Origin of the sequence: Glaciihabitans sp. dw_435 (assembly GCF_018449675.1) — a bacterium.
Taxonomy (GTDB): domain Bacteria; phylum Actinomycetota; class Actinomycetes; order Actinomycetales; family Microbacteriaceae; genus Glaciihabitans.
In genome coordinates, this window is the sequence record NZ_JAAVUZ010000010.1 from 1 (window position 1) to 54,938 (window position 54,938).

Below are 54,938 nucleotides of genomic sequence, written 5' to 3' on the forward strand. Positions count from 1 at the left end.
CCGGCGGCCCCCCGGGCCCCCCCCACCCCCACAACTGGGGGCAAAACTCGTCACCGTGCACATGTGTCCCGTGGCGGGAGAAAACGCAGGCAGCGGGGGGGGGAGACCGCGGGGGGGGGGGGGGGTTTTTCCCCCCGCCACTCGCCAGGTTCTCCCGCCGGGTGTTAGCCGACCGCGTTCGCCGCGGTGATGATCAGCTTCGTTACCGTCGCAGGGTGGGAGATGAGGGAGACGTGTGAGGACTTCACTGTCGAGATCGTCGAGCCCGCGTTGACCGCCATCGCCCGCTGGGTCGCGGGGGTGATGATCTTGTCGCGGGTTCCCACCAGCGCCCACGAGGGGATGTCCTTCCACGCGGGTGCGGCGGACGGCTGTCCGAGCACGGCGCTCGACGCCGGCATCTGCGTCGCGGCGATCAGGTTGGCGGCGGCCGCCGGCAGATCCTGGGCGAAGGAGTTTCGTACGACCTCCGGCAGCAGGTAGGTGTCGGCGACTCCCTCTGGCGCTCCGGGGTAGGGACGCAGCGTAAACACCGATGTGGGGTCGGCCAGCGCGGGTTCGAGCGCAGATCCGGTGCCCGCCGTGAGTCCCGCGACCGTCTGGCCCTCATCGGGAATGAAGGCGTCGATGTAGACGAGTGCCTTCACGTTCGCCAGCCCGGTCGCGGCGTTGGTGATGACGAAGCCGCCGTACGAGTGGCCGACGAGCACGACCGGGCCGCTGATGGTGGTGAGGAACTGCCGCAGGTAGGCGGCGTCGTCCGCCACTCCGCGGAGGTTGTTCGGTCCCGCCAGAACCGTGTACCCCTTCTTCTGCAGGGCGAGAACTTCGGCGGCCCAAGTCGTGCCGTCTGCCCAGGCGCCGTGCACGAGCACGATGGTGGGTTTGGTGGTGGCGGGGGTGGAACCGTGTCGGGTTCCGGTGGTGGCGCTCGCGGTGGCCGGAACGACCATTGCGGCAATCAGCGCGAGGGCGGCAACCACGACGCCGATGATTCGGGCGCGCGGGGACAGTGAACGTTTCATCGATCTTCCTCTCGGGTTCGGGCGGCCCGGAGATCACGACGGGTACGTGATCGGACCAACTCGTGTCTTCCCAGTCAACCCGTCGCGGAGCCCGCGATCGAGGGACTGCAAAGTGCTGCCCGGGCGAGTACGGTGTGCGCGAAACACCGGTGAAACGCGGCCGCCATACACTGGGCCCGACAGCAGGCGGGGCAGAGCCGCCGGGACGGAGTGGCAGTGGCGCACATCGGAGCAACGGGCCGTATCGCGGAGGAATCCACCGAACACGCGATGCTGCAGGCGATCGGCGCTCTGCTGCATGTCACCCTCGAACCCCGCACCCTGATTCTGGCCGGCAACCTCCGCGTTGAGGTAGAGGGAATCGACCAGGCCGAGAGCGTTCTCGTGCAGCTGGTAACCAACATGGGACCGCCCAAATCCGCCCACCGCAACGGCGCCCTCGCCGACATGTTCAAGCTGGTGTGGCTCCGCGGAGTGCTCCCGACGCGTCCGCGTTTGGTGATGTGCCTCAGCGAACCGCAGTCACGATTCTTCACACCGGCTACGTGGCCGAGCACCGCGGCACAGGATATGCATATAGACGTATATGTGTATCGGGCGGATGGCTCGTTGGAGCTTCTCTCGCCGTAGAGGAATTTACCTCCGCGAAATGAACGCGGTAACTTTCCGGAAACAGTCGACTCGTAGAGTCATACGCAACGGACCTCCGCGGGCCATTTGTTCTTCGTCGAACACTTCACCCGCCCGCTCTCCTTCTCTCTTTCTTGATAGATGCGATGTGAGCCTTGGAGGCACGAGTGAGTTATCTGGCCTCTTTGGCAGCTCCTGTCGCGCTACCCCCTTTCCCGACTGCGCCGTCGCGCGCGCTCCTTTTTCCATACCGTTCGTTCAGAAAGTTGGTGTGATCCCATGACGGGTGATTCCGCAGCCGGCAGTACGCCGAACTCCATTAGTATCCAGAGCGCGGTGAAGATCTACGGATCCGGCGCCGACCAGCACGTTGCCCTCAACGGCGTCGACGTCACGATCGAACGCGGCCAGTTCGTGAGCATCATCGGTCCGTCGGGCTGTGGCAAGTCGACACTGCTGCGCATGATCGCGGGGCTCGAGGAGCCCGATGCCGGTGACGTCAGCGTCTTCGGCGTCACCCCCGAGCGAGCGTGCGTCGCCAAGATGATCGGCCTCGTGCCGCAGACTCCCGCGCTGCTGCCGTGGCTGAACGTTCTGAAGAACGTCAGCATGCCGGCGAAGATCAACTCCGCGGCCGACCGCCGCCGCCAGCGCATCGACGGTCACCTGCAGAAGGCTAAGCCGGACATGCGTGACCTCCTCACCAAGGCAGGCCTCGGTGACGCGTTCAACAAACTCCCCGCCCAGCTCAGCGGCGGAATGCAGCAGCGCACGGCGATCGTGCGGGCGTTCGGCGTACAGCCCGACGTGCTGCTCATGGACGAGCCGTTCTCGGCCCTCGACGAATTCACCCGCGAGGCGATCCAGGGCCAGCTGCTCGACATCTGGGACGAGCAGAACACCACCGTCGTCTTCGTCACCCACTCGGTGTCCGAGGCAGTCCGCCTGTCCGACAAGGTGCTCGTGATGTCCGCCCGACCGGGACGCATTACGGCCGAGGTCGACATCACCCTTCCGCGTCCGCGCAGCGAGGCGATGCTCAAGACCGCCGACTTCCACCACTTCGAAGACATCATTCGCGACCACCTGCAGACCTCGTGGCAGCAGAACGCGCTTCCGAGCGTTGCGTAAGGAAAAGACGCCCATGGTACTCATGAACCCCACCGAATCCGCCGCGGTCGTCGACGCTCCGCGTGCGGAGCAGCCGCTGCCCGTCAAGAAGGTCGGCAAGTTGTCGCCCCGTCTTGCCTTCATCAAGCCGTCGTTCTGGCTCCCGGTCGTCGTGCTGCTCGTCGCGCTTGGCTTCCTCTGGAACTTCGTCGCGAAGAACAACCCCTACCTGCTGCCTCCGCTCAGCGACGTGTGGGGAGCCCTCGCGCACAACCCGTCCTACTACGTGTCCAACGCGTGGTCCACGCTGCAGGTCGCGCTGATCGGACTCGCCATCGGGTTCGTCGCGGCCTACCTGATCGCAATCCTGGTCTCCGAGCTGCCGCTGGCCAAGCGCGCGATCATGCCGCTCGCCGTGGTGCTGAACGTGACGCCGCTCGTGGCGATCGCGCCGGCGCTGGTCATCGCCTTCGGATTCGGCCCGCAGCCCAAGCTCATCGTCACCGCGCTGATTTGCTTCTTCCCAATCCTGATCAACGTATCGACGGGCCTGCGGTCGGTGCCCTCCCAGGTGCTGCAGGTTTTCACCACGCTGCACGCCTCCCGGCTCGAGATGCTCTTCCACGTGCGGATGCCCACGGCGTTGCCGTATCTTTTCACCGCCCTGCGCATCGTCTTCCCGCTGTCGATCATCGGTGCCGTCGTGGCCGAACTGTCCGCCCCCGGTGCCGCAGAGGGACTCGGAACAACGATCAGCATCGCGTTCTCCAACAGCCAGCTCGCCGTTGTCTACGCCGCCATCTTCTGCCTCGCCGTCCTCGGTTCCGCACTGCTCGCGATCATCACCGCGATCGAGCGCCGTGCCCTCCACTGGCACGAGTCGATGCTCGACAACAAGAGCTGACACCCCTACTTCCGCACCTTTCCCCGCACCACAGCTCACCGCTCCACAGCACCGCCTCTCGCATCCCACCCACCTCTCTAGGAGACAGCTATGCCTTCACGCACCACACTGGCCGTGACCGTTGCCGTGCTTGCCGCGGCCGCGCTCGGCCTCACCGCCTGCAGCACGGGGACAACAGCAGCGTCATCGTCCAGCTCCACCCCCGCCGCGGCGTCGGGATCGCTGATCTCGAAGGAGCGCTGCGCCGAGAACAAGGCCGCCGGAAAGATCACCTTCCTCACGGGCTACGCCTACCAGGCGTCCGCGTCGATCCTCAACGTCGTCGCCGCCAAGGAACTGGGCTACTTCGACGCTCTCTGCCTCGACGTCGACATCAAGCCGGGAACCGGTGACACCGGCGAGAACACCCAGCTCTTGGCATCCGGTCGCGTCACCTTCACGGGTGTCGGCGAGCAGAACCTCATCCAGGCACAGAACAACGGCATCGACATCCTCGGCATCTCGACGCTGTCCGACGTGGGCCTCGAGATCCTGATGACGGATACGGATGTCACTGACCTCAAGCAGCTTGATGGCACGACCCTCGGTCAGAAGGGCGACCTTCCGCCCGCCGTCTCCGCCATGCTGACCAAGGCCGGCGCCGACGTCTCGTCGATGAAGCAGGTTGTTGTTGGCTACGACCCGACGATCCTCCCGCGCAAGCAGGTCAAGTCGCTCACGGGCTTCATCTCCAACGAGCCCAACCTGCTCGAGGAGGCTGGCTTCGACGTGAAGGTCTGGCGTCCGTTTGACTACGGAATCCCGAGCTCGCTCGGCACCGTCGCGGTGAACCCCAAGTTCGCCAAGGCAAACCCGACGGCCGTCGAGGACTTTATGCGCGCAAGCATCAAGGCCATCGCAGACTGTGATGATGACACCAAGAAGTGCGTCGACTGGGCTTCCACCCTCTCGGGCGAAGGCTACGACGTCGCGCACAACATCAAGGTCTGGGGCACCGAGTCCAAGATCATCAGCGATAACCAGCCCGCCGACCGTCCGCTCGGACTCGTTGACACGAAGAATGTCGACGCCCTGTCGACCTTCCTGCTCGACACCAAGCAGATCACGAAGGCCCCGGCCGATGTGCAGTCGTACTTCGACGACTCCTTCATCAAGAACATCTACAACGGCACGACGCTCATCTGGCCCGCGCCGTAACCTGCTTCACCCTTCGGGCGTCGCGCGGCAGCACTGCACGCGCGGACGCAGCAGCGCGGCGCCCGAAAACCTTTGATTCACCCACACCTCGACGATGACACGAGAGAAGTACGCACCATGTCAGACCACGAATACGGGATCTTCCTCCCCATCGGCAACGGCGGATGGCTGGTGTCCGACACCGCCCCACACCCCGACGGCAGCTATGCCTACAACAAGAAGTCCGCGATCCTCGCAGAAGAGGCCGGCATGGACTTTGTGATGTCGATGGCCAAGTGGCGCGGCTTCGGCGGCAGCACCGATCACTGGGGCCGCTCGCTCGAGTCCATCACGATGATGACCGGCATCGCCGAGGCAACCGAGCGCGTCAAGGTCTGGGCCACCGTACACGCGAACGTGCACCACCCCGCCATCGCCGCCAAGATGTTCGTCACCCTGCAGCAGGTAGCCGAGGGCCGCGCCGGCATGAACATCGTCTCCGGCGCATACGCCGACGAATTTCAGCAGATGGGAATCTGGGACGCCGACATGTCCAAGGACGCCCGGTACCGCATGGTCGACGAGTGGACGGAGGCAGTCACCCGCCTCTGGACCGAAGACTCCGTCACCATGGACGGCGAATTCTTCACCCTCACCGACTGCGAATCACGCCCCCACCCCGAGAACCCGTTGACGATCATCAGCGCGGGAAGCTCTGCCCTTGGCCGCGACTTCCAGGCCCGCCGCAGCGACGGCGCCTTCCTCTCCGGCTCCACCATGGAGGAGCTGCGCACCGCCTCCCGCGACGTGCACGACCGTGCGGCCGCCGCCGGCCGCGACGTCAAGACCTACGGCATGCTCACGGTGGTCCTCGCGGACACCGACGCCGCCGCCGAGAAGCGCGTCACCGACATCGGAGTCGGCGTCGACCGCGAGGCCCTCGCCAACATGCGCCTCTCGTGGGGCATGCCCGCCGACCGCGTGAGTTCGTGGACCGAATCCGCCACCGGCATCGACGCCTTCCAGACCCCCTACGTGTTCGGGTCGCCCGACACCGTCATCGGCCACATCAACACGGTCGTCGAGGGAGCGGAGCTCGACGGCATCATGCTGATCTTCCCCGATTACCTCGAGGACATCCCCCCGTTCGGCGAGAGTGTTCTGCCGGTTCTTCGCGCACAGGATGCCTCGTCCGAGGTGTCCGCGTGACCGCCGCGGGCCTGGCCGAGCTGTCGTCCCGCGCCGGAGCACTCCTGGTCGTTGACGTTCAGCGGTCGTTCGGCGACCCGGATTACCTCGGCGACTATGGACTCGATGCCGAGGCATCCGCGTCCGTAGTCGACGCCATCGCGACCATCGTGCGCCTCGTCGACTCGGCCCGCGCCCTCGGCGTGCCCGTCGTGTGGATCGAGCTGGGCTCCGACCCTGGTCGCACGTGGAAGGCCAGCCACTGGCTGCGGGGGCGGGCGCTGGACTCCGCGCAGTCACCGGATGAACCGTGCGTGATCGGTACGCCCGGAGCCGAGTGGTACGGCGGGCTCGAGCCCGCCGACGGAGAAATCCGGGTCGTCAAGCGCGTCTACAGCGGCTTCTTCGAGACCGGTCTGGACGCGATGCTGCGGGAGAAGGGTATCGAGTGGGTTGCCGTCACCGGCCTCACCAGCGAGTGCTGCGTCGCCGCCACCGCGACGGACGCAATGCAGCTTGACTACCCGGTCGTCATCCCCGCGGATGCTACCGCCGCCTACGAGGTGCGCATCAACGAGAACGCCCTCGAGCAGCTCGCCCTCAACGTGGGACAGATCACCACGAGCGCAGAGCTCACCGACCTCTTCACCGCGTCGGCTCCGGCCTCCGCCCGGGCATCCGTGCTTGCTTCGCGTGCACGGGGCGTGTCCGCATGAGCGCCGCGCACGAGGACCCGAAGCACCTGCACCTCGCCTTCGACCTGTCGTTCACCCACTCGGAGGGACGCTGGGCCCGCCCCGGTTCGTGGGCGGGACGTACCTTCCCCGACGTGAAAATGTTCCAGGAGCTCGCCATCACCGCCGAGCGCGGGGGTATCGACATGCTGTTCTTCGGGGATGGCACGGGACTGCCCGACACCTGGCGCGGCTCCACCGACGCCGCCGTGGAGTGGGGAGTGCAGTGGCCCCGCCACGACATGAGCCCGTTCATCGCGGCGATGTCCGCGGTCACCGAGCACGTGGGGTTCGGACTCACCTACTCCTCGACGTTCATGCACCCGTTCTATGTCGCCCGGTTGCTGAACTCGCTCGACCACGTGACATCCGGTCGCATCGCCTTCAACGTCGTTGCCTCGACCCGTCTCGCCGACGCAGCCAACTACGGTTACGACCAGCTGCTCGAACACTCCCTGCGCTACGAGCGCATGGAGGAGTTCATCGACGTCTGCCAGCGCCTGTGGAACTCCGTCGAGCCCGACGCGATCGTCATGGACCGTGAGACCGGGCGGTTCGCCGACCCGAGCAAGGTGCACGCGATCGATCACCGGGGACGGTTCTTCGACGTGAAGGGTCCGCTCACGAGCGTGCCGAGCCCGCAGGGGCACCCCGTGCTCGTGCAGGCGGGCGCTTCACCGCAGGGCATCGCGACGAGTGCGAAGTTCGCCGACCTCATCTTCGGCATCGGCGGCAACGTTGCGTCGCAGATGCGTCACCGCACGAAGCTCGACGCCGAACTGGTGGCCAACGGACGCAACCCGCGGGACGTCGGCATTCTCTGGGCGACGCAGCTCGTCATCGGGCGCACCGAGGACGAGGCGCGAGCCCGCAAGAAGGAGATGCTCGCCTACTGGGGAGACGAGGCGGTCGGCGCCTACCTCTCCTACAACTCGGGCTACGACTTCTCGACCGTCGGTGACACGATCATCCTGGGCGAGTTAAACGCCGAGATCATCGCGGCGCAGGCGTCGCCGTCCGGCTTTGTCGGATCGCTCGTGGCCGACCTCGGCCCCGACTACGCGATGTCCCGCACCGAGTTCTTCTCCCGTGGGTGGGAGCACGCCGTGGGTTACGCGTCCACCCTCTCGGGCACGCCGGCACAGCTGGCCGACCAGCTGGAAGAGAACTTCGCCGCCACCGGATCAAACGGTGGGTACATGATCGGCAACCCGCTGAGCATGCCGGCGTCGTACGTCGACATCATCGAGCTGCTGGTGCCGGAGCTGCGCCGTCGCGGTGTCATGGGCACTCCATACCCCGGGCGTACCCTGCGCGAGAACCTCGCGTCGTGATGGCGTGACCTCGACGATTCCGGCGCCGCCGGCGGGACAGCGACCCCGCCGGCCGGGCTGGTCCCGCATCTCCTCGGTGGGGGAACAGACCCTTCTGATCTGTTGCCTCATCGGCGCGACCCAGATGACCTGGGGCACGATCGTGCCGGCGCTTCCGCTGTACATCGCCAAGTTCGGGGCATCCGCCCTCATTCTCGGTCCGATCATCGCGGCCTTCGGTGTCGGTCGGGTGATCGCCAACATCCCCGCCGGTCTCGCGCTGCGACGTTGGTCGCCCCGGCCCTACCTGCGCATCGTCGCGGTGCTGCTTGTGCTGATCACCGCGGCCACCGGTTTCAGCGGTGACCCGACAACACTCATCGTCTTTCGCGTGCTCGCCGGAATCTTCGGCGGCGCCGCAGTGACGATCGGTTTCGCCCTCCTCGTCGCGGGTGCGCCGCCGGACCGTCGCGGACGCGTCATGGCCACCGCCACCGCGGTGCAGATGTCGGCCGGAGCACTCGGGGCGTTCCTCGGTGGGCTCGTGCTCACCTGGTTCCCCATCGAGGTGGCCTTCATCGTCGCGAGCGTGCCGCTGGCACTCTGCCTCCTCTGGGACGCCGTACGACCCGCCACCCACTACTGGAAACCCCTGCTGGTGCCCGCGCGGTCACGGGTGGGGTCGGACGCGATTCGGGATGACCCTGCGCCCGAGTCATCCGCCCCGCGCACTCGTATTCCCCGTGCGGCATCTACCGTCGCGATCGTCGGCGTCGTGTCGGCGCTGGCCATCAGTTCGTTTGCCACCTTCTTCGCCCGCTTCGGCGGAGAGCAGGGGCTGACGCCGGTGCTCGGCTATGCGCGCGGGGGACTGACTCCCTTCACGCTCGGTCTTGCGCTGGCCGCCGCCACCCTCGTGTCGCTGGCGGTGATGCCGGTGGTCGGGCCGCTGATCGACCGCGGCTTCCGCATCGTGGTGCTGGTGCCGAGCACGATCGCCGCCGCCGTCGCGCTGCTGCTGTATCCGCTGGCCGAGGGGCCGTGGATCTTCGCGCTGGTGATCGTGCTCTACGGGCTCACGACCAGCGTCGCCGGAGTGGTGCCGTCGGTGATGATGAGCGAGTCCGTGCCGCCTCACCTGAGCGGGTTCGTGGTGGGCATCACGCGCACGGCCGGAGATCTCGGCGCCGTCGTCGGCCCGCTCGTCGCGTTCGCCGCCTATGACGCCTGGGGAGCCTGGCCCGCGGTGATGGTGATCGCGGGGTTGCTGCTCGTCTCGAACGTGCTCCTCGTGCGGGTCATCCTGCGGCAGCGTCACCTCACAATTCCGGTGGCTGCATCGTCGTAGGGGGTATGAACCTCCTACCCAGCATTGGTCTCACACCGCGGCGCATCTACCTGTGGATCACCTCGATCATCGGGGCGGTCGTCGGGGTCTGGGCAGCGTTCCTCCCGCTCGAGTTCTACGACGCGTTCCCGGGGCTCGGCCTCGGGCCGTGGGTCGCGATCGACGGCCCGTACAACGAGCACCTCGTGCGGGACGTCGGCGCGCTCTACCTGGCGCTGGCCGCGGCCGGGATCTACGCAGCCCTGGCAATGAGCTGGCCGTTCGCGCGGGCGACGGCGATCTGACCGGTACTGACGAGATCGGCTACCTCATCAGGTGTGGTGCGAGCGCCGCCGTCGCTCCAGAGCCCGTCACCGCCCGCGGCGTAGGCCTCGTTGATCAGTGCTACGAGTTCGTCGACGAGCGCGTTGTTCTCCGCCGCCGATGCAGCGAGAACTTCAACGTTGACGGACGGGTGTGCGGGTGTGGATCCATTGCTCACCCCTGCATGTTCTCACCTCGGCGCGGATGCCGCTGCGCTGTGACGTCGTGGAGCAATCGGCAGCACGCCGAGAACGGAGAGAGAAATGGCATCCACATGGATCCCGTACGGTGGGCCCCGCGGGGCTCGAACCCGCGACCCGCGGATTAGTAATGCACCGCTATCAATAGATGCTGATGACTAGCTTTGACGCCTAAACATGCGGGCAGTAGACCTCAATAGATGGCGATGAATGTCGCCCTTTGCCGATGTTTTATCGGAGTAACTTCGGAGCAACTCGTCAGTCCCGTGGGACCGTTGCGACGAGAACGCCTCAGCTACTCTCTCACTATGACCTTCGAGACTGGGCCGGGCTCAAAGGAGCTTTCGGAGTTTGATGCTGTCGTGAATCCGCATGTCGCGGAGGCCGTTCGGATCCTCCGCGCGGGGCTTGCGGAGGCTTTGAGACTGACGCCGCGCGAGCACGCTAAGCGTGCACACTGGGCGGGAGGGCCGTCGATTGACGAACTTGAGCGCCAGGTAATTGAGTTCCGCGCTCAGTTGCGAGGTGGAGCAACGGACTAGGGCCCGAGTCTCGTGCGTCTCTTTTCCAATATCCGCGCGCGCAACTCGTCTGCCTGTGGACCACCCGGACGAAGGATGAGCCTCACGGCCTCATCGATAGGGAAGAAGTAGAGGACCTGATAACCGTGGGATACAGCGCGCGCGGCGCGCTGCACGCATTGTTCGTGGCATTCGCGGCGTTGCTGAGTCCAGGGACCCTCTTGACCTTTCGTGAGTACACCGCTTATGGCGTGAGTCCCATGACCGCAAAAAAGTGGATCGACCTCAACGCGGCCGGTCACGATTCAGACGCTCCGTCATGCGACTGGAGCTCGCGCCGCTCGGCGACGTTGCTACCGGTCGTGGCGGCGCTATCTTTCAGCTGTATTGCTGCCAACTTTCCAGCGACCTCCGCTGCGGCGTCGGCGTCTTCGTATGCGAAGCGGACAGAGAATACAGCGATGAGCTGGCCGGCGCGCTTATAGGCGGCGTCAGACGGTTCAGAGGCCATTGATATATCCATCCGTTTCGTCACGGGGCTTTCGATTTACCCGCGCACCGGTACGAGCGCCAGCGGGACTTGAGCACACGTTGGCGTGCGCGAGCTGTAAGACTCTTCCTGCTTGTTCGGCGTCCTCTCGTGCGATGCGGATGAATTCGGGGAGCGGAGATCTGCGCCGCCGCCGCGATCCACTCGGCTTAGTCACCATGGACTGAGCCTAGGGATCGCTCGTCCGGCGGCTAGCGAGTCATTCCTATAAGTGGCACCAGACTTGAGGTGAGTAGACTGACTCGGGTAATGCATCGAACCACCGCAGCAGGCTCTTTCGGATCGCTCCGTACGGTCTGGGACGTCGAGACGACACAAGCACTACTCCATTAAGCCCAATTCTTGGATCTTCCTCTGCGCCGCCGCTTCGTATTCTCCTGCACTGCTGTGGCGCCAAAACCATCTTCTGATCCAAGGCTCTTGGCTGTCCTGCAGCCCGACGTTGGCTCGAAAGTAAACGTCGAACAGCTCAAGGTATCCGCCGAGCGGCGCCAGCTCTGTCGTTGCGTATTGAACATCGCGCTTCCCTGTGGCTGCGACACCGGTTATATAGCCAAGGAACAGAGCGGTGCGTGTGATGTGAGGATGATGTCTTTCGGTGTATCGCGGAGATAGTCGCGACAATGCGTCCGAGGTGTCTCGCGCGTCCGTGAAGGCCTGAGCGACAGCCTGTTCCCTCATCGCGCCCATGAGGTCGTGTTCGGTTTTTCCAACTCCAGGCAGTGGCGGAATGGATCCCAGCGAGAGTGCAAGTTTTTGAAAGCGATAGATCAGTTCGTCCAGATTGCGTCGATCTGTAAGAAGGCGTTCTTTTCTTGCGTCTAGCTGAGGCTTGGCGAAGTATTCCACCGCGAGAGTGGTGAAAAGAGCGACAGCTATAGGTGTTGCAATGCTCACCCAGAAGAAATTGAACATAGAGGCGCCCCTTCGAATCGCAGTGACTTGAGGTCAGGTTAGCTCGTGGTCGTCCACCTATCCGCCCTCCGCGTTCTAACAGCTGCCGTGATGGCAGGCCTCGCCTCGGCTGCGGCCGCTATATACCTATTTTTCGTCTGACGCTTCCTCGTTCGCCCGACACGCTAGCGAGCGATCGCGCACGGTGGCATGGTTGCGGGGATGGACGATGACGTTGCGCCACCCAACTGCCTTGACTGCCTGACACCTCTTGAGGTTGCAGGAACTACGGGATATCCCTATTGGTATTGTCCGATTTGTCGTGTTGCCCGGCTTGCCTGACAGGGATACCTGCAGCCGAGGTGCTTCGCAGAAGTCCATCGCGTCGATTTTCCACAGGTGGACAACATCTGCGGAACACTTTCAGATTTCGGCACCCGGAAATGTCCGGCGCTGCTCTAGGGCTGCGCCGGACATCTCCCGCGTGGCGACGTCTCGAGGTGTCAGCCACGCTATGCCTGATGCAAGGTGGGGGGGTGTTGCATCAAGCGTCTGGTTCACCCGGGCGGCGGGAACCAGCGCTGCAAGTCAACACCTCGCGGGTGTAGCGCAGGACCCGTCCGACGCCCCAGTTTTGGGGGTACACAACTCATTCTGTGCAATTAGGATCAACGTAACGGCATGGTTTCGGGTACCAGCCGTCGAGCGTCAGCTTCGGGAAGGTTCCTATGACGCAGGCCCGGTCCAAAGGGGAATCATGGGCCGGGCCATTCCCGCCACTGAATCCCTGTTGTTGTTCTGGCGTTTCGAGGCCGAGGCGGCGTAGCATCCCGATCCATGGACCACGACTTTCCGCCGAGTTGTTCAGAGTGTCTCACTCCACTGGAAATCGCCGGCACTACCACGCATCCTTACTGGGTGTGCCCCGTATGCAGGGTTGCAAGGCTGGCGGCCCAATAGGACGCTTTGCGCCGGGGAAAAGAACCGCCCTCAGAGACTCAGAAGTGAAGATTACAGCGCCGCGGTCGGTGCATAGCTTCAACAGACAACGGTCGATAGGCTCGCCAGCATGACTGTCACTGCTGCCGCCAAGTCGAACCTGTACCAAGTGATCCTGCTGTGGGGTGGTGGTGCGCTGCTCATCCTGGGCGGTGTGATTACTCTCGTGGCGAACCGGGTAGCGGACAACGCACAGATGAGTGCCGACTATGTACCTGCACTTGGTGGCGGGTATGACGAGGGCGAAGTGGTCGCCGCTCACGGATGGACGGCGTTTGGGCTGGTTGCCGCCGTGCTCGGTGTGATCATGCTCGTCGCCCTCCTGATTGTTCGGGCCGCTCGGGCTCGCTGACTGAACGACAAAACAGGCCCCACCGCCGAAGGCTCCCTTTTCGCCTCCTGCGTGTAACTCCGCAATCACGACTCTTGACTCCGGATCGTCTAAATGAGCGTGCTGCATGCGATTAGGGCGGTAGTGACAGCGGCCACATCGTCGCCGTACATTTCTTTCATGAAAACAGACGATTTTGAACTCGTCGATCTTGGAGAGGGTCGTTGGTCCATAAGGCTTCCGTCTGACTACGAGGGATCCACCCAGCGGATCGCCTACATCCATCGGGAATTTGCGAACGGGGAAGAAAGGTTTCGCGTTGATTCGCACGCCCCAGTTCCTCGCGACGCGCCGCCTTTCGATCCTTACTACTGCTCGGTGAGCGAAGCCTTCGAGAAATTCAAGCTGTGGCTCCGTAGCGCTTCTCCCGAATATCGCTAGCGACAGCGCGGATAAAAACAGAACTGACGTCGAAGAGCGACCCCCATCTGGCGCGTGGGCCAACGGCCAGACGCTGAGCGCTGAGGAGCTGGACCTCGTGGCGGATCCGCCGAAGAAGCCGCGAACTCCTATCGCTGTGTTTGTGTGGCTGCGGCTTCCCGGCGGGCCCGTGCGAGTGCCGGCGGAGTGCATTGAGTTTACGACTCGGGCCGCACTCGTTCGATATTCACCACCGGGTAGGACCAGCGAGCAAGTGTGGGTGTGGGCCGGCGCTGTCACTCGGCAGGCATGACCACTGCATCCGTCTGTAAGCCCTCCAAGTCGAACGGGGGAAGCGGAGGGCGCGACACGATCGGCACAAATGTGTGTGTTTCTGGCGTCGACCTGTTAACGTTCCTCTTGTAGGCCGCGTAAGCCGCCCGCATCGCCTTCAACCCCGCCCAGAGCGGGGTTGTCGTGCTTAAGGCCACTGACCCACGTCGGATACCTTTCCGGAGTCAGTGATCGCAGACCAGATTCTTTGCATGACAATGTGCGATCGAGGATCGCTTTCATGGACTGTGCTTACCCGGCGGTAGATGAACGCGAGCATGTCCGCGGCTTGCAGCATTCGAGAGTGATGGCTGGGCGCAAAATGCACGGTATCGAGGAGACGATCCAGTCGAGTCTGCATGTAAACGCCTGGCGTGCCGACGGTCTGGTACATCGCAAAGCGCTCGCGGTGACGCTCGCGGTCGCCTCGCTCGTCAGCGATCACCAAGGCGTGTGTGTCTCTCGCTCGCGCAACTCTGTCTACGCGTTGCAAGATGTGCTGAAAACAGACCTGTTCCGGCGGAAAGTTCACGGGGTAGCTCTCGCTCGCCTGGCGCCGGGCCAGCCGTTCTTTATGTATGGAACGCAATAGCAGTTGAACATCGGATTCCACGATGGCATTTACCAACTTTTCGAAAATACCGACGCGGGCTCGAGCTCCTATCGGTTGCCAAGCTTCCTTCCCATGAAACAGCGGGTACCCGTGGACCTCGGTCGAATCCGGTATTCCCCAGTCGACGCTGACTTGGCGCATGACGGAGTTGATTCGCTGAGTGAGGTCCTTGGTGGCGTACTCGTCTGCAATGACTCCGGCGAAACCGTAGAAATCATCCTTGAACGACTCATCGACGAAGCACAGGAGCATGTTCTGAGTTTGGCCCACGATTGCACAAATTACCGGTTCTGGTAGAAAACAGACTCAGCTGCACTGAGATCTCGATTCAGGGGCGCTAGGCAAGGGTTACAGTGAACGACTTCGCCGATCCCGCTGCATCGCTCCAAGTGACTAGGATTTCTGCAGTTGTGGGGTCGGTCATGCCGCCGCCAAAAAACACGAAAACAGGCCCGCCGCGCTCGATGTCTCGTGATTCCTTGCCGTCTTCCGCTTGGATCTGAACGCCATCCTGGGGGAAGAGCCGAACGTATTGGGCTCGTCCACCGGTAGCGTTTGTAAGTCTCCAGCGTTCGGCACTTTCCTTTGATACGGTCCAAGGAATGCTCGCGGCATCGGTCTCCGCCGCTCGGTTGTTCGCCAGCTCAAGAGCGTCCGCCATTCGCTGGCTAGCAGCAGCTGAATCCCGGGCCGCCTGGATCGCGTTATTTGCTTGAGACTTGGCATCTTCCGCGGAGTCGATTGCTTGGCGCCGGGACCTGCGGGCGTCAACTACCGAAACGATAGAGATGAAAGCCGAGATAACGGCCACGACGACAGTAAGTGCTGCGAATACGTCCATTTGTCGAAACTATCAACTCGACCCGGTCTTGCGGCTCATCGTTACGAGGACATGCTGGCCGAGTGATTAGCGCTATCCGGTGCCCGAGCCGTGGCCTGGCAATCCGTTCAAACGTGTCGTGCCCTTCAGCATTTACCTTGGAGCGGTCATCTGCTCGCGCGGACGGAGCACTGCTTGGGTGCGTCAAGACCAGTAGCTCGCGGACATGTCGGCGACGTTCGTGAACGAACCTGCGGAGACCGCCGCGCAACTGTCGCCCGAACGACCTGGCGCGTGGGCTGCTGGCCGGTAACGCACAAAAGAACCCCCTCCCACCCGTGAAGGTGAGAGGGGGTTCTGTGCGTCGTACTGTGGAGTTACTGGGACAGGTTGACACTTGTCGTTTATTTACTGAGTGCTGTTCAATTAGGATTCGGAGCATGCCCGCTTCTAAGTCCCGCAACCATTATCGTTCTCGCAGCAACGTCCGCAAGCAGAGCAAGGTTTGGCTCGCGGTCGGCGGTGTCGTAGTTCTCGGAATCGTCGCGGGAGTGCTGTCAGGAGTCGCGTTGTCGAATAAGTCGACGCCGACCGCGGCGGGCACGCTGAGCTACACGATTCCACCGGACCCAACCCCGACCGCTCTGCCCGTTCTTGACGTGCCGCGCGGCCTTGATCCTCTCAAGGTGCTGTTTATCGGTGACTCATTGACCGGTAGCCTGTACGCCTCTACCGAGGCGAACGGGTTCCGTCCCCTCATGGTCAAAGCGATGAAGGAAACTGGCCCAGTCGTTGCCGTCGAAGGTCACCGTAATGGCGGCGACACGGCAGACGTGAGCGAGTTGGAAAACCTCGGGACGGACCAAGACCTTGCCGTTGTCGAGCTGGGCACGAACGATTACAACGTGACGACGATCGAAGACTTTACGACGGACTATCGGGCGATCCTGGCACAGATCGTTGCCTCGTCGCCCAACGTGAAACTTCTGTGCGTCGGCTCGTGGCAGCAGCCCGATCGTGGTGCGCCTTATGACGCGGTGATCAAGTCCGAATGCGAAACGCAGGGTGGCGTGTACCGCTCATTGCAGACTTTGCAGACCAAAGAGGCCCTTCGTGGCCCCGCCGGTAAGACTGGCGTCTACGGCGGGACCAGCGATGATTTCCACCCCAACGACGACGGCTATGCCGCGATCGCTGAGTTACTGGTCGGGGCTATCCACTTCGCTTGACAACTTGGTCGCGAGTGCGACGACCTCTTGCGGCAATCGTTCCGCAAAGTCGCCGAGCTGCGACAGCGGCATGCTGACCGGGTTGAGCGCGGGTCCCGGCGTGAGTTCGTCCCCGTCGTCGTAAACGAGGACAGCCTGCACGACCAGGTGGGAGATTCTGAGCTTGCGGTCGTTCACGGCGTCACCCGCGCCGCTGCGAGGATTGTCTGAAGTTCCGCAACGGTTCCGTCGAACGTGACGCTACTGCCGAATGACAGAGTGACAAGCTCCTCCGGATTCTTGAAGTCCACCGTAAGGTTGCGGAAGACGCCCTTGTCGAGATCGAGAGGGTACCCAACTGCAGCCGAGTCCAACTTCTTGGGTACAATTATCATGCTGCGAGTCCTTCTGCCTTGAGTACGGAGTTCTTGATGTAGTTGAGAAGCGCGATCGCCGTCGCGAGGTCGCTCGCATCGGCGGGCAGTGCGGCAGGTTTCGCTACCGCGGCCGTGCCGAAGAAGCCTATCTTGGCGACACCACCATTGAAGGTGAAGTCCATCGCGTCGATCCACGTGGCGGGCACCGTATCTACGCCAGTCGTGGTGTCAGCACCCTGAATCTTGAGGTGGTTTCCTGCGTGGAGTAGCCGCTTGGGCCAGTAGGACGTGCCGGAGCCGGTGTAGCTACGGAACTCCACGCCGGTGCTGTAGATGCGGACCGGCGAGATATTCGTTACTCCCGCGTTCTCCTGAACGCTCAGCATTGACGGGTGTGTGCCATCTCGGTCTGCCACCAGAACGTTTCGGTTCCAGTGAAGAACACCATCTGCTTGGGTGACGAATCCAGCGTTACCGAGGGTGTCAACGTAGGTCAGTGACTTACTCGTGGCGTTGTGCCCGGACGCCCCAACGAAAATCTCCACCAACGGAGCACCATTCACCGCAAGCTGCTCCATACGCTGCAAAGGTGCGGCGGTGGAGAGCTGCTTGAGGTAGACGCCGTACGAATCGGTGCCTGTGATTTCTGCGTAATGCGACAGCTCGAATCCGACCGAGTTTGCCTTCTGCGCGATCAGAATGCCGCCAGCACCCTTGTCTGCTCCGTCGTTAGCGGAGTGGTCGAGCCCGATCGCAATCATGCGAGACGCCGCGGTGGCTCCCGCCCGGGCCTGTAGGTGGAACAGGTACCCGAACGGACTGTCGTGCAGCCAGTCAATGACGCCAGGGGCGAGGTCGGTGGACGGCTTCGCAACGATTCCACCGGTCTGTGCGGGGTCAGCAGTCACGTACACATCGCGCGAGGTGAATGCCCCCGCAAACCGGTGTCGTCCCGTGATTGGCTCGGTGCCGGCGAGTGTCACATAAGTGGCAGACAGCTCGTCCTTGACGATCCCGGGCCCGTGGATCAGGGACACGAGCGCTTCGGCCGCGGGGAGCACGAGCGGGTCGCTGTGTGCCGCTGCTGCGTCTCGAGCAGCCTCGGCGCCCGTGCGCGCCACGACGGCCGCAGCGCGCGCGGTCTCGGCCGCTGCTGCGCTGGTATCAGCCCCGGCCTTCGCGGTCGCCGCAGCGGTTGCCGAGCCCGACGCATTGCCCGCGGCAGTTGTCGCGGCGCCCAGCGAAGTGCCCGCGCTCACCGCCGATTTATTGGCGGAGGCAGCGGAGGTCGCCGCGTTCGTCTCGGAGACAGCAGCGCTGTTCTTCGACGCGAGCGCCTGAGAAGCGGCAGCAACCGCCTGCGCGACGGCCGCCGTGACCGTCCCGTACACCGCGCTCTGAGGCGCGACGAGGTCCGCGAGCATGGCGTACAGCACGACGGACGGAGTGGCCGGGACGAGGACGTAGCGGGTGTCGATGAATTCCCCGCTACCAGTGACCGCGTCGAACTGGTAACCGACGTCGCCGATCCACTGCACGTCGACAGACCAGCTGCCATCGGCATTGACCTGCACGAGCTTCGGGTCCCGCGAAATCTGGATGCCGGTGTTCGTGAACGTGGTGTCCATCGGCGAGATGGCAATCCACGCATCTTTCCCTGCGGCGCGCGCGCCCGTGACTCCGTCACCGAGGGTGAGCGTGCCAACAATTGTGGTCATCAGATTTCCTTACTGGCAGCTATCGCATTGCAGGGCGTCCATCGGATCTACCGGGACTTCGTACGGAGGGTCTTGCGGGTCCAACGGGGTTACTTGCCGTCGAGAATGACGGTGCCGGTGGGCGAGGTGAGACCGTTCGCCACCGCGCTCTTCGGGACGGAACCGGCGCCGAGCTTCGTCAGGAACGCATTCACCTTGGGGATCGCCATGATGCGAGTGACGACACCGGCGATGACGACGAGGAAGGCGAGCGCGCCGACAAGCCACGCGATCCACTCCGGGGGGAGGACCTTCGCGAGCTCGCTGAGGATCTGCGGTGCGATCGCGTTGAGCGACAGCACGCCGGCGGCGAGCGTCGTCAGGATCGAGATGATGACCGACAGCGCGGTACGGATGACGCGCTGCGCGGAGTACCAGATCGGGGGGACGGTGGTGGTGTTGATGTGGGTCATGCGACTACTCCTTGATGTTTGAGATGGTTCGTTCGAGGGGCCACTCGTCCGGGTTGATCCCGTTCTCGAGCAGCTGTTGACGCAGTTGCGAGGCATACTCGGCCAGCTTCCGGCGCCTCTTGTCTGCTTCTTCGGCGCGCGCGTTCGCGGCGTCTCTTTCTTCGATTGCGGTAATGCGTTGCAGGCTGAGGTCTGTGTTCTTCTCGCGCTCCCGGCCGGACGCGCCAGAGATCCACTTACCGAGTCCGTTGATGAGGGCAAGGAGCACAGCGCCCCCGCCACCGACGCCAAGGATCGACGTGAGCAACTGTGCTGGTTCCACGGATTAGCCTCGTTTCGGTGCGAGCTGGAAGCGCCTGATTTCGGACCATCGCTGCACGAAGGTGAGGCCGAACGCGATGCAGACGAGAGTGCCGACGAGGCTGGTTCCGAGTGTGAAGGCGACGATCGCGTAGATGGCAAGGCCTGTGGAGAGCGACAGGATGCCTGCGCGTTCGAGCCACCAGATGCCGGGCAGGACCGCGATGGCACCGAAAACGGCACCGACGAGAACGAAGATGCCGAACACCATTACGAGCTGTGGTCCGAGCACACCATTGAAGGAGTGCGGCGGTGTCGCCAACACGAACGCGCCGGCACCAACCATGCACAGGTAGATGCCGAATTGTACGAGCCGGATCACGCGCGGTTCCGCGATGAGCGAGAACCAGTGCGCGAGAAGCTTCACGATGAACCTCACGAGGCGAGGGCCGCGGAGATGCGAGCGCGGACAGCTTCGGGAAGCTGGCCGATCTTCGCGAGCAGCTCGGTCTGTTCGTCGTCGAGCTGCGCATCGATCTGCGCGGGCAGCGCAGCGATCGCCGCGAGGACGATCGTCTGACTTCCCTTCGCCAGTTCGGCCTGCACGGCGGGATCCTTGAGCGCCTCGACGAGGGTCGGGGTGTCGATCTTCGCGGCGACTTGACCGGCGAGAAGTGCCAGGGCGGCGACCGAGCTGCCGCCGGCGTCGCGGAGCGCATCCTTCACCGGGGCTGGGCCGTAGCCGAGGCGCGCCGGGAGGATGTAGTTGAGCAGCCGGTCGACCGCCGTGACGGTCGTGTTGCCGGCGTCTCGCAGGATGTCCTTGATGGGGCGCGCGGCGTAACCGTTGCGGTCGGGCAGTTCGAAGTTGAGAAGGTTCGTCGTGACCGCCGCGGCGATCTCCTGAATCTTCGCGTCAGTCAGTTCGGCCATGATGTCGTCCTCGAATGGTGTTGAGCCGTTCCCGGCGGTGGATGTGGTTGCCAGTCGCGCCTTGATGTGGGCGACCGGGTCGTACGTTGTGCCGCCCGCCCACGCTCCGTGGATGCGGGCAAGCGTGAGGTGGAGGTGGTCGAAGCTGGCAGCGGAGCCGCTCTGGCCGACGACAGCGAACGTCTCGCCGAGGTCGAGATGGTCGCCGACGCTCAGGCTCTTGTCGATCGAGCGGAGGTGGGCGTACGTCCAGTACCAGCCCTCGTTGTCGCGGATCTCGACGATGAATCCGAGTTCGCCATCGTCGCCGCGGTGCACGTGAGTGACCTCGCCGGCCGAGACCGTGGGGACGCGATCGGATAGGCCCTCAGCCTCGATGTGAGTGCGGGACCAGTCCGCGCCGCGGTGCGGGCGCTTGCGTGCGAGCGTTGCGCCCCACTCGCCGCCCTTGAGATGACGGGCTGCATCCCATGGATCGGTAGGGATGCACGTCTCGGGCCAGGGGAGTCGGCAGGTCATGATGCTCCTTGTGTCGGCAGGCCGGGGATCGGGCCTACGGGGGTGTCGTCGATCGCTTCGGCCTGCGTGACCTGCTCGGCTTCCCATGCCTCGTACGCGGCCACCAGCGGCGCCCATGCGGTCCAGAGCATCCAGCCGATGACCTGCGTGCAGTCGATGTGACCGCCGCCGTCCAACTGCCAGTCAGTGCCGGAACCGAGCAACTTCACCGGGTGCGCCGGAGCGGTCGTGAGGATCGCCGCCACCCGGGCGAGCCCGGTCGGTAGCCCCGGGTCGCCCTTGCGAATCAGCGCGAGCTCCCACCCGCTCGAGGTGTCGACCGCCTTCGCCAGCGCTGCAGGGCCGCCGTCGTACACGGTGCCCGTGATGGCGGACACCGTGAACTCGGTGACGAGGGGCGGCTGCTCCGACTCGGTCGTGGCGTGAAGCCGCGCCTGGACGAAGTCACCCACCTCGATCGAGGTGGGGATGGTGGGGTATTCCATCAGTGCTCCTAGTAGTAGGTGACGCGGAGTTGCGGTGGGGAGCCAACCGATACGCCAGCGAACTTTGCGCCGAGAACCCCGCCAGCGGCGGACCCGAGAGAGAACCCCCGGATGGAGCCCGATGCAATTGACGGCCACAGGTATTCAGGGACGCTCACCCAACGACCCTCGCCGCGCGCAAAGTCCTGATCGAACTCATTGGCGGGAGTGCCAGTGAACGTCGCCGGAGCGGACGTGTCGCCGTGCGTTCCGATGACCGCTCGAGCGCCGGCATTCAGCGTCGTCGTCACATTGCGCAGCATCACTTGGCACGCGGTGATCGTCCGACCCGACAGCCCCAGCGGGGGGAATCCGAACTTGGCGGTGTGCTGCGGCCCGACAAGGTTCGTCGGTCCCTGCGTTAGGTAGGGGTTGCCCTCGACCGTCGTGCCGTTGTTCGCCCACGAGCGGGACCATGCAGCAGTCCATGCCTGCGTGGTCGCCACCCCGGGAGGTGTCGGCGTGCCCGTTGTGCCGTCCACCGACCAGTCGGGGATGTTGGGCACATCAGGGCCAACGTCGTCGATCATGATCGACACGATGGGAACGATGTTTCCCCACACCAGGTTCGAACCACCCGAGTTCGTCAGCCGCACGAGGATGTAGTTGTCCCCACCAGCGAACTGGATCGACGACACCGCATCCCGCACACGCATGCCACGGGACATATCCAGAGGGTTGATCTGGATGCCCACTGTCGAGTTGAACTGAGCGCGTTTGACGATGCTGTACCCGCTGGTGTCGTTCAGCCCGATCGGCGTTTGCGACACGAGCACTTCGATTACCGAGGTGCCCACGCCCGCGCTGTTGTACGCCTGGAACGATGAATCGATCTTGAACTCGTACCGGCGTCCGACCGTGGCGACGAACTTGCCCACCGCGATTGCGCGCGTCGCGTCGGTGTAGGTGCCGCCGGCCTTGGCAAAGAACGCCGCAGCCACGCCGCCGCGAGCGAGACGGTCGAAAACCGCGCCGCCATCGGATGAGCCGTTGCGAGTGATGCCCTCGAAACCACCCAACAGGTCGGTGCCACGAACTGTGACATCCGTTGCGACGGATAGCGACTGGAAGGACGCGCCGCCCTGGTTGTCGAGGACGGTCTTGTCCTGATAGCTGCCATCGGATTGCTTCTGGCTGATCGTCAGGTAGTTGTCAGTGTTCGTCGTGAACGCGGCCTGCGCGGAACCATCGTCATTGGTGATGATGAGCCCGGCCGGAGTGATCTGTGTGTTCTGCTGTCCCGTGACCGCGGTGCCCACCGCTTCAAAGATGCGGAGTGCAGAGACGGTGCGACCGCCGCCGCCCGCGCCCTGCGACACGTACACGGTGTACGTGACCGCGTTGGAGGGGAAGGCGAACGCCTCGGCGTGGTTCAGCCGCCATGCGGAGGCAGCGCCGGCACCGTCGAAGGTGACGACGGTGACGCCTGCGCCACCCGATGCTGACCCGGAGATGAGGTACTCCGAGTAGATCGAGCGTGATTGCGGCACTGCCAACACAGCAGTGAAGTACAGGTACGCCTGCTCCGAGCTGGTCGGCGACAGCACCACACCCAGCGGACTGGCCGCCGCGTGCAAGCTGTACCCAGTGAAACCCGGAATGACCGTCAGCGGCGTGGTGCCAGCGATGACACCGGACCACCAGCCCATGTTCGTGGGCGGGGTGGGAACGCGCTCGGTCGGGCCACCCTGCGGCACCTGAGCGCCGAGAGTGATGAACTCCGCTTCGAGCACGCCGACAGCAATCTCGTTCGCCGTGATCGAGTTCGCTTCGATGTCCGGTCCGACCACGCCGACGACCACGATGGGCGTCGAGGCGGAGGGCTGCGACGTGACGCCGAGGGAGTCGACGGCGTAGAACTGGACGTAGTACGTGTTCCCGCGGATCAGCCCGGTGATGGTGATGCCACCGCTGTGGCTGATGCTCGCGCCCGCCGGCGTGTACAGCCCGGTCGGAGTGTCCGACACCGCCGCGTAGACGTAGGCGAACTGCGCGGGCGGGGCAATGACGCCGTCCAGCGGACTAGCCAGAGTGCCATCCCATGTCGCTTTCACGACGCCGAGCTTCACCGTCAGCGCGGGTGCGCTCGGCGGGTCCAGCGGGATAACGGGGGTGGAGGTTACAAGCTCTTCCTCTTCCGAGGGAGCACCCCAGATGCCGTTGGCGGAGCGGGCACGGACGGAGATGTAGTGGTAGTTGTCGGGGTCGTATCCCGGGGCCTTGTGGAACAGGAGGCCACCGGTGCGGCCGGCGGAAACCGGGACGTCAGAGTCCTCGCTGCGCACGAACATCTCGTAATCGACGACGGTGATGGGCGAGCCCGACTCGTCGAGCACGACGGCATCCCATGTGGCGTTGATGTCCGCCTTCGGGTTTGCGCCGATCCACGCACCGGTGGTCTCGTAGACGACGTTCGCCGGGGCGGCCGGGCGGGACTGGTCGATGCTCGGCGCTGGGGTGCTGCTGCCGAGGTCGCCCACACCAGCGATGAACTTGTTCACCTTGGCGTTGACTTTGGACAGGATGCCCCGGAAGCGGCGCCCGAGGATGACGTCGATGGTGGTGTTGAGGTCGCCGTCAACGCGGAGGTTGATCGACGCGACGTTGAGCGGTGTCCACTTCGCGGACAGCCGCGTCATGACGGTATCGCCGGGCTGGTAACTGCGGAATGGCAGGTACAGGGCGACGTCGGCAGCTTCGGTGATGGTGTACTGCTCGTCGGGTGTCGCTGTGAGGCTGACCGTCTTGTCGGTCACGGCAGACGAGGTCACGGTGTCTGTGACACCGGACTGGGTCTGCACGGCAGCGAGGCGGCCCAGAGGCCACGGGCCCGGCGTTGTGCGCACGGCGGTGATGCGGCCGTTGTCGGCGACGGAGACGACGTCGGTGAGGACGTTGTCGAGGTTCGCCTTCAGGGGCCGAGCGTCCGCGTTCTTGCCGAGCTGCACCGGGGTGTCGCCCACGGATCGGTCATACCCGTGCCCGGCGCCGTACGCGTGCAGGGCGCGGCCGTCAGTGGCGAACTCGATCCAACCGAGGTCCAGCAGCATCTGGAAGAACTGCGTGCCCGTCTTGTTCGGGGGCACACCGATCGTGTACTTCGGCCAGAGCTTGCCGTCCGAGTCGCGCGCCTCGGTGAAGTCGTACGTGAGTGCACCGTTCAGCAGCTCGCCGCGCGCGATCGCCTCCTGAATGAGGGTCTTGAGCATCGTGCCAGGGGTGACGTTGTTGAACCGGCGGTCGCCGTCCAGCGCCAGCTTGATGTCCATGCCGTTGACGGTGTCGATGTCGATCGGCGTGCCGCCTACGGTGGAGGCCAGCGAGAAGCCGTTCGTCGTCGGCTCGACGATGTAGTAGTCCTGCCCGGCGGAGAGGTTGTCGGCCCCTCCGGTGTGCATGACGGTGACCTTCTGGTGCAGGAGGAAGTGGTGAGCCTCAGCCTTCACGACGTGGCGGCGGAGGTGCATCGCGATTCCGGCGCCCTTAGCGACCTTGCGCGCGACACCGCCCGCGGAACCCGCGAGCTGGAACGTGTTCGCGGTGACGTTGCGCACGAAGTAGGTCGAGCCGACCGAGACCTCGTTCATGCCGCCGGCCGCGTCGATGCGCACACGGTCGCCGGTGGAGAATCCGTGGCCGTTCTTCGTGATCGTGACACCTGCGGACGTGGCGCCCGTGATCGCCAGGGAGCCGACAGAGTCGAGGCCGTTACGGAAGTACGGGTCTACTCCACCGAGGTACGTCTTGGAGAGAAACCAGCCCCACATGTTGATGCCGGTCAGCGTCTGCACGCCCGCGGGATCGGTGTCGTCGTTGCCGCGCCCGTTCATCAGGAAACGGCAGCCCTTGATTTCGTTCCAGCTCGCGCCGTTCCAGTATTCGACACCGACCTCGAGGTACTTCGGGATGGTGCCGTAGAGCACCGTGGAGACAGGAATCTCAAGGGTGGGGAACTCGTTGTACGGGACGGTGATCTTCGCCTCAAGCGTCGGCACGAGGTAGGTCGGGCTTGTGAGCTGTGCCCCGCCTGGTGTGTAGGCGACGAATTGAGTGGGGAAAGCGGAGGCCACGTCAGCTCCTAACGGAGTATCTAGCTGGGGGAAACGAATGCGCGGCGCGCGAACACCTGAAACGCCGGGCTGTTGCGCGAGGCGGAGGTGATGGAGACCTGAGCTGCGGGGATCTGGCCGTAGACCGGGGTCAGCTCGAAAGCGTTCGGCCCGGGCCCGTTGATGACGGAACCTGTGACTTCGGTGCCGCCCGCCCACGAGTCCGTCGTGGTGACGAACGCGCGGCCGGAGACGGCCTCGAACCGGAAGTAGTTGCCGACCGGGATCGTGGCGTTGTAGGCGAACGACGAGCCGCGGGAGTCGGTGACCACGAAGTTGTCGATGCCGCCCTTGATGCGCAGGATGGCGTCGAGGACGGGTGCGGTCATGCCGTCGAGAATCTTCGCCGTGAGCGCCCCGCTGGGGAACGACAGCTCCGGGTACCAGGTGCCGACCTTGTCGAACCAGAACACGTCGTTGTTGATGAACCCCAGCGAGACGTCGATCAGTTCCTCTTCGTCGCCAAGGGTCTCCGGGCTGCTGCTGAGGAACTGGAGTGGGAACACCTTGTTGGGGTTGTCCGTCCGCGTCATCTGCAGGTTCGGTGACATCGCCAGCAGCAGGAGCCGCCAGTAGTTCTTCCGCGGCGTCTGCACGATGAGCGCAACCTTGGTCGGGTTCAGTGTCGACGGCATCCGCCGGGTGCCGCTCCGGCCTGGAATGACCAGCTCCGTGATGCGTGCACCATAGGAAGCCAGCGGTACCGAGCCGAAGCGGAACGTCCAGTCGTACGCCTCGTTTTCGAGGGGAACCCCATTGAGCGAATACATCAGCCGTTGAGTCCCATCAGCATTACTTCGGCGGCCGTTTGGAGATCCACTGCGGGGTCCTTTGCGGTCGGGTTGATGAACGTGATTCCGCCGAGCGAGAACTGCGGCTGAGAGGTGCCAGCCGTCACGGGGGAGGTGTCACTGCCGCTTCGCCCGCCGTCTGCGAACCGCTGAGCGCCGCGAGGGACGAGGTCGTAGCCGAACTCGTTTGCGGCCTGCGCGAGGATCGTGGTCGATCGGCCGCGCTTCTCTTCTGCGACGGGGATGTAGTACTCGCCCTTGGTCTCCGGCTCCACCCAGATGCGGGCCGTGGTGCCCGCGCGCGCGAACTGTGCCGTGTGGTCCTCTCGACCACCATTGGCGTAGGCGTTCACGCGGCCACCGTCAGCAAACGCGATTCCACCAGAACCGCCGGGGCCTGTGCCCACGTGGGTTTTCAGGTACAGCGTCCGCCCGTTATTCGCGGTGAAGAACGCGTTGAGGTTCGACTGTGCCTGCGTGGTGCTGATCTGCACCTGCGGGACCAACGATGTGATGGTGAGGCCGTACTTGGCGACGATGTCACCGATGGTGGAGGTGCCGTTGGCGAGCTCCCGGGCGACAGCCTCGGCGGTCTTGCTGCCGAGCTGCGCGCCGGCCGCCGCGATGACGGCCTGCGAGTCCTGCAGTCGCTGAGCGAAAGCACCAGTGGCATCGTCCGCCTTCTCGCCGAACAGTGCCTCAGCCTTGGACAGCTCGTCGGCGGACGAGTTCACCAGATCGGCCACCAGGGGAGCACCCTGTGGTCCGAGCTTTTCAAGTTCCTCGAGCAGCCCCGAGGACGCGCGCCCAGCGAGGGCAACGAGGTTGTTCTCCCAGTTGTTCTGGGCGTCGACCTGCTTCTGCAGGGTGGCGAGGTAGTCGTCCAGTCCGACAGAGACGCCGTCGTAGTAGTCCTTCCACGAGTCGCCGCTGCTCTTGGTGGCGTCGGCGGTCGCGGTGGCTACGTCGCGGTTCTTCTGAATGACCTCGTCGTAGGCGCCCTGCAGGTCGACGAATGCGGCATCCGACTTGGTCAGGGTTTCCAGCCACTGCTTGGTCGCCGCGTCGGCGGCCTCAGTGGTTTGGGTGAGCAGTGTCTGAGCTGCAGCGGCCTGCTCGGTCGCGTCGGCGCTGCCCTCAGTGGCGGAGGCAAGATCGTCGTTGCGTTCGCGACCATCCTTGAGCGCCTTGTCGCCGTCACCGATGGCTTTGGAGACCTTGTCAATCTCGCCGCGCATGAAGAACATGTCCTTGGACGTGCCCCGAATGGACTTGGAGAATTCACTATTGGGGTCGTTCGCATCTTTGACAACGCGGTTGTACGCCTTGAGAGCGTCAGCCTCCTGCAGGTAGGCGCCGACGACCTGCGATGACGTGAGGCCGAGTTCCTTACCCGCAGCGATCACCCCCGACTTCTGCAGCTCGTCAGCGGCCCATGCACGCGAGTTGCGCGTGATGGCACCGGTCTGCTTGTCGAGCGTTTCAGCGAGGCTCTCAGCTCGGGCACGAGCGTTGGCAGCGTTCGTAGCGAAGATGCCGAGCACCGTGACAGCGGCGGTCAGGGCGAGCCCAAGCCCACCGCCAGCGAGAGCAGTTCCCTTCATAGTGGTGCTCAGGGTCGTGAGCGCTGCCCGGAACTCCACAATCTTGGGAACCGCGAGCATGAACGTTCCGCCGAGCAGGAGCACGGCTGCCGCGCCGACACCGATGGTGAACGCCGACGACTGCATGCTGGCATCGAGGCTGGAGTACCAGTCGACGAGGTTGGTTATCGTCTGCGTCATTGTGCGCAGCTCTTGGTTGGCAGATGAGCCGGTCTGAATAAGTGCGGAGTCCATCGACCCGCCGAGCTTTTCGATGTCGCCGGAGAGGTTGTTGGTTTTTTGTCGCGCCTGATCGGCAGCGTAGCCGGAATCATTGACGTTGGCTGTCCACTCATCGACACCCGCGGCCCCCGCCGTCATGAGTACGTTGACGGCGTTCATGGACTCGACACCGAAGATACGGTTGAGCGCCGCGGCCTTCTCCTGGTCGGAAAGCCCGCCGAGCTTGTTCTTGAGCATCTCGGCGGTTGCGGCGTATCCGATGAACTTCTTCTGGCCGTCGTACACGTCGATGTTGTACTGCTTCATCGTCGCGGAGGCCTGTGTGGTGGGGCCCTGCAGGGAGGCGAGCATGGCGCGCAGTTGCGTGCCGGCCTTCTCTCCGATGATTCCGTTGGAGGCCAGTAGTGCCAGCGTGCCAACGGTCTGGTCGAGGCCGATGTGCGCCTGAGCAGAGCCGACGCCGACGTAATCGAGGGCGAGGGCGAGGTCATCGACGGAACCCTGCGCCTTGCCCGCACCCGCCGAGAGCAGGTCGGCGACGTGCCCGGCCGCTTCTCCCTTGAGGCCGAACACTGTGAGGGTCGTGGCGGCGATTTCCGCAGCTCGCGCAACACCGAGTTCTCCTGCAGCGGCGAGGGCCAGAGAGCCTGTGAGGGAGCCGTTGAGGATGTCGTTGACCGACTGGCCTGCCTTGGAAAGCTCGGTCTGAGCGTTCGCCGCCTCCGTGGCTGAGAATACGGAGGATGCACCAGCGCTGAGCGCCGCCTGCTCAAGCTTCTTCTGCTCGCCAGCGGAGGCCATTGTGGCCGCGGTGGTCTTGGTAGTTGCGTCGCTGAACTCGGTGTACTTCGCGACGGCGACGGCCGCCATTGTGGCAATCGCCGCGCCGACGCCGACCGCAGCGGTGCCGACGACCGTGTTGGCGGCCTTGGCCTTCTCCTGCAGCTCTTTGAGCTCGGCGGCGGTCTGCTTTACCTTCGGCGCCGCCTTGGCATTCTCGTCACCGAGTCCCTTGGTGGACTTGGCCGAGTCGTCGAGCGGAGCCTTGGTGGACTTTGCGGCTTTGCCGGTCTTGTCCAGCTCGGCGCCGACCGGGGCAACCTTCGCCTTCGTGGTTTCCGCCGCGGCGGCAACACCCTTGAAAGCGGTTTCAGCCTGCTTCGCCTCCTGAGCGAATACTTGCTGCCCGATCATCTGGATCGAGAAGGCGATCGACCCCGCGTTTTGCGCTCCAGACATCCGACATCACCGCTTTTCTGGTCCATGAATCGACGTCGATCAGACGTGTGATTGCCGAGCGGATGAAGTGCCAGGTGCGTGTCTCGAGGGCATGGTCGAGGTCAGGCACGAGGTGGTGCTGTACAAGGTCGAGTTCGACCTCACCGAAGAACTGGGGCAGCACGATGGCCCACAGCTCGACGGCAGTGATGCTGCTGGCTAGCTCTTCTTCGGCGACTGATTGCGCGACCGCTTCGCGGGCGGCAGCTTCTCGATCGTCTTTCCAGTCGGCGGGGTAGTTGTAGGCGGGGTAGGTGCCAGTGACTGGATCTGGGTCTCCAATTCCGAACTCTGCGCGATCGTCGTTAGTGAGAGCCCCAAACTCAGCAGCAGGAGCTCGAGTCCTTTTTTTGCACCGGCGAGTCCCTCACCTCCGGAGAGGAAGGTGTTGACGCCGTCCATGCCGAGCACGGTCTGCCAGAGGAAAGCGGGCATGAGGATGCTCTGCTGCTCAGCGAGGGAGAGTTCCTCGTCCAGGCGCGCCTGCACCTCGGAGCCAACGGCCTCGGCGAGCACGCCGTCCATGCCTACCGGGGAGATGATTCCGGATGCGATCTTGAGGTAGGTCTCGGTGAGTTCTTTGCCTCGACGCCCGGGGAGCGGAGGGATGACGAACGGCTCGTCGACGCCACTGAGGCGGAGTACGAGGTTTCGATTCTGGATTGATGCGATTACGGTCATGCTGTTCTCCCTGCTAGAGGCATTGCGGTGGATGAGGGGTGCTCGGCGGCCAGCGAGTGCCGGCCGCCGAGCGGGTGGTTATGCGCCGCGGTTGTACGGCAGCGCCGTGGAGGCACCGAGCGCGTTGGTGACGACGATCGGAGCCGACCCCGCGGTGCCAGCGGGCACCTCGAGGACCACGTAGTTGTCGTTGCCGACGACCTGCGTGATGGATGCTGCTGCGACGCCGCCGATGGTTGCTGCGGTGACGGTGGTGAGGCCGTAACCCTTCACGACGACGTTCTGACCGGCGGCGCGCGCGGTGGGGAGCGCGCTCTCGAGGACCGGAACACCGGTGCCCGCGATCGGGGACGTGATCTGCTGCACGGCACCGTTGGAGGTGAGGGTGAACTTGTACCCACCCTTGTCCGCAAAGCCCGTGGTGAGGTCAGCGACGGCGACAGCGAACGAGCCCTGAATGGCGCCGAGGGCGGGGTCCTTCGCATCGAACAGCTGCAGGTCGACAAAGTTGGCCGAACCTGATGCCTTCGCGATGTTCAGCAGCGGGACGAGCCACGGCTGGGCGATGACTCCGCTGCTGTCGCGCACGGCCTCGACGTCGAAGCTGACGACGTGGTTGTCGCCGATCTTCTGCGTCGCGGTGCGGCCCTTGTTGCCGTAGTTCTCACGGTTGATGGTCGCGGGGGTCGCAACGTCGGCGATGTTGTTGCAGTCGCCGGTGATGTTCTCGAACACCCCGGCACGCTTGATGCGCAGGAGCTTCTCGTGCGCGAGAGCGAGGGTGCCCTCGGTCTGCGCGGTGGTGTTGTAGAGGGTCTGGTCGGGCATGGTTTATCTCCTTGTTTTGTGGGGGTGTCGGGGCATGCCGACGAACCCCTCGCAATGGAGGGGTGGTTATTGGGGTGGGGCTACAGCCCGCGGCGTCCCATGAGGTGGAAGGTCTGGAACGTGCCGCAGCGCCCACTGCTGTCAGCGCTGATCGCGAGCTGCGAGAACAGCGAGCACCATGCGATGTGCAGCCCTGGCGGGACGTCCTGCTTCTGATCCATGACGGAGGCGATGAACGCGGCCAGGTTCTCGGCGTCGATCGGCGATCCCTTGATGCGCGACTCGATCTGGACGCGGTACAGCATGTCTGCCCGGTCGGTGGCGACGGTCTGCAGGGAGCGGAGGACGAGCGCGTTGTCGGAACCGGCCACGGTGGGCATTCCGGCGCCGAGGGTATAGATGCCACGCTCCCCAGCGGTGTACGCGCCAACCGGGCGGTAGACCGCCACATCATGGTCGGCGAGGTACTGAGCCAGCCCGCGGCGCAGCGTGACCTCGGGGGCGATGGGATCAGCCACGACCGGCCTCCGCCGCGATAATGGCGAGCAGCTCGTCCTTGTTCTGCAGCGCAGGGTCGGAAAGGTAGTGCGACTTGCGTCCGCCTTGGAAGTTCGAGCCACCGGGGTAGCGCCGTCCGAGGCTGTCGACGAACGCGGCATCCTCGTGGAGGCGGGCGGCATACGGGGTGTCGTAGGTCACGAGCGAGTCGTCACCGATGGAGCCGGCAGGCACCACAGAGCCGGAGGACTCGAGCGTGCCGACGTCCAGCGGAACCTCAGCGGCGGACAGCGCCAGCAGCCGTTCCGCGGCCTTGTTCTGCCCGCGCACGGCACCGGCAAGGATCTGCGCAATGACGCCGCCGAAGTCGCCAGTAACGGTCACGTTGGACTGAATCCCGGTCATGACGCTCCCTAGGTGGCCCAGCCCTCAACATGGTTGGGGGTGGTCTCGTTGTAGTTGAAGAGGGTGGAGTCGATGACCTCGGAGGTGCGCTCCCGTGGGGTGCCCGCGGCGCTGAGGATCTTGGACCCGGGCAGTACGTCATCTGTGGTGAGCAGGACAAAGAATGTCGCGGCTAGCACCTCAGCGCCGGCAGTTTCCGATGTGGAGCGGCGGTCGATGACGAGCTTCGACTTCCCCTCGGTGTACGCCGGAATGTCCGGGACTGGGTCGGCCCACGTTGGCCCCTCAGCGCCCTCACCGGTGAGGCGGGTGATCGTCACCCGGTGGGGCAGGTGTTTCTTGCGCAGCCGGGCCATGAGCGCTCCCTACAGGTGTCGGATGACCGGTGAGATGAGGCCAGCGTTGCGGAGGATGCGGGATGCCTTCGGGCCGATGCGCTGCTCGGTCGGGTCAGCGGTCGACTCACGCGAGGACGTTGTACCGAGAGACACCGAGCCGATCTTCACCGCGCCCGCGTTCGCCTCAGCACCAGTCGGGTCGTTATCTACCGCCTGGTACTCGACAATCGCGCAGGTCGCCGCAGTGAACGCGTCCGAGACATCAGCGTCAGTGGGGAACCCGTCGTCATCGAGCGCATAGCGAGAGAACAGCGTCAACGAGTCGACCTCCTCCGACGCCGACCGGAGACGCTTGAGCAGCACAGCGGGGTCGAGTTCGGAGGGTTCCTCGGCGAAGGCGATGTAGTCGGCCTCGGTGGCGTACACACGCTGGGCCATGGTCAGTCCTCCCGGTCGTCGTTGTCGATACGGTTTCGGACGAGAGCTGCTGCTGCGCGACCGCGCGACTCGATGTAGCGTCTCGCCAGGTCAACTCCGGGGAGGCGAATATCGCCACCGCGGCCGTCGCTGTGGGGATCGCCGGCAGGCTCGGCCCAGTCAGGGGTGAGATGCATGATGCCCGAGCCTCCGTCAGCCATGACTAAACCGCGGGGATTTCGACGGTCGCGGTGCCGTCGTCGCTCAGCGTGACGATGCTCGTGCCGTCACCGACGACCGTGCCGTCAAGCAGCTCAACGATTGCGAACCCACCCTCGGGAGCAGCGGCAACAGCCTCGTCGAACGTGAGGCCGTCGCTCTCGAGCTCCACGACGCCAGCGATGACGGCGAGCGGCACCTGCGCGCGGATCGCGGCGATGATGGCGGGCTTCGTCTTGGCCTTGCCCAGCTCGACACCACGCGCGAGCGCGAGCGCGATCAGGTCGGCCTTGAGCCAGGACTCGAGGTCGTCGGACTCGACGGGCGCGGACGGCTCGATGGCGTATCCGTGCTGCAGCAGCGCGGCCGTGAGGTTCGGGGCGTCCGTCAGGTCGTACTCGGCAACACCGTCGACGAACTCGACAACGTCGAATGCGGTCTGGCGGCCAGCCTCGGGGCGGGGGTGGATGATGCGGGCCATGACGGCCTCCGTTCAGGGAATGCGCGGAAAGTTGAGGGGTGCTGGCCCGGAAACGGTGGAAGACGTCTCCGGGCCAGCAGGGTGCTACTTGGAGGGCGTGGTGTTCTTCGCTTCGAGAGCGACACGCTCGGCCTCTGACTGCTCGGCGGCGGTCTTTTCGGCCGCTTCCTTCGCGTCAGCGTCGATCTTGGCCTGAGCGTCGATGGCTGCCTGCTTTTCAGCGGCTTCCTTCTCCGCCTTTTTCTCGGCAGCGGTCTGCTTCACGACCTCTTCCCAGTCGCCGGGATTGCTCAGCTGCTCGATCGACTCGTCCACCGTGATGGTCTTGCCGTCGATGCGGGACTTGAATGTGTGTGACATGGTGCCTCGTTTCAGATTGTCAAGAGAGGGGGTGGGCGGCTGGGGTTACCAGCCGCCCAGAGGTCGACCTATACGAAGGTCGGAAGGCCACGCAGCTGGGCGTGGGCCTTCTCGTTGCCGTACTCGAGACCAATCTCGCCGTACAGCTGGGTGCGCTCCGCCGAACCGACCTTCGCCAGGTCCTCTTCGAAGAAGTGGCCTTTGCCGGGCACCTCGAGGAAGAACGGGGCGAGCTGCTCGAGCGAGACGATCGCGAGAGCGTCCTGCGGGAGCTGGCGGTCCAGCATGATGTTGAGCGTGCCGAAGTCGGTGTCGATCGTGGTGAGGTTCAGCCCACCAACGTTGCGAGTACCGGAGAACGGGTCACTCTTCGCGTACGCCGAGGCGTACGTGGCGGTGAGGTTCCGCTTCTGCGAGCTGTTCACCGCGATGGTGCCGGAGATTGCGTCTCCGAGGCCACCGTTGTCGTACGCACGCTGGAACAGCGAGTTGTACGTGTCCAGCGTCGGCGCGGTCGTCGACACGGCGTAGAGCTTGATGCCCGTCGCCGTTCCGAGGGTGATCGCAGCGCCGCCGTTGGTGGCGGACACCTTGAACGCCGTGGTGCCGGTGACAGCCTGGACGAAGTACACCCGGCCGATGACCACGGAGGTGAGTCCACCGCGAGCGGAGAACACGACCTTGTCGCCCACGTTGAGTCCGTGGGTGATGGTGATCGTGTCAGTGGCCGAGGTGCCAGCGACCGTGGCGCCGAGCTCGACGCCGCCGTTGCTGTAGATCACCTTGTTGGTGGCGATGGCCTGCAGCAGGCCGCGGGTCTTGCGCGCGGTGGTGTTGTCAGCGGGCTTGTTGTACTCGCCGTTCCAGAACGCGTGGTTGACATCCTTCGCGACCGCCTTGATTTCGTTCATGACCTGCTCGTCATGCTCGTTCGCGATCGGGTTGGTGCCCTCCACGCCGGCGGTCGTCGTCTTGTTCGGCGTCGACTGCTTGGTGTAGCTGGTCTCCACCGCGGAGTGGTGAATCTCGGCGATGTTGGTCACGTTCGAGCGAACGCGAGCGACACCGGACGGTGCGGCTGCACCTTCGAGCGCGGTGTTCTGGTCGTTGTCGCGGAGGTCGGTGACCTGCCACTCCTTCTCGACCGTCTTGACGGACTTGCCACCCGTGAGGCCACCGATGGCGGACAGCAGTGGGGTGGACTCGGGCGTGATGCGGAACAGCTCGCCAACGAAGTTGGGTTCGTTGTAGGTCGTTCCCTGTCCGGTGATTCCGGGCATGGTAGCTCCTTAGGGCTAGTTGGCCTTCGCAGCGCGGATGCGCCGCTTGAGCACGATGGATGCGGAAACGTCCCCGTCCTTCTCCGCTTTCGCGAGTTGGGTTTCGAGGGACTGGAGTGTGGCGCCCTGATGACCGTCGCTGCCTGAGCTGGCCGGGGTGATGCCGAGTGCCGCATTCGCCTGGAGCGCAGCTGTGATTTTGGCCGTGATGGCCGCTTCATCGGTCGGATCTACCGACGCGATGGAAGTCATGAAGTCCTTGTTGGCAAGGAGTTTCTTGGCGGAGGCGCCGAGGCCGTGAGCCTGTACGGCGACCTCGGTGGAGAGCTTGCCGGCGATGACGGCGGACTGTGCAGCGGTGAGGCTGCCGTCCTGCTCGCTCACCTTGTTGGTCAGCTCGGTGACCTTGGCTGCGAGCTTCACCGGATCGGTCTCCGTCTGCTCGCCGCCGCCGATCAGCTTCGCGAACTGAGCGAGGGTGCTCTTGGTGGCCTTCTCGACCGCGTCGGCGATGTCCTTCTCGTGCTTCGCCTTCGTTGTGGCGAGATCACCGCGGACATTCTCGAGCAGCTTCTGTGCACGCTCGGGGTCGAAGTTCTCTTTGGTCCAGGGGGCATTGTCGCCACCCGCTGCGGCTGTTGCAGCGGCAGCAGCTGCGGCCTGTGCGGCTGCGTCGTCACCACCCTCGTTCTCGAGGTAGCGGATGCCCATGAGGGCGTGCTTCGTGCGGCCGATGACGGCGAGACCGTCAGTGCCGCGCTGGGCGGGGTACGAGCATGTGGTGATAGTCACGGTGGACTCCTTTGCGGCACCTGGCCGCGGTTGGGGTGTTCCAGCCCTGCGCTGGAAGTGGGGTCGTCGCCACCGTGAGCAGGGCACGATGGCGACGAGATTGTGGGGACGGTTATCCGTCTGCGAATGCGAGTTGTTCGCGGTACGAGGCGCGTGGGCGTCCGGTGGTGTTGACGAAGTCGCGCATCTCCGCTTGTCCGTCGAGGACGTCACGGTGTGCGCGGCGGCGGGAGATGTCATCCCCGGCGACCGACTCGTCACGTTTGGCTGAGCGGATCTTGCGCTCGATCGCGCGCTGCGTCTCACGTTCCCGCTCAGCGATGGGGTCGTACTCCTGCCCCTTCTGCGGGATGGAGAGGCCGGGGAGGTAAGCGGTGCACTTGTGCCGACAGTTCGGATGAAAAAGCCCAGCACCTTTGGCGTGCTCGAGTGTCGCGGCGATGACGACGGTGATGGTCTTATCCTGCGTCGCGTGCTGTACAGTCACAGCGCCCGTCGTGCCATCCGTGGAGAGGATCTTGCCGACCCACGGTGCACACCGCTTGCAGGAGTCGCTGGCGCCCTGGACGGTGACGAGGTTGATGCCTGACTGCTGCATCCGCCATACGCCGGCGTCGTTGTACGCACGGTTCACCGCGGTACGGGTAGCCATCTCGGCGTAGGAGCCGATGTGCCAGTTGCGGTCCGCCTTGTCGACGAACCCCGTGATGCCTTCTCCGAGGAACCGCTGCACCGCTGTGCGCTGTGCGAGCTGGCTGGTCTGTACACCGAGCAGGACGTTGGAGGCGGTCATGTTGATGACTCGCTGGTAGGCGTCCTGTGGGTACCGGGCGATGCGGAGGTGCATCGCTTCGAGGCGTGAGCTGAGGTCGAGGGTGAGCTGCGCGACAGCCTGCGTCGCGTTCCCTGTGAGCGGGGTAGTGACGGGGAGGCGCTTCGCCATGCCCAGTCGGGCAACGGCCGCGGCCTCCCCTTCTTTCGCGGCGATGTCGATGATGCTCTGCGCGAGCTCGTCACTGCGCAGCTTCTCCGCCATCTGCAGGCCGGTGAATTGCAACTCCCGCAGCGTTTGTGCTCGATACCCTTCGAGTTCAGCCAGTGCCCGGTTGCGGGCGAGGGCGGCTTCGAAGGGCTTGCGGTCGATCGAGTCGAGGTTCGCCCGGCGTAGCGCTTCCTGCAACGCGAGGTCGCGGTAAGCGCGGCGGGCGACCGATCGAATCAGTTCGTCCTCGGCGCCGGCGTAACGGGCGGCCAGCTCGAGGCCCAGCTCTTCGATCAGATCAGCGGCAGAGACGGGGTTCTCAGGGTCCGGGACGTACACGGCCATGAGCTACCTCCGCGTGCGTCGCTTCCGATGTGCCTTGGTCTGCTGCGCGCGACCGCCGGACTTCTTCGACGACTGACTTCGGATCGCGTACCCGTGGAGGCCTGGCATCAGCGACTCCGCTTCTGTTTGGTGTTCCGGTAGCGAGGAACGTCGAACCACGAGATGCCCTTGACGCGCACACCGCGGTCACAGAGCGACACGACCGCGTACGCCAGGAGGCCGAGGGCCACCAGCACTATCGACTCGTTCACTCGGTCTCCTTCGCGGGGTCGTCGTCACCAGTGAAGGTGGCCGGGTCTGGGGCGAGCGTGCCAAGTTCCGCCTCAGCACGTTCGATCTGCAGTCGGATCTCCGCCTCGGTGACGTCCTCACCCTCAAGGCGGTAACGGACCCGATCCTCGGTGGCGATGGAACGTGCCGCGTCGAGGTACTGCAGGGTCCGTGCTCGCTTCTCAGGATCTTCCTGACTGATCTTCGCGAACCCGATCGTGGGTGTGCCGAACTCGCCGCCGCCCTTGCCGGGGAACACGACACCGTCGATGGCGAGGCACACCCGGGCGTTCTTTGCCAGCGCGGGGCGGGCGTAGATGCCTTTCACGTCACGGGTGGCTTCGGTCTCGGCACGGTCGTCGGTGACTTCCGTTGCCGTCTTGGCGCCGCTTGCCATGTTCGACTTGCCGAACTCCTTCGGCGAGAGGCCAATGGTGCGCAGCACACGCCGCTCGAGGGCGTCGATGATGTTGAGGTGCACGTCATCACGGATGTCGAACTGGCTGATGAGCATCTGCGACTTGAGCGAGTCAGCAGCCGCGCCAAGGGTGTTGATGCCCTTGTAGTAGGTGCGGTCCGGGTCGAACGTGGGTCCCTGACCTCGAGCGCCAGGCTCAAGGTAGGACTCGGGAAGGGTGACGCGGCCAGCGCCGTTCTCCACATCACGGAACAGCGACGACCACAGCTGGTCCGTCTTGTCGAACACCGGCTCGAGGCCGAGGTAGTCGGAACGTCCCACCGAAGCGAGCGCCCCGAACTGCTCCCAGTCAGGGTTCGGCATCATGTTCGGGTAGTAGGCGACCGCCATCTCATCGATGCCGGTGGCGATGCTGATCGTGTACTGCCCCTCGGTGGCGAGACGCAGGTACTCGACAGGCGATTTCAGTCGGGCGATGTGCGCGGTCTCTTCGAGAGTGTCGACAGGCACAGCACGACCGAGCGTGCCCACTCCGCCCTCGTACAGGGTGAAGCGGATCAGGCCGGGCCCGGGGTGTTCTTCGATGAGGCGGAACACAGCGCGGCCGTCGTCCTGCTGGTATTCGGTCCACAGCTTCACCGAGGCGAGGCGACCGTGGCGGAACACAGGGAGGGCGACGTCGGCGCGGTACGCCTTCGGGAATACGTGATCGGCGACCTCAGCGTCCCATGCCGGGGCGAGGTACGCGCCACCGAGGGATGAGGCGTATTCGCCGGACTTGAGCAGCTCGGCGTGCGACTCGTCGGAGCTCATCAACGTCATGAGGCGCTCCTGCGCCTTGACGTTCTTCGAGTCGGAGTCGGGCAGCTCAAACTTGGGGGCTTCGCCGAACAGGATCGAAGCGGACTTCTGCGCAACGTCGGCCGGCAGCGGCAGGTGCAGACGCACCCGGTCCTCACCCTCGGCGATCGGCTTACCCCAGAACATCTTGGACAGGTTGCCGACAACACCACCGCGGTGAGGCCGCCCCTGGTGGATGTGGGTTGCCCGGGTCTTGCCGGAGTAGATCTGCTCGATGGTCGCCATGTCCGACGCCCACCATGCACGGTGTTCGGCGTACCGTGACCCCGCGATGTCGAAGGGGTACGGGGGGAAGGCGTCGGCGTTAGCCATGTGGCCTCCTAGGCGGCGAGTTCGAACTTGATCCGGGAGCGCCAGATGTTCTCGGTTGTGATGACTGCGTACCGGACGGCATCGCAGGCGTGGTCGTTGACCTTCATCGGCTTGTCAGCGCCGAGCAGTGTGGCCTTGGGGTCCCAGCTGTAGCCCGGGGCCTCACGGATGAAGTTCTTGCACCGCGTGGTGGTTATCAGCTTCTTCTCGTAGATGAGCGAGGCCATCGTGCGAACCCCGTAGAGCACCTCGTTGTCGGCCTGCGTCGTCATGACGCCCTGCTGTGCGAGTTCTGTTCGAAGTGGTGCGGCTGACGGGTCGAGGATGATGAACCGAGGGGTGAGGCGGGGGCTGTTCGGCGGGAGGTGGTCTGCTTCGATCCACGCCTTGAGCTCGCGTGCCTGCTCGGAAGGGGGCAGTTGGCGCTGTTCGACCTTCGAGTTGAAGTAATACTCGTCGATGAGGTACAGGCGTGGCGCCGGCCGGTTGTACTGGTCAAGTTCCGCACTGATACCGAGCAGCAGGGCAGCGGTCGGGTTCGATGTTCCGTAGTCCATGCCGACCGCGATGAGCTCCGCCATTGGCGGCAGGTCGTCCCACTCGATGACGTACCCGAGTTTGAGGTCGGGGTCGAACGTCTCGAAGATCGCGCCCTCGGCGGCAACCCATTCCCCGAGCACGTTGCGGCGGTAGTACAGGCCGGTGTTCTCGCGCCTGATCGCATCCTTGCGCGCCTCGGACAGCATGGGGTTGTCGTCGAGCAGGAACTTCCACACCTTCCAGTCCGGGAGGAACTGGGGGTGCTCAGGGTCACAGCGGTCGAGGAAGTTGACCTTGAACCAGTGACCAGGGGAGTCGGGGTTTGTGGTGCCGAATAGCTGCGCGCCTTCCCAGAGGCGGTTCAGCAGCTGAGTGAAGAAGTCCTCGCGCAGCAGCGTCAGCTCGTCAACGTATGCACCGGCACAGGTGAGACCTCGAAGGACGTTCTCTGAGCGGATGTCAGAGGAACCGAGCACCCACACCTTGCGGCCCAGAATCATGCCGTAGGCGGCGCCGGAGGTGTAGCTGACGAAGCGTGATGTCGCACCGAACAGGTTCGGGTCCATCAGCGGGGCAAAGACGTTACGTGCGGCTGAGTCGCGTGTGCGAGACACCACAACGAGTTCGCCACGAGTTGTGTTCGTTGCGACGTAGATCAGGAACCGCGCCAGAGACGCGATGGTCTTGCCCGAACGTACCGAGCCTTCCCAGATGTTGATGCGAGCCGTCGACTCCCTGAGGGAGCAAATCTGCTTCTCCGACATCGGCGCTTTGAAAGCCGTGTTGGGATGCAGAACGGTAGTCACACGATTCCCAAGAACGCGCCCAGCTCGGCGAGCATGCCCTTCGCCGCTTCCTCGCCCGCATCGCCGTCGACCAGTTCAAGGCGAGTGGCCTTGTCAAGGTAGATGCCGATAGCCGAAGCGAGCGCCTTCTCGTCCTGAGCAGGAGGGGCGCTGTCCTCAACCTTCTCCATACCGGAGCCAGCGACCGCGATGTGGTAAACGAAGATGTCAGCCTCGAGGCGATCAAGGATGGACTGTGTGCGCAGATACATCCGATCGATGATGTCTGCGCGAACCGCGGCGCGATCGATGCGGTGTGCCGAGACAGCCGCGGCGGTCTTAGCCCGATCGAACAGCAACCCCTCACGCTTCGCCCACCCGGAGATGGTCGACGCAGCAACTCCCAGCTCCCGCGCAATGGCGTTACAGGACTTGCCGGCATCGAACAGCTCGCGTGCGCGCGGACCCTGATCGAATGTTTGACCTTGAGCCATTGCGATCACCTCGTTGCGCCACCTGGACGCGTTCGGATGAGGCGATTTGGCCTCGAATGTGTGGTTTGTCCCCCGGTTTTGGGGGTTTGGGATTACTTCGGCGTCTTTTCGGAGCCGGTTGTACCCCGTTTGGAGGTGTTCGGCGGTAGCGCGCAGGTCCACGGTGGCCGGAAAGGTTGCAGCCATGTGTGAGCGCGGCCTTCGTTGCACGCCGTGGGCTGGGCACGATGGGCTGACGTTGACGCGCTACCCCCGAAGAGGTTCCGGCTCGCCCAGTGGTGCACGCTCTTGGCGGCGAGTTGGCTGCTGGGGCCGGACATTCATTCGTGAACCGCTCCTGTGGCATGCAACACCCGTGGAGGCGATCCACGCGTGCGCGGCCGCGTCATTAGTAGGCTCTGCACATGGCAGAAGCGAAATGCGGCTGGTGCGGCAAGCCGACTTACATGCAGCCGGTGATGGCCTCGAGACCGGTGCGAACTTCCAACAACACCCTGATGAGGGCGGTTGCGTGCGTCTGCGCGAACTGCACTCGGTTGAGTGTTGTGAACTGGATACCCAGCAGAAGTAATTCCGACGAACCCGAAACTACTGACACCCAGATTTGGTCTCCTGAGTTCGTCGCTGGTCGCGATTTCCCGGATGTGCCGGAAGTTATCGCTGACGCTGCCACTGAGGCATATCAATGCCACAGCATCTCGGCGTACCGCGGCTCGGTTGCAATAGCACGGGCGGTCGTGGAGGCAGCAGCGAAAGCACGCGGCGCTACGGAGAGTGACCTGTACAAGATGATCACCGGGTTGTACGAACGCCGGCTCATACGTGAGCACATCAAGGACGCTGCGCACGAGATCCGACACCTTGGCAACTCGGTCGCTCATGGCGACTTTGTCGTGAGGATCACCCCTGAGGAGTCAGACGAAATCTTGGGACTGATGAGTGAACTGCTTCACGAGTTGTTTCAGTCGCCGGCCGCGGTCGAGCGCAGAAAAGCTGCGCGCTTAGCGAAGCAGGCCGAGTAGCGGAGTTCGGCAGTGCGCGCAGTACCGCCACTCCCGGAAAGGTGCGGGAGCTTCAGGGCGGACTTCGCGCTCGTTTCCCTGACACGTTGACGCGGCACTGCCGAAGATGAGGGGTGGCAGCCGACCCGGAGGCGCTCTGCCGTATGACAACCGCCCTACGCGGGCTTGGGGCTGTTGCTGACCCGTGGTGAGGGTTGTTGCCGATGATCACCGCGTTAGCAATGACCCTTGTCCGAACGGTGTGAACCATCCAGTAGCTAGCACCTCGGTCTGCGCGTGTCGGTCGGTGCATTCGTTCGATAGGGCTCAGTGTGGTTACTGAACCGGATGCCCGATTCGGCCAGCATCGGAAGGAATCGCCAATGTTTCCTGCACCAACTTGTCAGACCTGCAATACGGACGATTACCTGCACTACTCGAAATACACACCGGCGCGCATCGAGCGAACGACCATGAGGACGGCGCAAGGCTCGATACCACGCACGGAGCGTATCGATCCGGTTGTCTACTTCACTTGTATGAAGTGCGGATTACGCAACGGACACTCAGTCGACGAGTCGTGGGTGCTTCCCACTTCGAGTCCTCGCGTGCAGCCCGACCGGCCGTACTACCAGATGGATGATGGCAGCATCGTAATCCGGTAGGTGAGTGGGTAGAATCCCGGCTGCAACCGATCGGATCAAAAAGATTCGTGGTGCCTCGACGACAAAGGGCCCCTCACCGAAGTGAGGGGCCCTTCTCGTCTATCCAAATTTCTTCAGAGTTCTACGAACTTGCTTCAAGATTAACACAGAATTGTGCTCTGTATCAGTCAACTTTCGACAGCGTGGCGGCTGCCGTTTCGATTGCTAGGGCGAGCTCCCGAATCCGGAACGTGGTGTCGCATGCACGGCAAAGCCCCTTGCCTCGGTCGAGGAGATCTGGACCGTCGTGAAATGAGATGACGAGCGGACGCGGGTATTTCTGACCTGTCTCTGGGTTCCACCATTCCGTCGCTTCACAGACGGGACATGCGTCAGGGAGATCCCGTGTTCGTGGTGGGTCGAACATGGCGGAGATCTGTGCAGCCCATCCGTTCATTTGACGGGAGTAGAAACGTTCGGCCTCCAGCGACGGTTGGCCGGCCGCGGTGAACGCGATGAACCAGGCACGCAGCATGGGCCCGGGTAGGTCGCCCGTCTTGACCGGTATCTTCACTGCACGCGCCCAGTCTTTGATCATCGAGCTGATCGTGACGAACCGGTGGAGAGCATCATTGTTCAGCATGTTGCGCTCGTTCGCCAGCGAGCCGGATCCGCCAATTCCGATCGTCCCGCGGATTGCTTCGTCGAGCTGATCCAGTAGCGAGGGCAGTTCGACAGTGGCGACTGATGTCCCCGGCATTGCTGCGTCCGGTGAATCCTGAATCACCTTGCTTCGGACCGGTTTCGTTAGTGCGTCGACGGCGTCGAGAAGGTAGTTGTCGCTCATGATGGATCTCCTTGCTTGAAGGTCAGACGTGGGGCGACGGGGGAGGCCCAGTTGCCCGGGCCCCCGCGGCGTCCGTTTCGGGTATGGCAGTCGCAGGAACGCTTTCCGCATCCGTACGGGGTTTTGCATTTTGCGCAGCACCGCTGCGGCTTCGGACGTCGCGGTGCCGGGCCCTGACCGTTCAACCAATTGACGGCATCCATGGCCAGGCACCTCCTCGCTGCATGTAGCGGGGGAAGTCGCGGACGTCGCGATCTCCTCGCCATTTCACGACCTGCACCATGCCGGATGCGTCCGTGACGCGCAGGCCCATTCCGAACTCGGGCCAGCCCAGTAGCGCGGACGAACCTCGAGGGCGGAGTTCCCGCTCTCCATCGCCGCCGGTGGACTTGCCGGCGTGCGCCTCCATTACGAGAGCAATGTCGCGATCGCGGAGCGAGTCGAGGGCGACGATAAGGGGGGCAGCATCGTCGTCATTGTTGATTGCACCGGGCACGAGCTTGTAGAGCGGCCCGATGAACAACACGTCCGGCTTGTGCAGATCCACAAGCCGGTGCACCTCGCCCAAGTGCTGCTCTTTGGTGATGTCGATGCGATGTGAAGCCATCACCCGAACTGTTTCTCCGGGATCTGCTGAGCCCTCTCGAGCCGCGGTGTTCGTCATCCACCGGACTGCTCGGCGCCACTGTCGTTCGGTGTTTTCCGCGTCCACCACCAGCACGCGTACCGGTTCGATCGGCGTGAAGTTCGTCGGGTGGATGCCCGCGGCAGACAGGATCGCCAGCTGTCGGACGAACGTCGTCTTCCCAGCGCCCTCTCCGCCGGTCAGAATCAAGCGGTCCTTGCGCTCCAGCAGGTTTGGGATGACCCAGTCGTATTCGTCAGAGCCGTCCAGTATTGCGGATAGCTTCTTCGCAACGAACATCGACGTCGACGCTGACTCACGCAAACGTTCGAGCTCGCTGATGGCCTTCGACACCGCATCCGGAGATGCCCAGGAGGGATTTGCGGCGTTCGCCACTACCCGAGTGCCGATGTCACGCAATCCTCGTCGGATAGCGGCATCACGCACCGCGATGCCGTACTGACTAATCGACTGCGCGTGCGCAACGTTGTCAGTCCACGTGAACACCTCGCCCGGCTCAATTCCGCGGATTTGCCACTCCGGGAAGTGATTGCCAATTGCGATTTCGTTGACGGGAGCACCGACTGCCAAGAGCCGACCCATGCCTGCGAAGATCGCGCCCAGGCGTTGATCCTCGAAGTCATCCGCGGACACAACGTCGGCGGCAAACCGGTACACCTTCGGATCCATGAGTACCGATCCCAGAACGGCCCGTTCTGCGGGCGACCCCGTCATGTCTGCATCCAAGCGTCGGGGTTTGTCCGAGGCTTGTTCGCGTCTTCGGCGCGCGACCGATCTCGCTGCAGACGCACGGTGTCGTACTTCTCCCGGAACTTGGGCATAGACAGGATGTTGGACTTCCAGAACGCATCAGACTGCGTCCACTGAAGCAGCGCGACACACTCCGCCACAGGCCGGTGGTCAACGTTCAACATCAGCCGGGCTGCTTCGTGCCAGCCCTTGCCAATGTTGGGTCGCTTCGAGCCGTTGCCTTCGACCAAGTCGGCGAGGATCGTGCAAAGACGCGCGACGTCGGGGCGGACTTCCGCGACGACTCTCTTCTTTTCTATTCCCTTCTCTTCTATTCCATTCAGGGGAGAGCCCTCGGGAACTTTCTCGCTCACTCGGGACGGCTCCGGAGCGTTCATTGAGCTGAGGGGCTGAATCCCAGTGAAACGCGTTGCAGCGGGGTGCGAGACCTGCTGGTGGCGCTTCCAATTCGTTATCTTGAGAAGCGGGCCCTGGTCCGACGTGAATTCTCGCAGCTGGCCCGATTCCAGAAGATTCCGGAGCGCGCCAGAAACATCGAGATCGTCCGCGGGGAAGATCTGCATCTTGATTCGCTTTGCGTTGAACGAGATGTAGCCGTCGTCATCGACGAAGTTCCACAGCCCGATGAAAAGAAGACGAGTCGGCATTGGCAGATCAACGATTCGATCATCCACCCAGAACTCAGGTTTGATACTCCTAATTCGAGCCACGGTGATTCACCCCCTTCGGGCAATTGATGGTGCGTCGGATAAATGACTTGGCTGGCACTAGATACGACCGCCGAGAATTACGTTGACCTGCTCGATCGCGATGCCGGATGCTTCGGCGATCTGCGTAGGACTCAGGTCGTATTCGCCTGCGAGCGAGATGTACCTCCGATCCTCTTCTGCCTGCTTTTCGTGGTTGCTTTTCACGAGTCGGAGATGGTTGAGAGCGGCCTGCTGGATAGTCGACGGGGCTGTCACGGCGGCGTTCTCTCGAGTAGTCGCGGGCACCGTGCCGTTCTTGCGTTCTGCTTCCTTGACGGCTTGCATGAGCTCCGCGATGTACAGTCGCGCAGCGGCCGTCGTCATGACCGTGTCCTCGAGATACGGATCCACGACGAAGGTGCCAGACTCACAGTTGTTGTGAATCGACAGAGTCCCCGCGGTTGCCGAGAACGAGAGAGTTGCTTCCTCCCAGGACTCAACTTCCGCGCCATCACCGTCTGTCGCGGTGTGGTGTTCGAATCTGAACGCGAGGGGGGCGCCGGGGCGCGCGAGAGCGTTGTCCTCTGGATTGGCCACTTCAAGGTGGCGCCGCATCACTTCGTTCGTGAAGTTGCCGAATGCCTCATTGAGCTCCGGGATCCGGCTGAATGGAACCTGCGTCCCGTAGCCGCCGCCCCACTCGAGACGCAGCTCCGGTTCGCCGTCATCCTCGGTAACGGTGAAGGCGGAGATGCCGGCCTCATCGTCGGCGTTCGTCGACGCAATCGCGAGATCGTGGGTCTCACCGAACCGCCAACGCTCGTCATCGGTGTCTTCGGGCGACACTTCGGGAGAACCTACGGCCACGGCCGTCGCCTCTTTTGCTCGCGCAGCGCCGCGGGCAGCAAGCTCATCCCACTGTTTGGTTATCTCGAGGTCGGGCGCGGTGGCCATGTCGACGACACGTTGCACATCCTGGCGGGCGTTCGCCTGTCGCATGAGCAAGACGCGCTTCCTCAGTACAGCGATCACTTCCTCCCGGGCAGCGGTTCTCGCGAGAGACCGTTCCCATGCCTCTGTGATCGTGGTGTCTGCAGCGGTCGCGAAGCGGCCGACTGCCGCAGAATCACCGCGGTTGTGAGCCTGCGCCATGAGGAATGCGCGCTGGGTTGCGATAGTGACAGCGTCCGTGGTTGATGCGATACTTGACATGATTCGTTCCTTACTTGGTAGTTCGGCTTCGGATTCGGTCCCCTCATTGGCGTGAGGGGATTTTTTGTTTGGTTCAAGTTGGACGCTCGAGCTTTTTGTCAACTCCGCGCCTTCGCTTCCTGAGTCGAAAGCCAGGCATCGACAGTTTCCTGACGCCACCGAACTCGGGATCCGATAAGAAATCCCTGCGGCATATCCGCGCCGGTGGACCGCCATCGGTAAAGCGTCTGAACGCTCAGCCCGAGCTGAGCTGCGAGGTCTTCGATGTTCAGATAAATGCTCTGGTTTTTTTGGTTGGAGGGGATCTGTGGACCGTTCGAACTGGACATAACGTCGACCATTCGCATTTTGCGAAGTTACCGATAGACATTTTGTCGTTTTGCTACTCCGTCTGCTCGCAACTATACGACTTTCTGCAAACGCATACAAATGTGGGTAAGATTCGCAATATGGCAACAAACTACGAAAAGACGCCTCTAGGTGTGCGCCTTGCAGCGTTCCGAAAGAGGGCCGGGTTTAGTACCGCTGAAGCCCTCGCTGATGCAATTCCGAGCGAAAGGGTCACTCGAGCGACGATCGTGAGCATCGAGCTTGGCCGATCCAGGGATCCATCGATGAGCGTCATTATGCTCATTGCGAGTGCTCTTCAAATATCACCGCTCGAACTCATGTTCGACTTGAGCCGGCCTTGGGAGCCCCTCGAGTTGACGGGGATGGCGAAACCGTACGCCGACATGACAACGATCGAGTACGTGGCGCAAATGCAGGTGCTGGACTTTCGGAACCCGAATAGCGGTCCTGCGCTTAGAGGCTATGGCGATATCGTGGCATCCCTGTCGGAAGCTGAGCTATATATTCGCGTTGCGGCGACTATCGAGGCCTCAGTCGACTCAGGAGCTCGATGGAAGCAAGCGAATGGGATTTGGACACAGGAGGGCCCGAAGGGCCCTGGCGTATGGACGATCTCCAGCTACTACGGCTCCACGCATTTCGACAGGCCCGATCAGGTCGCCAAAGAGGCAGTGGTGGGATCATACGTGGAGTTGATTAGCGCGCTCGGCTGGATGGGAGGGCTGCAAGAGAGTCGGCTTGAAGATATCTCTAGCGCTGTGTGGGAGCGCATAAATGTGGTTGGTGACGAGGTGGAGCGATATTTGACTGACGTTCCGTCTATCTCTCTACCTAAGCCTGAGTGGTCCAAGAGATACGCACGACTGCCTCGCTTGCGCCATCAGGACCACTTGCAGAGGCTTTTCCGGACTAGCACGGCTGATCGCGAGGTGGGTTGATGGCGCGACCGCGAACTCCGATCGGTAGCAACGGGGTAATCAACACTGTCGAGACGAGCCCAGGCGTGTGGCGGTCGCGAACGCTACACCGCTTCCCGGACGGTTCCTATCGCCAAGTTGAGCGAGTTCGGAACGGTAAGACGGGTGCCAAGTCGGCGGCAGCGCTTCGAGAAGCGCTGGTTGATATTGCTGCGCCAGGCGATGGGTCCATAACCTCCGCCACGTCGCTATCAGAATTGGCAGACCTCTTCCTGCAGACCAAGCGTGACACCGAACGAGCCGATCGCACTATCGACACATACCGTCATCAGATTGAGAAGATCATCCGCCCGCGACTCGGCGACATGCGGGTGTCGGAGGCCACAACTGGCCGGCTCCAGGTGTTTTTCACTGCCGTCAGCAAAGAGCACGGTCACGGGTCGGCGAAGGGCTGCCGGTCTGTTCTTTCCGGCATGTTCGCGATGGCGCTGCGGAACGATGCGATTCTGTCCAATCCGGTTGTCGGCGTGGAAGGCATTCGGAAAAAAACGTCTCGCGCCGCCAAAGCGATTCCGCTCGCGGATGTGGCAGCATTCCGAGTCGCAATTCGAGGCGACGACGAACTTCAACGCCTCGACATGGTTGACCTGTGGGATTTCATGTTGTTCACGGGTGCTCGGATTGGAGAGTCCTTGGGTCTGCGATGGTCTTATGTCGATTTCGAGGCCGGTACCGTCGCTTTCGCCGCTGGAGTGAACCGTGTGAGGGGGAAAGGCTTGGTCTTGCAGGAGTGGCTGAAGACAGATGGATCGACACGCACTATCAGTGTGCCTGCCGAGCTTCTCGACGTTCTCCGTGTGCGTCCGCGAATCAGCGAGATGGTGTTCCCCTCGATGCTGGGGAAGCTCCGGGATACCTCCAATACAGAGGCCGACTGGAGAGCGAATCGAGATCGCTTGGGTTACCCGGGATTGACGAGTCATGCGTTCCGTAAGACAGTGGCCACAGCACTGGACGTTGCCGGACTGTCTGCGCGGGCGATTGCCGAATATCTTGGTCACAAGCAGCCGTCCATGACTCAAGACGTGTACATGTCACGCACCACTGGAAGCAGCGTTGCCGCATCCACTCTTAGCTCAATGTTCGGAGTAAGTTCGGAGTCATCCGCACCGCGAATCTCTGATCCCATACAAACAAAGGAAAGCGGTGGGCCCCGCGGGGCTCGAACCCGCGACCCGCGGATTATGGGTATGACGTTTCACGCGTGGTGTCGCTTGACTTCTTCCGCGAGGAACATCGCGAGCTGGCTGCCGCGTAAGCGATCCTCACTTGGGTGTATATACACCCTGCCCAAAGGTATGTCTTTTAGGGGTAGACCGATAGGTCCATTAACTGGGGAGTAGAACACTCGTGGTTCTGTATCTAGTGTCTGAAGGTATGAGCTGGAACGACGCTCTCCGTGACTTCGCGGCGTACCAGTACGCAGCAAACCTCTCCGAGAAGACAATAAAAAACCGTGAAGAAACACTCCGTCAATTGGAGCGACACTGTGGCGTGCCACCCCTTGAGGTGACGATCGCGCATCTGCGCCAAATGCTTTCCCGACCGCACCACCGAACCGGTGGCCGGCTGCAGCAGGGAACGATGCAGGCGGAGCGCTCGTACTATCAAACGTTCTTCAAATGGCTCGTCGAAGAGGGCTACTCGACAGCGGACCCGTCGGCTCGCCTGATGAAGATCAAAGTCGCCAGACGGAAAGCTCGCCCCCTCCGCGTCGACCAGATCGACAACATGGTCGACTCCGGTGCCTACGCGCGCACCCGCGACCTCATCACGCTCCTCGCGGCCACCGGGCTACGCATTGGAGAAGTCGTAAAGATCCGGGGGGAGGACGTGGACCGTGTCGCCATGATGCTCAGCACGACGCGGAAGGGTGGCCTGGAGCATCGCATCGCCCTGTCGCCGGCACTCCGGGAGCTGGTCGACCGATACCCGATGTCTGGCTGGTGGTTCCCCTCGCCCTACAGAAACAAGCTGTTCCCCGATGGGGGCGGTCACATTCTCATGGCATCCGCGAGCACTGTCGTCGCCGCGGCGATCAAGCGCGCCGGCATCACCGACGTCCGACTCACGGGCCACTCGCTGCGCCACTACTTTGCGACAACGCTGCTCCGGATGGGCACCGACATCCGCGTCGTGCAGGAACTGATGGGCCACGCCTCACTCGCGACGACGCAGCTCTACCTCGAGGTCACCGACGAGGACATGCAGGACGGCGTGATCGTGATGCCCGTGCAGGCGGTTCGCGAGCACTCCGGCCGACGTGGCAGAATGGCGGCGTAGCTCTTCCGGTATCCCCTGCTGGTTGAGTTCACGGGCCGTTAGCTCAGTTGGTAGAGCATCAGACTTTTAATCTGCGGGTCCGGGGTTCGAGCCCCCGACGGCCCACCGCATCATTCCTCTTCGTCGACGTATCGCTCGAGTGCTTCGCGGACAACGTCGGTCACTGTTCGCCCTTCGGCGATCGCCTTCTCCTGGGCAGCGCGATACAGGTCTTCCGGGATCCGGAAGCTGCGTGCGGGTGTCGCTGGCTGATTGGGCACGCTGATATCGTGCCAGACCCCTTTTGCGGGTGTATATACACCTGATAGGTTCTACGCCCATGACGGGCCTTGAGCCAGCGGAATCGGGCGGCGATCGCGAGGTGTTCGTCGACGCGGATCTGTATGCGCGTGCAGCTGCTCGCGCGGCCGCGCGGGGCGAGTCGGTGGAGGACGTTGTTGCTCGTATTCTGGCGGAGTACTCCGGTGTTGCGGATCCGGCGGGGGAGTGAGTCTCTCCCGTTTGGGGCGTGGCTGCTGGCTGGCGTCGTCGGTATGCTCCGACCATGACCAACGTTGAACCATCAACCACTAGTGACCCTTCGATTCTGTGGGAAGCGGTGGGGCAGCCGTTGACTCGTATCGGTGCCGGCCGTTACAAGCTCACCGCCGACATCCTCTCGGCCGAGGTGGGCGTGGTGTCGATGCGTGGCCAGCAGATCGCAACGCACGAGATTCACGACGTCGACTTCACGCAGGGAATGGCCCAGAAGATGCGCGGCGTCGGCACGATCGTGCTGACCGCTATCCGGTCGGTGGGGCGCGAGCAGATCTACCTGGAGGACGTCCCCAACTTCCGTGAGGGCGTCCAGGCGATCAACACGGCCGCGCTCGGAGCGCGGGACTCGCTCCGCGTAAAGGAGCAGACCACCAACGTGAACCACGCCGGCACCGCGCCTGGAGTGCCTGTCATCGCAGCACCAGCTGCAGCGGCACCGGATTTCATGAGCGAGCTGGCCAAGCTGGCCGCGTTCCGCGATCAAGGCGTGCTGACGGATGACGAGTTCACCGCGGCGAAGGCGAAGCTGCTCGGCCTGTAATGGATGAGGTGATCGCGCCGAACTGCCCGGAGTGCCTCGCGGCGCTCGAGGTGCTCGGCACGGTCGAGCACCCGTACTGGTGGTGCCCGGTGTGTAAGGTCGCCCGGTTGTCGTAACATCGTCAGCTGCAGGGCCGTGCTGCTTCGATCGTAGGAGTGTGCGTGGAAGGCTTTCACCGGTGGATTACCCCCTGGCCGATGATTCAGATCTCCGACTGTGAGTGGATCATCATGCGTGACGACCCGCGCAACCCCGCGGCGATCGTGCGTCGGCTGACGTTCGACGGGGAGACCTTCTATCGAATCGTGCGCTGGGCGCCGACCAGCGAGGGGCGGAAGCTGTTCGGCTACGTCCGCACTCTGGAGATCGCGGACATGTGCGTGACGTTCGTCAACGAGCCAGAGAAGACCGCTGGGCAGCTGTCACCTGATCGCCCAGGCGCGTGGGCCGACGGGCGCGCTTAACGCAAAATGAACCCCCTCGCTGATGGCAGCGAGGGGGTTCATTCGTTCCGGATCCAACCTTATCCCGTCCCGTCCAAGTTGCGCTAGCGCAACCATCCGTGCTACTTTGGGTTTACAAACAACGGAGGGGGTGATAACAATGGGTAAAGAACTAGCCAAGATCTTCAAGGCAGCTGAGGCGCAGGGCTTCACAGTCAGCCGTACCAAGAGCAATCACTACACGGTCTACAAAGACGGTGCACGAGTGACAACGTTCGCGGGAACGGCAAGCGACCAGCGCAGCATCAAGAACGGTCTGGCCTACATGCGACGGGCAGGATTCATCTGGCCCCCGTAAACAGCTAAGCGGGCCGGAGACACTCCAATTGTCTCCGGCCCGCTACACCCACAGTAAGACGAAAGGCCCATCCCATGGAATACAACGCACGAATCGAATTCGCCGAACGCGACAGCGACGATGCCGCTGACCGCCTCGTCACCGCGCTCGAACCGTTCAGCCCCGCCGCCGGCGTCTCCGTTGACGGACATCTCGAAGTGGTCATCACCCTGTACGCTGCGGACGTGCGCCAGGCCACGGCGAGCGCGTTGGCGCTGGCTGGGGAAGCGTCGACGTCTGACGTCTTGGCGCTCGAGGTAATGACGACGGCCGCGTTCGATCGTCGTCGTGAGCTCACCCCCATGCCGGAGCTGGTCGACGCTACTGGCGCGGCCGAGATTCTCGGCATCAGCCGGCAGGCAGTCGGGAAGAAGCTCGACGCCGGTCAGTTGCCGGGGCGGCGCATCGGGGAGAGGGGCATGGCGTTTCCGCGTGCCGATCTTGAACGGATTGCGCTGATCCGTGGCTCACGTTTCGAGGAGGCTGCCGACCGGCTGGTTGACGCCCTGCGCGACATTCAGGCGGTGAAGGGTCACTCGACGCAGGAGGAGTATCTCGACCCGCGCAACTAACGCAAAAAAGGCCCCGGCCTGGCACCTCGTGAGAGGACCAGGCCGGGGCCTTTGCTTTGCGGTGGTGCTATCGGGGCGGGTACCCGACGGATGTTGAGTTATCTGCCGCGCCTTCGAATCGCCATCCGGGGGTTCGGCCGTCGGCAAAGTCGGGGATAGTCAGGCCCGGCGTCAGCTGCGCTTTGGTCGCGTAGGCGGTTCCGTCTGGGCCGCTGTCGGCGAAGATGCGGACGCGCGCGAACACAGCGTTGGAGGGCGCCTTCGCTGCGGCCGAACCGAACTGTGTCCACACCCCCGGCTGCACAATGACAGTGCCGCCGGCAGCAGTACTCATTGCGCCCCGGCCCGCGGCGAGGAGCAGCGTTCCCGCGGAGTCGTGGAAACTCATATCGACGTTGAGCGTCATCCCCGCCGTGATGCTGGCCCAGACCGACGCGCGATAGTTCTGGCCGGGAACCACGGGCAGATTGATGCTCGATTGCGTGAGCACCAGCGCACCCGATACGCGCACGAACTGCAGGCCTGGTATCCCCAGCCCTGGGACGCTGGGGTTGGCCGTGCATCCAGCGGTTACCGCCCAGTTTGCCAGTGGGGCGGATGCGGCGAAACGTCCGTTGAAACACGAGTTCCGGTACGGCTGCGCCCCTTGGTCGACCGTCGCCGACCTCATGCGGCCAGCTCCCACGCTGATCGAACGTAACGATCGTCAACTAAGCGGGGGGGGGGGGGTAACCAATGCTCGGGCCGCTGTTGCCGTTGAGGTACCGCCACTTGGGCATCGCTCCGTCGGAGAACGGGTACAGGTTCGAGCCTTCAGTGACCATGGCTCCGGCGATGTCGAACGTGTCGTTCACTCCGAACGCTACGGCTGCGTTCCCGAATAACAGGTCCATCCGGAGCTGGGCCGCCTCTGCAGGCGAGGTAGTGATGATGGACAGGCGCGCCCACTGGTTGGGAATCAACGTCACATCGGGCGCGTCGAAAGTCCAGCCGGCGCTGGCGGCCGCGTTCAGATACTGCGCCCGGCACCGGAGCGATTGCGCGACGCTGCTCCGGCACCAGTAGGACATCGCGTATCGGATGGCCGGGCGGACCAAAGCCGTCAAGTTTCCATCCGCGATTATGAGTCCCACACCCGCTGCACCTGGTGTCCCAGCCGCGGTGTTGACCCGGCGCGCTGCGACGCCGTAAGGGGTGCCGGTGAGCAGCGAGGCTGTCGCATTTCCCCCGCCGGCGGTGAGCGGGACGAACCAGCCGTCATAGCTGGTGGAGGGGTGCGACCTGGCCAGGTTGATGATTGGCTGCGCCCGGGATTCCAGAATGGCGCTACGCATCGAATGTCTCCACCTTCATCGGCGCGGGCCAGGGAACCAGGTGTGTGAGATCGGTCTCCGTATCGTCACGAACCTCGCCGAGAGCGGCGAGTACTTCGAGGGTTGGCGCGAGGGCCTGCACTCGGTAGGCCACGACGACGGTGGGGTCCGCGGCCGCGGCGAGAGGCTCGATGCTGCCGACGGATGCGCCGGCGGCGATGATGCGCGCGATCGCGTCGTCGCGTCGTTCTTCGGGAGTCATGCTCACACCACCCATGCAGTCGGGATTGCCAGTGCGGCCGCGCCCAGGTAGGCGGACCAGGTTGCGCCGTTCCACTCGAGGCGGATGACGTCGACCGAGTTGGCGGCGGTGGAGAGCGTGATCGGCACCGCGTAGCCGGTTCGTGTGTTCACGATCGTGAGGGTGCGGGATCCGGTTGCGTCCTGCTGCAGCTCGAGCGTGCAGGAGTACGCGAGGCCGGCGGTGCCGGCGGCGAGGGTCAGCACGACGTTGCCCGTGAGTTTCTGTAACAGGTAGGTGGATTTGCTCTGCGCCTGTGTGAGGGCCACAGCGCCGGTCCACGTCCCTTGTGCTGCCGTCGCCACGATTGTCTCGTTCTTGGCCGCTACAGCGATCGTGGCGGCCTGTCCCGCGGTCGTTGCGTAGGTGCCCGTCTGGGTGACGGCCGCTTGAATCTGTGCGAGCAGCGCGTCACCGAGAGATGTTCCCGGAATCGGGACCATGGTCGTCGGGTTGACGATGACGAGCTGGTTGAAGTTGAACGGGCCAGAGCCCGCGGGAAGGATCGCGGCCGCGTGGTATTCCCACGTGCCGTCGGCCGCGAGGATGTCGATCTGGTAATAGCAGTCGATCGGCAGCGGCAGCAGCTGGAACGGTGTCGAGGGAACGCCAGCGGTGAGAGTGACGGTGACGGGCGTGCCGCCGATCACCGACGCCCCGTCAACGCGAACAGCGGGGTGA

Annotated in this window: 64 protein-coding genes and 1 tRNA gene (1 of these 65 running past the window's edge); 22 read left to right on the top strand and 43 right to left on the bottom strand. The window is 63.6% G+C overall.

The window, feature by feature from the left end; genetic code table 11:
* Positions 1-164 precede the first annotated feature (164 nt).
* Positions 165-1,025 carry an alpha/beta hydrolase gene (locus HB677_RS12995; protein ID WP_255546607.1) on the bottom strand — a complete coding sequence of 287 codons (861 nt, stop codon included), beginning with the start codon at positions 1,023-1,025 and terminating at the stop codon, positions 165-167.
* Positions 1,026-1,241: 216 nt separating this feature from the next.
* Here HB677_RS12995 and HB677_RS13000 point away from each other — a divergent pair, with 216 nt between their 5' ends.
* The 9 genes from HB677_RS13000 (at position 1,242) to HB677_RS13040 (ending at position 9,712) form a co-directional block, all read left to right on the top strand.
* Positions 1,242-1,655: a hypothetical protein gene (locus HB677_RS13000; RefSeq protein WP_213816152.1), complete on the top strand. Its 414-nt coding sequence runs from the start codon at positions 1,242-1,244 to the stop codon at positions 1,653-1,655.
* 279 nt (positions 1,656-1,934) lie between these two features.
* Entirely contained in the window at positions 1,935-2,786 is an 852-nt protein-coding gene (locus HB677_RS13005; protein WP_213816153.1) for an ABC transporter ATP-binding protein, read from the top strand.
* A gap of 13 nt (positions 2,787-2,799) precedes the next feature.
* Complete coding sequence (locus HB677_RS13010) at positions 2,800-3,669, top strand: ABC transporter permease (protein WP_213816154.1); 870 nt, start codon at positions 2,800-2,802, stop codon at positions 3,667-3,669.
* Between the two features lie 90 nt (positions 3,670-3,759).
* Positions 3,760-4,866, top strand: coding sequence for an ABC transporter substrate-binding protein (locus HB677_RS13015; RefSeq protein ID WP_213816155.1), 1,107 nt, complete (start codon positions 3,760-3,762; stop codon positions 4,864-4,866).
* Positions 4,867-4,983: 117 nt separating this feature from the next.
* A complete protein-coding gene (locus HB677_RS13020; RefSeq protein WP_213816156.1) occupies positions 4,984-6,054 on the top strand; it encodes an LLM class flavin-dependent oxidoreductase in 1,071 nt (356 codons plus the stop codon).
* On the top strand, positions 6,051-6,749 hold the full coding sequence (locus tag HB677_RS13025; RefSeq protein WP_213816157.1) for a cysteine hydrolase family protein: 699 nt from the start codon (positions 6,051-6,053) through the stop codon (positions 6,747-6,749). Before HB677_RS13020 ends, HB677_RS13025 begins: the two co-directional genes overlap by 4 nt.
* Complete coding sequence (locus HB677_RS13030) at positions 6,746-8,101, top strand: NtaA/DmoA family FMN-dependent monooxygenase (RefSeq protein ID WP_213816158.1); 1,356 nt, start codon at positions 6,746-6,748, stop codon at positions 8,099-8,101. Before HB677_RS13025 ends, HB677_RS13030 begins: the two co-directional genes overlap by 4 nt.
* 4 nt (positions 8,102-8,105) lie before the next feature.
* Positions 8,106-9,428: an MFS transporter gene (locus HB677_RS13035; RefSeq protein WP_213816159.1), complete on the top strand. Its 1,323-nt coding sequence runs from the start codon at positions 8,106-8,108 to the stop codon at positions 9,426-9,428.
* Between the two features lie 5 nt (positions 9,429-9,433).
* Positions 9,434-9,712: a hypothetical protein gene (locus HB677_RS13040; protein ID WP_213816160.1), complete on the top strand. Its 279-nt coding sequence runs from the start codon at positions 9,434-9,436 to the stop codon at positions 9,710-9,712.
* Here the strand turns inward: HB677_RS13040 and HB677_RS13045 are convergent.
* From HB677_RS13045 to HB677_RS13055, 3 genes are all read right to left on the bottom strand, one after another.
* Positions 9,661-9,909 (bottom strand): hypothetical protein, encoded by a 249-nt coding sequence (locus tag HB677_RS13045; protein ID WP_213816161.1) that lies wholly within the window; start codon positions 9,907-9,909, stop codon positions 9,661-9,663. The genes HB677_RS13040 and HB677_RS13045 overlap by 52 nt on opposite strands.
* Positions 9,910-10,750: 841 nt before the next feature.
* The gene (locus HB677_RS13050; RefSeq protein ID WP_213816162.1) at positions 10,751-10,963 is read right to left on the bottom strand and encodes a hypothetical protein; all 213 of its coding nucleotides are present in this window, start codon (positions 10,961-10,963) and stop codon (positions 10,751-10,753) included.
* A 360-nt stretch (positions 10,964-11,323) separates the two neighbouring features.
* Positions 11,324-11,917 (bottom strand): hypothetical protein, encoded by a 594-nt coding sequence (locus tag HB677_RS13055; RefSeq protein WP_213816163.1) that lies wholly within the window; start codon positions 11,915-11,917, stop codon positions 11,324-11,326.
* 1,048 nt (positions 11,918-12,965) lie between these two features.
* On the opposite strand from HB677_RS13055, the gene HB677_RS13060 reads away from it, so the two are divergent.
* Positions 12,966-13,247, top strand: coding sequence for a hypothetical protein (locus tag HB677_RS13060; protein WP_213816164.1), 282 nt, complete (start codon positions 12,966-12,968; stop codon positions 13,245-13,247).
* A gap of 159 nt (positions 13,248-13,406) precedes the next feature.
* Positions 13,407-13,667 carry a hypothetical protein gene (locus HB677_RS13065; RefSeq protein WP_213816165.1) on the top strand — a complete coding sequence of 87 codons (261 nt, stop codon included), beginning with the start codon at positions 13,407-13,409 and terminating at the stop codon, positions 13,665-13,667.
* A 460-nt stretch (positions 13,668-14,127) separates the two neighbouring features.
* Here HB677_RS13065 and HB677_RS13070 read toward each other — a convergent pair whose 3' ends face one another.
* Together HB677_RS13070 and HB677_RS13075 are read right to left on the bottom strand one after the other, a co-directional pair.
* Positions 14,128-14,844, bottom strand: coding sequence for a DUF3800 domain-containing protein (locus HB677_RS13070; RefSeq protein ID WP_213816166.1), 717 nt, complete (start codon positions 14,842-14,844; stop codon positions 14,128-14,130).
* A gap of 85 nt (positions 14,845-14,929) precedes the next feature.
* Complete coding sequence (locus tag HB677_RS13075) at positions 14,930-15,433, bottom strand: hypothetical protein (RefSeq protein WP_213816167.1); 504 nt, start codon at positions 15,431-15,433, stop codon at positions 14,930-14,932.
* Positions 15,434-15,852: 419 nt separating this feature from the next.
* On the opposite strand from HB677_RS13075, the gene HB677_RS13080 reads away from it, so the two are divergent.
* On the top strand, positions 15,853-16,641 hold the full coding sequence (locus tag HB677_RS13080) for an SGNH/GDSL hydrolase family protein (RefSeq protein WP_213816168.1): 789 nt from the start codon (positions 15,853-15,855) through the stop codon (positions 16,639-16,641).
* Here HB677_RS13080 and HB677_RS13085 read toward each other — a convergent pair.
* From HB677_RS13085 to HB677_RS13215, 27 genes are all read right to left on the bottom strand, one after another.
* The gene (locus HB677_RS13085; protein WP_213816169.1) at positions 16,612-16,818 is read right to left on the bottom strand and encodes a hypothetical protein; all 207 of its coding nucleotides are present in this window, start codon (positions 16,816-16,818) and stop codon (positions 16,612-16,614) included. The two genes, HB677_RS13080 and HB677_RS13085, sit on opposite strands and share 30 nt — an antisense overlap.
* Entirely contained in the window at positions 16,815-17,015 is a 201-nt protein-coding gene (locus tag HB677_RS13090) for a hypothetical protein (protein WP_213816170.1), read from the bottom strand. Before HB677_RS13090 ends, HB677_RS13085 begins: the two co-directional genes overlap by 4 nt.
* Positions 17,012-18,715 (bottom strand): hypothetical protein, encoded by a 1,704-nt coding sequence (locus HB677_RS13095; protein WP_213816171.1) that lies wholly within the window; start codon positions 18,713-18,715, stop codon positions 17,012-17,014. The genes HB677_RS13090 and HB677_RS13095 overlap by 4 nt, the downstream gene beginning before the upstream one ends.
* Before the next feature lie 89 nt (positions 18,716-18,804).
* The gene (locus tag HB677_RS13100; RefSeq protein WP_213816172.1) at positions 18,805-19,167 is read right to left on the bottom strand and encodes a hypothetical protein; all 363 of its coding nucleotides are present in this window, start codon (positions 19,165-19,167) and stop codon (positions 18,805-18,807) included.
* Between the two features lie 4 nt (positions 19,168-19,171).
* A complete protein-coding gene (locus HB677_RS13105; protein WP_213816173.1) occupies positions 19,172-19,489 on the bottom strand; it encodes a hypothetical protein in 318 nt (105 codons plus the stop codon).
* 3 nt (positions 19,490-19,492) lie between these two features.
* Positions 19,493-19,906 (bottom strand): hypothetical protein, encoded by a 414-nt coding sequence (locus HB677_RS13110; protein ID WP_213816174.1) that lies wholly within the window; start codon positions 19,904-19,906, stop codon positions 19,493-19,495.
* Entirely contained in the window at positions 19,903-20,919 is a 1,017-nt protein-coding gene (locus tag HB677_RS13115; protein WP_213816175.1) for a M23 family metallopeptidase, read from the bottom strand. Before HB677_RS13115 ends, HB677_RS13110 begins: the two co-directional genes overlap by 4 nt.
* Complete coding sequence (locus tag HB677_RS13120; protein WP_213816176.1) at positions 20,916-21,404, bottom strand: hypothetical protein; 489 nt, start codon at positions 21,402-21,404, stop codon at positions 20,916-20,918. The genes HB677_RS13115 and HB677_RS13120 overlap by 4 nt, the downstream gene beginning before the upstream one ends.
* A gap of 8 nt (positions 21,405-21,412) precedes the next feature.
* Complete coding sequence (locus tag HB677_RS13125; RefSeq protein WP_213816177.1) at positions 21,413-25,513, bottom strand: hypothetical protein; 4,101 nt, start codon at positions 25,511-25,513, stop codon at positions 21,413-21,415.
* Between the two features lie 20 nt (positions 25,514-25,533).
* Complete coding sequence (locus HB677_RS13130) at positions 25,534-26,322, bottom strand: hypothetical protein (RefSeq protein ID WP_213816178.1); 789 nt, start codon at positions 26,320-26,322, stop codon at positions 25,534-25,536.
* Positions 26,322-29,408, bottom strand: a complete 3,087-nt coding sequence (locus HB677_RS13135) for a phage tail tape measure protein (protein WP_213816179.1) — start codon at positions 29,406-29,408, stop codon at positions 26,322-26,324. The genes HB677_RS13130 and HB677_RS13135 overlap by 1 nt, the downstream gene beginning before the upstream one ends.
* Positions 29,409-29,606: 198 nt before the next feature.
* Complete coding sequence (locus HB677_RS13140) at positions 29,607-30,128, bottom strand: hypothetical protein (RefSeq protein ID WP_213816180.1); 522 nt, start codon at positions 30,126-30,128, stop codon at positions 29,607-29,609.
* Positions 30,129-30,206: 78 nt separating this feature from the next.
* On the bottom strand, positions 30,207-30,956 hold the full coding sequence (locus HB677_RS13145) for an IPT/TIG domain-containing protein (protein WP_213816181.1): 750 nt from the start codon (positions 30,954-30,956) through the stop codon (positions 30,207-30,209).
* A gap of 80 nt (positions 30,957-31,036) precedes the next feature.
* Positions 31,037-31,474 (bottom strand): hypothetical protein, encoded by a 438-nt coding sequence (locus tag HB677_RS13150; RefSeq protein WP_213816182.1) that lies wholly within the window; start codon positions 31,472-31,474, stop codon positions 31,037-31,039.
* A complete protein-coding gene (locus tag HB677_RS13155; protein ID WP_213816183.1) occupies positions 31,467-31,859 on the bottom strand; it encodes a hypothetical protein in 393 nt (130 codons plus the stop codon). Before HB677_RS13155 ends, HB677_RS13150 begins: the two co-directional genes overlap by 8 nt.
* A gap of 8 nt (positions 31,860-31,867) precedes the next feature.
* Complete coding sequence (locus tag HB677_RS13160) at positions 31,868-32,215, bottom strand: hypothetical protein (protein WP_213816184.1); 348 nt, start codon at positions 32,213-32,215, stop codon at positions 31,868-31,870.
* Between the two features lie 9 nt (positions 32,216-32,224).
* Complete coding sequence (locus tag HB677_RS13165) at positions 32,225-32,635, bottom strand: hypothetical protein (protein ID WP_213816185.1); 411 nt, start codon at positions 32,633-32,635, stop codon at positions 32,225-32,227.
* Positions 32,636-32,637: 2 nt separating this feature from the next.
* Positions 32,638-32,835 carry a hypothetical protein gene (locus HB677_RS13170; protein WP_213816186.1) on the bottom strand — a complete coding sequence of 66 codons (198 nt, stop codon included), beginning with the start codon at positions 32,833-32,835 and terminating at the stop codon, positions 32,638-32,640.
* A 2-nt stretch (positions 32,836-32,837) separates the two neighbouring features.
* On the bottom strand, positions 32,838-33,314 hold the full coding sequence (locus tag HB677_RS13175) for a hypothetical protein (protein ID WP_213816187.1): 477 nt from the start codon (positions 33,312-33,314) through the stop codon (positions 32,838-32,840).
* Positions 33,315-33,398: 84 nt separating this feature from the next.
* Positions 33,399-33,674: a hypothetical protein gene (locus tag HB677_RS13180; protein WP_213816188.1), complete on the bottom strand. Its 276-nt coding sequence runs from the start codon at positions 33,672-33,674 to the stop codon at positions 33,399-33,401.
* Between the two features lie 68 nt (positions 33,675-33,742).
* Complete coding sequence (locus HB677_RS13185) at positions 33,743-34,954, bottom strand: DUF5309 family protein (protein WP_213816189.1); 1,212 nt, start codon at positions 34,952-34,954, stop codon at positions 33,743-33,745.
* Positions 34,955-34,969: 15 nt separating this feature from the next.
* Positions 34,970-35,746 carry a hypothetical protein gene (locus tag HB677_RS13190; protein WP_213816190.1) on the bottom strand — a complete coding sequence of 259 codons (777 nt, stop codon included), beginning with the start codon at positions 35,744-35,746 and terminating at the stop codon, positions 34,970-34,972.
* A gap of 112 nt (positions 35,747-35,858) precedes the next feature.
* Positions 35,859-37,073, bottom strand: a complete 1,215-nt coding sequence (locus HB677_RS13195; RefSeq protein WP_213816191.1) for a phage minor capsid protein — start codon at positions 37,071-37,073, stop codon at positions 35,859-35,861.
* 107 nt (positions 37,074-37,180) lie between these two features.
* Positions 37,181-37,324: a hypothetical protein gene (locus tag HB677_RS13200; RefSeq protein ID WP_213816192.1), complete on the bottom strand. Its 144-nt coding sequence runs from the start codon at positions 37,322-37,324 to the stop codon at positions 37,181-37,183.
* The gene (locus HB677_RS13205) at positions 37,321-38,934 is read right to left on the bottom strand and encodes a hypothetical protein (RefSeq protein ID WP_213816193.1); all 1,614 of its coding nucleotides are present in this window, start codon (positions 38,932-38,934) and stop codon (positions 37,321-37,323) included. The genes HB677_RS13200 and HB677_RS13205 overlap by 4 nt, the downstream gene beginning before the upstream one ends.
* Positions 38,935-38,942: 8 nt before the next feature.
* Positions 38,943-40,238, bottom strand: a complete 1,296-nt coding sequence (locus HB677_RS13210) for a PBSX family phage terminase large subunit (RefSeq protein ID WP_213816194.1) — start codon at positions 40,236-40,238, stop codon at positions 38,943-38,945.
* Between the two features lie 38 nt (positions 40,239-40,276).
* Positions 40,277-40,939 carry a hypothetical protein gene (locus HB677_RS13215; RefSeq protein WP_213816195.1) on the bottom strand — a complete coding sequence of 221 codons (663 nt, stop codon included), beginning with the start codon at positions 40,937-40,939 and terminating at the stop codon, positions 40,277-40,279.
* Between the two features lie 218 nt (positions 40,940-41,157).
* On the opposite strand from HB677_RS13215, the gene HB677_RS13220 reads away from it, so the two are divergent.
* The gene (locus HB677_RS13220; protein ID WP_213816196.1) at positions 41,158-41,775 is read left to right on the top strand and encodes a DUF4145 domain-containing protein; all 618 of its coding nucleotides are present in this window, start codon (positions 41,158-41,160) and stop codon (positions 41,773-41,775) included.
* 807 nt (positions 41,776-42,582) lie between these two features.
* Here the strand turns inward: HB677_RS13220 and HB677_RS13225 are convergent.
* The 5 genes from HB677_RS13225 to HB677_RS18955 all read right to left on the bottom strand — a co-directional run bounded on the left by HB677_RS13225 (position 42,583) and on the right by HB677_RS18955 (position 46,889).
* Positions 42,583-43,245, bottom strand: a complete 663-nt coding sequence (locus HB677_RS13225; RefSeq protein WP_213816197.1) for a hypothetical protein — start codon at positions 43,243-43,245, stop codon at positions 42,583-42,585.
* A 181-nt stretch (positions 43,246-43,426) separates the two neighbouring features.
* Positions 43,427-44,605, bottom strand: coding sequence for an AAA family ATPase (locus tag HB677_RS13230; RefSeq protein ID WP_213816198.1), 1,179 nt, complete (start codon positions 44,603-44,605; stop codon positions 43,427-43,429).
* Complete coding sequence (locus HB677_RS13235) at positions 44,602-45,315, bottom strand: hypothetical protein (RefSeq protein WP_213816199.1); 714 nt, start codon at positions 45,313-45,315, stop codon at positions 44,602-44,604. The genes HB677_RS13230 and HB677_RS13235 overlap by 4 nt, the downstream gene beginning before the upstream one ends.
* Before the next feature lie 93 nt (positions 45,316-45,408).
* Positions 45,409-46,542 carry a hypothetical protein gene (locus HB677_RS13240; RefSeq protein WP_213816200.1) on the bottom strand — a complete coding sequence of 378 codons (1,134 nt, stop codon included), beginning with the start codon at positions 46,540-46,542 and terminating at the stop codon, positions 45,409-45,411.
* Positions 46,543-46,640: 98 nt separating this feature from the next.
* On the bottom strand, positions 46,641-46,889 hold the full coding sequence (locus tag HB677_RS18955) for a helix-turn-helix domain-containing protein (protein WP_213816201.1): 249 nt from the start codon (positions 46,887-46,889) through the stop codon (positions 46,641-46,643).
* 102 nt (positions 46,890-46,991) lie between these two features.
* On the opposite strand from HB677_RS18955, the gene HB677_RS13250 reads away from it, so the two are divergent.
* The 4 genes from HB677_RS13250 (at position 46,992) to HB677_RS13265 (ending at position 50,258) form a co-directional block, all read left to right on the top strand.
* A complete protein-coding gene (locus tag HB677_RS13250) occupies positions 46,992-47,831 on the top strand; it encodes a helix-turn-helix transcriptional regulator (protein ID WP_213816202.1) in 840 nt (279 codons plus the stop codon).
* The gene (xerC, locus tag HB677_RS18960; RefSeq protein WP_374193821.1) at positions 47,831-49,213 is read left to right on the top strand and encodes a tyrosine recombinase XerC; all 1,383 of its coding nucleotides are present in this window, start codon (positions 47,831-47,833) and stop codon (positions 49,211-49,213) included. The genes HB677_RS13250 and xerC overlap by 1 nt, the downstream gene beginning before the upstream one ends.
* Positions 49,214-49,247: 34 nt before the next feature.
* Positions 49,248-50,153 carry a tyrosine-type recombinase/integrase gene (locus HB677_RS13260; RefSeq protein WP_213816204.1) on the top strand — a complete coding sequence of 302 codons (906 nt, stop codon included), beginning with the start codon at positions 49,248-49,250 and terminating at the stop codon, positions 50,151-50,153.
* Between the two features lie 32 nt (positions 50,154-50,185).
* Positions 50,186-50,258 (top strand) — tRNA-Lys (locus tag HB677_RS13265).
* Between the two features lie 5 nt (positions 50,259-50,263).
* On the opposite strand, the gene HB677_RS13270 is transcribed toward HB677_RS13265, so the two are convergent.
* Positions 50,264-50,413, bottom strand: a complete 150-nt coding sequence (locus HB677_RS13270; RefSeq protein ID WP_213816205.1) for a ribbon-helix-helix protein, CopG family — start codon at positions 50,411-50,413, stop codon at positions 50,264-50,266.
* A 59-nt stretch (positions 50,414-50,472) separates the two neighbouring features.
* Here HB677_RS13270 and HB677_RS13275 point away from each other — a divergent pair, with 59 nt between their 5' ends.
* The 5 genes from HB677_RS13275 (at position 50,473) to HB677_RS13295 (ending at position 52,643) form a co-directional block, all read left to right on the top strand.
* Positions 50,473-50,643, top strand: a complete 171-nt coding sequence (locus HB677_RS13275) for a hypothetical protein (protein ID WP_213816206.1) — start codon at positions 50,473-50,475, stop codon at positions 50,641-50,643.
* Between the two features lie 54 nt (positions 50,644-50,697).
* On the top strand, positions 50,698-51,231 hold the full coding sequence (locus HB677_RS18535; RefSeq protein WP_255546609.1) for an SHOCT domain-containing protein: 534 nt from the start codon (positions 50,698-50,700) through the stop codon (positions 51,229-51,231).
* A gap of 161 nt (positions 51,232-51,392) precedes the next feature.
* Positions 51,393-51,695, top strand: a complete 303-nt coding sequence (locus tag HB677_RS13285) for a hypothetical protein (RefSeq protein ID WP_213816207.1) — start codon at positions 51,393-51,395, stop codon at positions 51,693-51,695.
* Positions 51,696-51,834: 139 nt separating this feature from the next.
* On the top strand, positions 51,835-52,032 hold the full coding sequence (locus tag HB677_RS13290) for a hypothetical protein (RefSeq protein WP_213816208.1): 198 nt from the start codon (positions 51,835-51,837) through the stop codon (positions 52,030-52,032).
* A 74-nt stretch (positions 52,033-52,106) separates the two neighbouring features.
* On the top strand, positions 52,107-52,643 hold the full coding sequence (locus HB677_RS13295; RefSeq protein WP_213816209.1) for an AlpA family transcriptional regulator: 537 nt from the start codon (positions 52,107-52,109) through the stop codon (positions 52,641-52,643).
* 67 nt (positions 52,644-52,710) lie between these two features.
* On the opposite strand, the gene HB677_RS13300 is transcribed toward HB677_RS13295, so the two are convergent.
* The 4 genes from HB677_RS13300 to HB677_RS13315 all read right to left on the bottom strand — a co-directional run.
* Positions 52,711-53,133 carry a hypothetical protein gene (locus HB677_RS13300; protein ID WP_213816210.1) on the bottom strand — a complete coding sequence of 141 codons (423 nt, stop codon included), beginning with the start codon at positions 53,131-53,133 and terminating at the stop codon, positions 52,711-52,713.
* 220 nt (positions 53,134-53,353) lie between these two features.
* Positions 53,354-53,977, bottom strand: a complete 624-nt coding sequence (locus HB677_RS13305) for a hypothetical protein (RefSeq protein WP_213816211.1) — start codon at positions 53,975-53,977, stop codon at positions 53,354-53,356.
* Positions 53,970-54,218: a hypothetical protein gene (locus HB677_RS13310; RefSeq protein WP_213816212.1), complete on the bottom strand. Its 249-nt coding sequence runs from the start codon at positions 54,216-54,218 to the stop codon at positions 53,970-53,972. The genes HB677_RS13305 and HB677_RS13310 overlap by 8 nt, the downstream gene beginning before the upstream one ends.
* Positions 54,219-54,220: 2 nt before the next feature.
* Positions 54,221-54,938, bottom strand: partial view of a hypothetical protein gene (locus HB677_RS13315; RefSeq protein WP_213816213.1) — the 3' portion only. It continues 92 nt past the right edge of the window; 718 of the gene's 810 nt are visible here — the last part of the coding sequence; its start codon lies beyond the right edge, outside the window; its stop codon occupies positions 54,221-54,223.

Excerpts from the sequence above, each read along its gene's own strand:
- HB677_RS13185 (WP_213816189.1), bottom strand. The coding sequence starts at position 34,954 with ATGCCCGGAATCACCGGACAGGGAACGACCTACAACGAACCCAACTTC.
- HB677_RS13060 (WP_213816164.1), top strand. The coding sequence starts at position 12,966 with ATGACTGTCACTGCTGCCGCCAAGTCGAACCTGTACCAAGTGATCCTG.
- HB677_RS13230 (WP_213816198.1), bottom strand. The coding sequence starts at position 44,605 with ATGACGGGGTCGCCCGCAGAACGGGCCGTTCTGGGATCGGTACTCATG.
- HB677_RS13195 (WP_213816191.1), bottom strand. The coding sequence starts at position 37,073 with ATGGCCGTGTACGTCCCGGACCCTGAGAACCCCGTCTCTGCCGCTGAT.
- HB677_RS13020 (WP_213816156.1), top strand. The coding sequence starts at position 4,984 with ATGTCAGACCACGAATACGGGATCTTCCTCCCCATCGGCAACGGCGGA.
- HB677_RS13115 (WP_213816175.1), bottom strand. The coding sequence starts at position 20,919 with ATGACCTGCCGACTCCCCTGGCCCGAGACGTGCATCCCTACCGATCCA.
- HB677_RS13050 (WP_213816162.1), bottom strand. The coding sequence starts at position 10,963 with ATGGCCTCTGAACCGTCTGACGCCGCCTATAAGCGCGCCGGCCAGCTC.
- HB677_RS13075 (WP_213816167.1), bottom strand. The coding sequence starts at position 15,433 with ATGGACGTATTCGCAGCACTTACTGTCGTCGTGGCCGTTATCTCGGCT.
- HB677_RS13160 (WP_213816184.1), bottom strand. The coding sequence starts at position 32,215 with ATGGCCCGGCTGCGCAAGAAACACCTGCCCCACCGGGTGACGATCACC.
- HB677_RS13140 (WP_213816180.1), bottom strand. The coding sequence starts at position 30,128 with ATGACCGTAATCGCATCAATCCAGAATCGAAACCTCGTACTCCGCCTC.
- HB677_RS13015 (WP_213816155.1), top strand. The coding sequence starts at position 3,760 with ATGCCTTCACGCACCACACTGGCCGTGACCGTTGCCGTGCTTGCCGCG.
- HB677_RS13180 (WP_213816188.1), bottom strand. The coding sequence starts at position 33,674 with ATGTCACACACATTCAAGTCCCGCATCGACGGCAAGACCATCACGGTG.
- HB677_RS13295 (WP_213816209.1), top strand. The coding sequence starts at position 52,107 with ATGGAATACAACGCACGAATCGAATTCGCCGAACGCGACAGCGACGAT.
- HB677_RS13120 (WP_213816176.1), bottom strand. The coding sequence starts at position 21,404 with ATGGAATACCCCACCATCCCCACCTCGATCGAGGTGGGTGACTTCGTC.
- HB677_RS13250 (WP_213816202.1), top strand. The coding sequence starts at position 46,992 with ATGGCAACAAACTACGAAAAGACGCCTCTAGGTGTGCGCCTTGCAGCG.
- HB677_RS13090 (WP_213816170.1), bottom strand. The coding sequence starts at position 17,015 with ATGATAATTGTACCCAAGAAGTTGGACTCGGCTGCAGTTGGGTACCCT.
- HB677_RS13310 (WP_213816212.1), bottom strand. The coding sequence starts at position 54,218 with ATGACTCCCGAAGAACGACGCGACGACGCGATCGCGCGCATCATCGCC.
- HB677_RS13095 (WP_213816171.1), bottom strand. The coding sequence starts at position 18,715 with ATGACCACAATTGTTGGCACGCTCACCCTCGGTGACGGAGTCACGGGC.
- HB677_RS13070 (WP_213816166.1), bottom strand. The coding sequence starts at position 14,844 with ATGCTCCTGTGCTTCGTCGATGAGTCGTTCAAGGATGATTTCTACGGT.
- HB677_RS13040 (WP_213816160.1), top strand. The coding sequence starts at position 9,434 with ATGAACCTCCTACCCAGCATTGGTCTCACACCGCGGCGCATCTACCTG.
- HB677_RS13030 (WP_213816158.1), top strand. The coding sequence starts at position 6,746 with ATGAGCGCCGCGCACGAGGACCCGAAGCACCTGCACCTCGCCTTCGAC.
- HB677_RS13305 (WP_213816211.1), bottom strand. The coding sequence starts at position 53,977 with ATGCGTAGCGCCATTCTGGAATCCCGGGCGCAGCCAATCATCAACCTG.
- HB677_RS13010 (WP_213816154.1), top strand. The coding sequence starts at position 2,800 with ATGGTACTCATGAACCCCACCGAATCCGCCGCGGTCGTCGACGCTCCG.
- HB677_RS13145 (WP_213816181.1), bottom strand. The coding sequence starts at position 30,956 with ATGCCCGACCAGACCCTCTACAACACCACCGCGCAGACCGAGGGCACC.
- HB677_RS13205 (WP_213816193.1), bottom strand. The coding sequence starts at position 38,934 with ATGGCTAACGCCGACGCCTTCCCCCCGTACCCCTTCGACATCGCGGGG.
- HB677_RS13065 (WP_213816165.1), top strand. The coding sequence starts at position 13,407 with ATGAAAACAGACGATTTTGAACTCGTCGATCTTGGAGAGGGTCGTTGG.
- HB677_RS18535 (WP_255546609.1), top strand. The coding sequence starts at position 50,698 with ATGACCAACGTTGAACCATCAACCACTAGTGACCCTTCGATTCTGTGG.
- xerC (WP_374193821.1), top strand. The coding sequence starts at position 47,831 with ATGGCGCGACCGCGAACTCCGATCGGTAGCAACGGGGTAATCAACACT.
- HB677_RS13240 (WP_213816200.1), bottom strand. The coding sequence starts at position 46,542 with ATGTCAAGTATCGCATCAACCACGGACGCTGTCACTATCGCAACCCAG.
- HB677_RS13215 (WP_213816195.1), bottom strand. The coding sequence starts at position 40,939 with ATGGCTGCAACCTTTCCGGCCACCGTGGACCTGCGCGCTACCGCCGAA.
- HB677_RS13220 (WP_213816196.1), top strand. The coding sequence starts at position 41,158 with ATGGCAGAAGCGAAATGCGGCTGGTGCGGCAAGCCGACTTACATGCAG.
- HB677_RS13275 (WP_213816206.1), top strand. The coding sequence starts at position 50,473 with ATGACGGGCCTTGAGCCAGCGGAATCGGGCGGCGATCGCGAGGTGTTC.
- HB677_RS13165 (WP_213816185.1), bottom strand. The coding sequence starts at position 32,635 with ATGGCCCAGCGTGTGTACGCCACCGAGGCCGACTACATCGCCTTCGCC.
- HB677_RS13055 (WP_213816163.1), bottom strand. The coding sequence starts at position 11,917 with ATGTTCAATTTCTTCTGGGTGAGCATTGCAACACCTATAGCTGTCGCT.
- HB677_RS13135 (WP_213816179.1), bottom strand. The coding sequence starts at position 29,408 with ATGTCTGGAGCGCAAAACGCGGGGTCGATCGCCTTCTCGATCCAGATG.
- HB677_RS18955 (WP_213816201.1), bottom strand. The coding sequence starts at position 46,889 with ATGCGAATGGTCGACGTTATGTCCAGTTCGAACGGTCCACAGATCCCC.
- HB677_RS13290 (WP_213816208.1), top strand. The coding sequence starts at position 51,835 with ATGGGTAAAGAACTAGCCAAGATCTTCAAGGCAGCTGAGGCGCAGGGC.
- HB677_RS13260 (WP_213816204.1), top strand. The coding sequence starts at position 49,248 with ATGAGCTGGAACGACGCTCTCCGTGACTTCGCGGCGTACCAGTACGCA.
- HB677_RS12995 (WP_255546607.1), bottom strand. The coding sequence starts at position 1,025 with ATGAAACGTTCACTGTCCCCGCGCGCCCGAATCATCGGCGTCGTGGTT.
- HB677_RS13155 (WP_213816183.1), bottom strand. The coding sequence starts at position 31,859 with ATGACCGGGATTCAGTCCAACGTGACCGTTACTGGCGACTTCGGCGGC.
- HB677_RS13130 (WP_213816178.1), bottom strand. The coding sequence starts at position 26,322 with ATGTATTCGCTCAATGGGGTTCCCCTCGAAAACGAGGCGTACGACTGG.
- HB677_RS13175 (WP_213816187.1), bottom strand. The coding sequence starts at position 33,314 with ATGGCCCGCATCATCCACCCCCGCCCCGAGGCTGGCCGCCAGACCGCA.
- HB677_RS13170 (WP_213816186.1), bottom strand. The coding sequence starts at position 32,835 with ATGGCTGACGGAGGCTCGGGCATCATGCATCTCACCCCTGACTGGGCC.
- HB677_RS13100 (WP_213816172.1), bottom strand. The coding sequence starts at position 19,167 with ATGACCCACATCAACACCACCACCGTCCCCCCGATCTGGTACTCCGCG.
- HB677_RS13005 (WP_213816153.1), top strand. The coding sequence starts at position 1,935 with ATGACGGGTGATTCCGCAGCCGGCAGTACGCCGAACTCCATTAGTATC.
- HB677_RS13080 (WP_213816168.1), top strand. The coding sequence starts at position 15,853 with ATGCCCGCTTCTAAGTCCCGCAACCATTATCGTTCTCGCAGCAACGTC.
- HB677_RS13225 (WP_213816197.1), bottom strand. The coding sequence starts at position 43,245 with ATGAGCGACAACTACCTTCTCGACGCCGTCGACGCACTAACGAAACCG.
- HB677_RS13210 (WP_213816194.1), bottom strand. The coding sequence starts at position 40,238 with ATGTCGGAGAAGCAGATTTGCTCCCTCAGGGAGTCGACGGCTCGCATC.